Source organism: Geobacillus sp. BK01 (assembly GCF_052220245.1).
In the GTDB taxonomy this organism is placed as follows: domain Bacteria; phylum Bacillota; class Bacilli; order Bacillales; family Anoxybacillaceae; genus Geobacillus.
This window is the reverse complement of record NZ_JBQPTH010000014.1, coordinates 1-56,007: the sequence shown is the minus strand read 5'-3', so window position 1 is coordinate 56,007 and position 56,007 is coordinate 1. Positions and strand designations below refer to the sequence as shown.

The following is a 56,007-nucleotide window of genomic DNA, read 5'->3' as shown; positions in this document are numbered from 1 at the left end:
ATTGCCTTTTCGTTCGGCGCCTTTTTGGAAGGGGCAGCCGGGTTTGGCGCGCCGGTGGCGATTTCAGCGGCGCTTCTCGCCGGATTGGGGTTTAACCCGCTGTACGCCGCGGGCATTTGTTTAATTGCCAACACGGCCCCAGTTGCGTTCGGAGCGGTCGGGATTCCGATCATCTCGATGGAAGGGCCGACCGGTGTGCCGGCGATGGAAATTTCGAAAATGGTCGGGCGGCAGCTGCCGTTTTTATCGGTGTTCATTCCGTTCTACCTTGTGTTGATTATGGCGGGATGGAAAAGGACAATGGAAGTGTTGCCGGCTGTTATTGTCTCTGGCGTTTCGTTTGCGCTGACGCAATACTTGTCGTCGAACTTTTTAGGACCGGAGCTTCCGGACATTTTGTCCTCACTCGTTTCGATCGTCGCGTTGGCTGTCTTTTTGAAATATTGGAAGCCGAAAAGCACGTTCCGTTTTGCGTCGGAGTCGGAAGTGGCGGCCGCTGATCAAGCTGCTCGTGCCACGCATCGTGGCGGGGAAGTGTTCCGCGCTTGGTCGCCGTTTCTTGTGCTGACGGCGTTGATCTCGCTTTGGGGCATCCCGCAAGTGAAAGCGGCGCTCACCGGCCATTATGAAGGGACAAACAGCTTGTTGAAGTTGGTAAATGCCATTGGTGCTCATTTGACATTCGCGCCGCCGGTGCCGGGGCTCAATAACCAAATTTTGAATGCGAGCGGCCAACCGATCGCCGCCGTCTATAAGCTTGAACTGCTTGGTGCGGCTGGGACGGCCATTTTGCTGGCGGCCGTATTGACAAAGTTTATTATCGGCATTTCATGGAAAGAGTGGGGCCGCACATTTGTGGAAACGCTTAACGAGCTGAAATATCCGATTGCGACGATCGCTTCGGTTGTCGGCTTTGCCTACATTGCCAACTCGTCGGGGATGAGCACGACGCTTGGGATGGCGTTGGCGAAAACGGGGGCGTTTTTCCCGTTCTTCTCGCCGTTCTTAGGTTGGCTCGGTGTATTTATCACCGGTTCGGATACGTCGTCGAACTTATTGTTTGGCAACTTGCAAAAAGTGACGGCGACATCGATCGGCATGGATCCGGTGTTGGCGTTGGCGGCCAACTCATCAGGCGGCGTCGTCGGGAAAATGATTTCGCCGCAGTCGATTGCGGTCGCCTGCGCGGCGGTCGGCTTGACCGGCAAGGAATCCGACTTGTTCCGCTTCACGGTGAAACATAGTTTGTTCTTAATCATTTTGATTGGCATTCTCGTTTATTTGCAATCAACGGTATTGTCGTGGATGATTCCATAGCGGCAACGGAGGAGGGGATGAGGCTTGGCTTTGATGGAAACAGGTGCCAAGTCCGCACCTTTTTCCGCTGTCGATGAATGCAAACGATGGGGGAAAGGGTGGGACCATTGATTCCAAACGAGGCGAAAAAACGGTTGATTCAAGTCGTAGGAGCTGAAAACTATGATGACACGAAAGCGGGGCGGCTCGTCTATTCGTACGACGCAACGCCGCAGTTTCAGTCGCTCCCCGATGCGGTCATTGCGCCGCGGAATACGAAAGAGGTCGCGGAAATCGCGAAAATTTGCAACGAGTATCGCATCCCGATCGTGCCGCGCGGGTCAGGAACGAACCTTTGCGCCGGTACGTGTCCGGTTGAAGGTGGAATCGTTCTCCTGTTTAACCATATGAATCGCATTTTGGAAATTGATGAAGAAAACTTAACCGCTACCGTTCAGCCGGGGGTGGTGACGCTTGATTTGGCGAAAGCCGTTGAAGAAAAAGGATTGTTTTATCCGCCGGACCCGGGATCGATGAAAATTTCAACGATTGGCGGCAACATTAGCGAAAACTCAGGCGGCTTGCGCGGCCTGAAATACGGGGTGACACGTGACTATGTGCTCGGGTTGGAAGTCGTCTTGGCGAACGGCGATGTCGTCCGCACCGGCGGCAAGCTGGCAAAGGATGTAGCTGGTTATGATTTAACCCGCCTGTTTGTCGGATCGGAAGGAACGCTTGGCATTGTCACCGAAGCGACGCTCAAGCTCATCCCGATGCCGGAGACAAAGCAAACGATGCTCGCCCTTTATCAAGATTTGGAGGCGGCCGCCCGTTCAGTGTCGAAAATCATCGCCAACAAAATCATTCCGGCGACGCTCGAGTTTTTGGACCAGCCGACATTGGAAGTGGTCGAAGATTTTGCCCGCATCGGCTTGCCGACCAATGTCAAGGCCGTGTTGCTGATTGAGCAGGATGGGCCGAAGGAAGTGGTAGAGCGCGATATGAAAAAGATGGCCGATATTTGCCGGGCCGAGCAGGCGGTGTCCGTTCAACTCGCCGGCTCGGAGGAAGAAGCGGAGGCGCTGCGGACGGCGCGGCGGGCGGCGCTGTCGGCGTTGGCGCGCTTAAAGCCGACGACGATTTTAGAGGACGCAACCGTGCCGCGCTCAGAAATCGCCAAAATGGTCAAAGCGATCAACGAAATTGCCGAGAAGTATCAACTGAAGATCTGTACGTTCGGCCATGCCGGCGATGGCAATTTGCATCCGACCTGTCCGACTGACGCCCGCAACCGTGAAGAAATGGAGCGGGTGGAACGAGCGTTTGAAGAAATTTTCGCCAAGGCGATTGAATTGGGTGGCACGATTACCGGTGAGCATGGTGTCGGGGTGATGAAAGCGCCATATTTGGAATGGAAGCTCGGCCCGGCCGGCATTGCTGCCATGAAAGCAGTCAAGCAGGCGCTCGATCCGAATAATATTATGAATCCGGGCAAAGTGTTCGCCAAAAGCACAAGAAAACGGGTGGTGGTGACACGATGACAACGAAGACAGAACAAGCGCTCATTCAAAAAGCGTTTCAAGAACGGATGGACGAGGATGAACTGTTGAACTGTATGCGCTGTGGATTTTGCCTGCCATCATGCCCGACGTACATCGAATCGGGGCAGCAAGAAGCCCAGTCGCCGCGCGGACGGATTGCCTTAATGAAGGCGGTCGTCGATGGGTTGATTGAGCCGGATGAGGACGTTGAACGGACGCTTAGCCTATGTTTAGGCTGCCGGGCATGCGAGTCGGTCTGTCCGTCCGGGGTCCGCTACGGCCATCTGTTGGAAGAGGCGCGCGACATTATCGCCCAGCATAAAAAAATGCCGCTTCCGGTTCGCCTGATCCGGAAGTTCGTGTTTGCCGGGTTGTTTCCGCATCAAGAGCGGATGCGGAAGGCGACGGCGCTTCTCGGTTGGTATCAGCGTTCCGGGTTGCAGACGCTTGTGCGAAAAACCGGGCTGCTTCGCCTGCTTCCGGCCTCGTTCCGGCAAATGGAGCGCGTGTTGCCGGACGTGCCGACCGCAAAAGAGATGAAAAACCGGCCGCATCGCCTTACCCCGGACGGTGCGGTGAAAAAACGAGTCGCCTTTTTCGCCGGTTGCTTGATGGATACGATGTTTCTGGCAACAAACGATGCGACGCTGCGTCTGCTGCAGCTCGCCGGCTGCGAAGTCATCATTCCGCCGTCCCAAGGGTGCTGCGGAGCGTTGCATGGGCATGGCGGGGAGAAGGAGATGGCGAAAGAGCTGGCAAAGCGAAACATTGCCGCTTTTGAGCAGCTCGACGTCGACTACATTGTGACGAACGCCGGCGGCTGTGGAGCGTTTTTGCTGGAATATGACCATTTGCTAAAGGACGACCCGCAATGGCGCGAACGGGCGGCGGTGTTTACTGCGAAGATCAAAGACATCTCAGAAGTGCTTGTCGAGCTCGGATTTCATCAACTACCGCTTCGTGTGGCGCCGCAAACGGTCACATACCAAGATTCATGCCACTTGCGCAACGTGATGAAAACAGCGACGGCCCCACGCCGTCTGTTGCAGGCAATCGAAGGGGTTGATTTTCGCGAGATGCAAGATGCTGATCGCTGTTGCGGATCGGCCGGCATTTACAACCTTATGGAACCGGAGATGTCAATGCAAATTTTAGACCACAAAATGGACATGGCGAAACAAACGAAAGCGACGACGATCGTGACGGCGAACCCAGGCTGCTTGCTGCAAATGAAGCTCGGCATCGAACGGGAGGGATTGGCGGAAAACGTTCGTGCTGTCCATATTGTGGACTTTCTGCTTGAGGCCGCTGAGGGAGCACAAGCGGAAAAGGAAGGTACACATCTTCGACAAACATCATAACATGAAAAATCCCCGCATCGCCGCGGGGGTTTTTCATTACGAACGGTGGAATGTCTATTCATCTTGTATGGGCGCCCGCCTGTTTTTCATCGATGGCTGGAAGAAATCGGATGGCTATAGCACCGCGCCGAGCCGTTTTGGTATCGCCCGCAACGCTTTTCCGGTGCCGATGGCGACTGCTTCAGCCGGATTGGGCGCGACATGCACCGGCACGTGCAGTTCCGTGCTCAGCCATTGCTCAATGCCATGCAACAAGGCACCTCCCCCGGTGAGTACCACACCGCGGTCAATAATGTCACCGCTCAGTTCGGCTGGACATTCCTCAAGAACAGCGCGAATGGCTTCGGCGATTTGCCAAAGCGACTCTTTGATGGCGGTTTGCACTTCGGCTGGATCCAAGGACACCGCTTTGAGGAAGCCGGTGACAAAATCGCGGCCATGGATCGTTACCGGCTGCTCCACAGCAGTTCCTGGGGCGCTGCCGATTTCGATTTTGACGTGCTCGGCTGTCTGTTCCCCAATTAACATATTGTAGCGCTGGCGGACGTATTGCATAATATCTTCGTCAAGCCGATTGCCGCCGATGCGAAGCGACCGGCAGGCGACGACGCCGCCAAACGAGATGATTGCTGCTTCCGTTTTGCCGGCTCCTAAATGGACGACGACATTCGCGACCGGTTCACCGACCGGCAAATCTGCACCGATAGCGGCCGCGACGGGTTCCTCAATAAAATGAATATGCTTCGCCCCACAATGTTTGGCGATTTCGTAAAAAGAGCGGCGCTCGACGGAGGTGGCGTGGAACGGGACACTCATGATGACGTCTGGCTTTTTGAGAGCGAGGCCGAGCTGTTTGCCCGACTGTTTGAAGACTTGTTGCAACAGCGCCTTGGCACGGTCAAAATCAGCGATGACGCCGTTTTGCAGCGGATACGTCACTTCAACATGGGGTGGAGTTTTGCCAATCATTTCTTTCGCCTTTTGGCCGATTGCCATAAGCTTGTCCGCCTGGCGATTATAGGCGACCGCCGCCGGTTCGTCAAAAAGAAGCCCTTTCGTCTGGCTAAACAGCCTGACATTCATCGTCCCTAAATCGACGCCCAGCTCTGAGGAAGCGAACAACGAAAACACCTGCCTTTGTCAAAAATCGATGAACGGACAACCAATCATCATCTATACCATTCGACAAATATCGTCTATTTATGTCTGTCATGTTAGAAAGCAGGTGATGTAGCGAAAAACATGCTTTATGACATTGTTTCGTAAATTGAAAAACCTTATTGCATCGTTTTTTCATTTTGTGCCGTCCCACGCTAGCTAGAGGCGGCCGTCTTTTTTTACTGAAACCATCGCGTTGAGTGATGATGAACAAGTAATGGAGTCGATTCAAGCGCTCAAACGGCTCGGGTTTCGAATTGCTATTGATGATTTTGGCAGCGGGTATTCTTCGATCGGTTATTTGCGAAAAATTCCGATTGATACGCTAAAAATTGATAAATCGTTGGTTGTGGACATTATGGAAGATGAAAAAACGGCTCTCTTGACAGTAGCGATCATTTATATTGCCCACCATTTAGGGATGCGAACCGTTGCGGAAGGGATTGAAACAAAGGGACATTTCGATTTTTTAGAAAAATACTGTTGCGATCGGGTGCAAGGCTACTTCATCAGCCGGCCGATGCCGTTGGATGAACTTATTTCATTTATCAGGGCGGACGCAAACAGAAATTAGAACAGTGGACGAAAAAATTTTTTTGTTTTCGTGTATAAAAAACGAGAAAGTGGAAATGAATAATAGCGTAACGTTTTCCAAGTATTCCCCCGATCCCCTATGAATATATAATTGGGCTCTCCGGTTTCGGAGGGCCGCTTTTTTTTGCATAACAAAAACTCCCTGCCTATTAAGCGCGCTTCATATGACAGAGAGCTTTTGCGGTGGGACGCTACAGACGCTTGGCCCCGACATATTTTGTTTTCCAATAACTGCTGTTTAAGCTGTCGATTTTGACACCGCGGGAAACGGCATGAATGACTTTATTGTTTCCAATATAGATGGCAACATGGGAGACGCCTTTTGTCCGCTTGGAAGTGTCAAAGAACACTAAATCTCCTGGTTGCAACTTTGACTTATGTACGTATTTCCCTTTTTTGTACATTTCTTTGGAAGAGCGCGGCAGCGTGACACCGACTTTTTGATGGGTGTAGTAAACAAATCCCGAGCAGTCAAATCCTTTTGGCGTTTTGCCACCATACCGATACGGGGTGCCGACCAGTTTTTTTGCCTCAGCGATCAGCCTTGTCTTGTTGGCGGCTGCATCAGAACTGGAAGTGCTTACAAAAAAGGAGGAAAAAAGAACGATGAATGATACGGAAACAAGTGTGAGCCATTTTTTCATTTTCCCGAACCCCCGACAAAATCTTTTTCCATTCGACGTTGTTTGATTACAGTATAACAGAGGAAAATGGTCTTGTTTTTTACAGTTGAATTAAATAATGTTACAGCACAGTTACAAACATAGGACCTAGTCCTAATGGTTTATAACAGTTTGTTGTTATGTTCCTGATGGAATAGCCATTTTTATGGCGGCAGTTATATAGCTTTTCTGCCCCTTTAGTCCTATGATTGGAATGTGGATGTCGGAAGCTGTCGAACGAATAGGAACGGTGGAGGGAAGCGAAGGGAAGGATCCCGACTTTATAATGAAGGAAGAACGTCGAAAAATCTATGACGGTGATGATTTATGTCGAATAAGTTCGAATATCTTGTATACATAGTAGCATTTTTCTTGACAGCCGGTGCCGGTTGTATGTATGCCCATCGGGTGACAAGGCGTTATGGAGCGTTGTCGCCATGGAGGGTGGCGCCGAAGCTGACCGTTGTGTTCACTATATTTTCGCTCTTTCTTTTTGGCGCCGGAATGGTTTATATCGATTACGCAGAGAAGCGCGAGCATGGTGAATACAAAGAAAGTGCCAAGCAAATCGCCGGCATGATCGCCGGCGATTTGGCCGCCATGGGACATGAGTGGCTTGACGAAAACGCGGACCGCCATCCCGCGTATCATACGATACTGACTGCGCTTGAGCGCTGGCAGCATCATGGCCGCATGACCGGTGTATATACGTTAAAAAGGAACGGGAGCGGCGAGCTATATTTTGTTGCCGCTCTAGCGGTCGATTCCCACCGGAACGGCCGCATCGACGGCAAAGCGGAACAACTTGTTCCGCCCGGAACGGTTTACCGCCATACTTCCCCCGAAATGGAGGAGGCTTTTCGCGGCCGATTTGTGATGGAGCGGCCAAGCATGGATGAGCGGGGGGGAAGCATTCGCACTTTTATGCCGATCAGGAAGCTTGACGGGACTATAGATGCAATCGTTGGCGTTGAGTATGATGCGGGGATGTATGAGCAGCGCCTGCAAAAAGAACGGCAAAAGGCAGCTGCAATAATAATGGCACTGTATTTCGTCATTGTCTTCATTTATTTGTTAGTGCTCTATCGACAAATGGAGCGAAACGCGCTTGCCGTCTATAAGAAAGCATTAACGGCGAACGAGGAACGGTTGCGCCGACTGGCGGAAATGACGACGGAAGGAATCGTCGTGTGTGCATCTAAGAAAATTGTCGAAGCAAATGAAGCGGCTTGCCGCCTGCTTGGCTATACGGCAAGTGAACTCGTGCACTTGCCGATCGATGATATAATGGTCGATGGATCGCTGAGACCGGGCCGTTCGGACAGCGGCCCGGAGCGGTTTGAAGTCGAGTTGCGGCGAAAGGATGGGACGGTGTTTCCGGCGGAAATCGTGCAGCGCCGTTACGATTATGAAGGACAAAAAGGAACGGTCATCGCCGTCCGCGACCTGACCGAGCGGAAGCAAAACGAGAGGCGGCTGCAATACATTGCCAGCCATGATGAACTGACTGGTCTCCCGAACAAAGAAGCGATGTATAAGCAGATTGAACAATGTCTCACCGACGCCAAACGGAATGGCCAAGAAGCGGTGGTTATGTTTTTAGAAGTGAGCGGCATTAAGACGATCAACGATTTTTACGGCTATGCCGTTGGAGATAAGGTGTTGCTCCATCTGGCGCGCGTTTGGAGAGAACAGGAAGGGATCGTGGTTGGACGTTGGAGCGGGAACGAATTTATCGCCGTGCTGCCGGACGGCGCACATGAAAAAGCAGAGGAGGCAGCAAAGCGGCTGATTGAGGTCGCGGACGAACCGATTGTCATCAACGGGTTGGAGCTGTATGTGACGGTAAACGTCGGCATCAGCGTCTATCCGAAAGACGGGGAAGACGTGAAAACGTTAATCCGCAAGGCGGACATTGCCCGCTACGAGGCGCGGAACAAGGCGGCGAGCGATTTTCTCTTTTTCACTGAACCGATGGTCGGCCGATTGCATGAAAAGATGGCGATGGAGCGCGATTTGCGGCGCGCGCTTGAAAACGGGGAGTTTGAGCTTTATTACCAACCGCAAATTCAGCTGTATGACCGGAGCATCATCGGCATGGAAGCGCTCATCCGTTGGCGTCACCCGGAAAAAGGGATGGTTCCTCCATCATTGTTTATCCCGGTCGCTGAACAAACGGGGATGATTATTCCGATCAACGAATGGGTGATTCGCACCGCCTGCCGGCAAACGAAACAGTTGCTTGATCAGTTTCCGCATTTGTCCGTCTCGGTCAACTTATCGCCATACGAGTTTGAAAGCCGCCGGTTTGTTGACAAGCTCGCCCGCCTGCTCGCCGACACCGGGCTGCCGCCGCACCATTTAGATCTTGAAATTACGGAACGGATGACGATGGATACGGAGCGTGCGCTCGATATTTTGTCAAAGTTGAAGGCACTCGGTGTGACAATCAGCATGGACGACTTCGGCACCGGCTATAGCTCGCTCAGCTACTTGACCGACTTGCCGATCGACCGGTTGAAAATTGACCGCTCATTTGTCCAGCATATTCAAGGAAAAAAAGATGTCATCTTGCCGTCCATTATTCGTCTCGGGCATAATATAGGTGTCAAAGTGTTGGCCGAAGGGGTCGAAACGGAGACGGAAGCCGCCTATTTGCAAGGAAAACGGTGCGATGAGGCGCAAGGATACTACTTTTCCCCGCCGCTTCCGTATGATGAGTTTGTCCACTTTTTGAAAGAGCAATATACGAGGCGGCAGGCACAGGAGTTGACATGAAATGGACGGATTTTGGCGCATCGCCGAGGAGAAAATCCGCGAAGCAATGAAAAACGGCGAGTTTGACCATTTGCCCGGTTTCGGCAAACCGCTTGAGCTTGAGGACATCTCCCATATCCCGGAAGAGTTGCGGCTCGGGTATTTGCTGCTGAAAAACGCCGGGTATGTGACCGAGGAAACCGAACTGCGCAAAGAGCTGATGACGCTCGAAGATTTGTTGCGCTGTTGTGAGGATGACGAGAAAAAGCAGGAACTTACGAAAAAATGGACGGAAAAACAGCTTCGCTTTGCTGAATTAATGAAAAAGCGCCAACAGACAAACTCGAAGGCGCTGCGCGACTATGGGCGGCGCATTGAGGAAAAATTCCGCTAAACGGTTTCTTCCGATAACAATAAGGGGACTCGGTTTTTTGCGAGCCCCTTATTTTTTATGCAAGGATATTCAAAAAACGGGGAAAATAGGGAAGGAGTCAATGGTTGGAAAGGAGGAGGCGCGAAGAAGAGCAAAAGCAATGATTGGTCCCAGCTGCCTAGCCGTTGATGATCGTGAGCGAAATGAAAAGAAGAGGAGTGAAGATGGTGAAAAAAGTATGGGTTGCCTTTTTTGCCTCACTCGTGCTGGCGATGCCGTCATGGGTGGCTGCCGGTCATCATGAAGCCGTTGATGTTCATTTGCCGATCGGCCATATGTGGAAGCATGACGGGCTGGACGAACAAAAGTGGATGGAGATGGTTCAAACTTATACGCCTGAACAGGCAGATGAATGGAAAAAAGTGCTCGATGAGCGGAAAGCGTTGCGTCAGCAGCTGAACGACGAGAACGTGAAACAGGCCATCAAAGAAAAGTGTAAAAAGATGAAAAAAGAGCGCGAAGCGGCGCTTGACCGGCTCATCGATCAGCTGGCCAATAAAAAAATCACGAAGGAACAGTTTAAACAGGAGTTGAAACAGTTACATAAAAAGAAACGGTGGATGACGAAAGAAGAAAAACAACAGCTTCATCAGCTTCATGAACAAACGAGACAGGCGATGGAGAACAACGATCAGGAGGCGATGAAAAAGCTGCTTCCGCAATGGCTTGAGCATATGAAAAAGAAAAACGAACGATTGTCCCAATGGCTTCAAGAAGTGAAACAAGGGTGATATAATCAAGGAAAAAGCCGTGTCCGATGCACGGCTTCTTTTTTTACCTTTTGGCTGGGAACGCCTTTTGTTTGCCAGCCAAGGCAGGCAGTCGGGCAAGATCGCGCCTGTTTGTGCGCAGAAAACGATTCAGTCTGCCTGATGATGATGGAATGGGAGGGTTGCGCCGTGGGATATCCGGTTATTCTTCATTTGCGCGGCCGCCGCGCGGTCGTCATTGGCGGCGGCCAAGTGGCGGCGCGGAAAGTTTACGGCTTGCTCGAAGCGGAAGCGGACGTTGTGGTGGTCGCCCCGGAGGCGGTGCCGGACATTGAAGCGCTCGCGGCCAAAGGAGAGATCGTTTGGCGTCAGAAGACGTTTGCTGAAGACGACTTGGCAGGAGCGTTTCTTGTCATCGCGGCGACAAACGACCGGAATGTGAACGAAGCGGTGGCGCAGGCAGCGGGATCAGGCCAGCTGTTGAATATCGTCGATGACCCGAAACGGTGCGATTTTCACGTTCCGGCTGTCGTCCGCCGCGGCCCGCTGACGATTGCCGTATCGACCGGAGGGGCGAGCCCGACGGTGGCTCGCCGCATCCGGAGCGAGCTTGAGAAGCAATACGGAGACGAGTATGGGACGTATCTTCAGTTTTTGCAGAAGGCCCGCGATGTCATTTTGCGTGAGGTGGCGGACGATGCCGCACGAAAGCGGTTGTTTCGGGCGCTCGCGGCCGACGAATTCCGGCAAAACGGCCGTTGGGATGAGAAGTTCGCTCACCTGTTGACGAAAGAAAAAGAACGAAACCGGGAAAGAAGGGATGGGAATGATGAGGATTTCGATGTACATTGTTGATGCGTTCACTGACCGGCTGTTTGCCGGCAACCCGGCGGCTGTCTGTCTGCTGCCGCATCCGGCTCGTGATGAGTGGATGCAGCGTGTTGCCGCAGAAATGAATTTGTCCGAGACGGCCTTTGTAGTTTCGCACGAGGGCGGTTACCGCCTGCGCTGGTTCACGCCCAAAGCCGAAGTCGATTTATGCGGGCATGCGACATTGGCGAGCGCCCATGTGCTGTGGGAACGGGGGGAGTGCCGCGCGAATGAAGCGATCGCCTTTTTCACAAACAGCGGGGTGTTGACGGCTGTCAACAACGATGGCTGGATTCGGCTTGATTTTCCGAATGAAGCGCCAATGTTGGACGAGTCGCCCCCTGCTGAGCTCACCGACGCCTTGGCGGTAAAGCCGCTGTTTATCGGGCGAAACCGGTTTGACTATTTAGTGGAAGTTGATTCGGAACGAATCGTGCATGAGCTGCAGCCGGATTTTCACTTGCTTCAACAAGTGGATGCCCGCGGTGTGATCGTAACAAGCCGCTCGATGACGGAAGGAGTGGACTTTGTGTCGCGGGCTTTTTTTCCAGCCATTGGCGTGCCGGAAGACCCGGTCACCGGCTCGGCGCACTGCTGCCTTGGGCCGTATTGGGCGGACCGATTCGGAAAAACGACGCTGGTGGGCCATCAAGTTTCATCCCGCGGCGGTATTGTGCGGGTGACGATGGCGGGGGAGAGGGTGCATCTTGAAGGAAAAGCGGTCACTGTGTTGAAGGGGGAATTGGCCGAAGAAGCGAACGTTTGGCTATAGATGAAGATAGCAACTGCTTGGCCGAGCGGCGATGTTTGCGTGTGTTGGAACAATGGAATTGTGCTCAATAAGAAAATAGGGGGCCAGAATGAAATTCCTCCCCCGTTCAAATCGGTGTCCGACCGGCTAATCATCCCACCGATACGTCCAAAACCGCTCTGTTTTCAGCCAAGCAAGCGCATCGCCGCGCTTGGAGGCCGCCTGCATCAGCCCCTCGGTTTGTGAACGGTGGGCGCGGATGGCGGCCAGCTTCGTCTCGATCACCGGGCTGACATCGCGGATGACGTCTGGTTGGCCAAGATCTTGTTCGCAGTTTTTCGCAAAGGCCACACAATGGACGGTCGGCCGCTCGTTTTTTGGCCGGCGTTTTAGGGCGCGGATGACCGCAGCGCCGCATGCATCATGGTCAGGGTGAACGCTGTAGCCGGGGTAAAACGTAATGACGAGCGACGGGTTCGTTTCCGCCACGATGGCGGCAATCCGGTCAGCAAGCTCGTTTTCATCTTCAAATTCGACCGTTTTATCGCGATATCCAAGCAAGCGCAAATCACGAATGCCGAGAACGCGGCACGCTTCTTCCAGCTCCTGCTTGCGGATGAGCGGAAGCGTTTCACGGTTGGCAAACGGGGGCACGCCCATATTTCGCCCCATTTCGCCAAGCGTCAGGCAGGCGTACGTCACCGGTGTGCCGATTTGCACATGCTGGGCAATGGTGCCCGAAACGCCAAACGCCTCATCATCCGGGTGGGGAAACACAACAAGTACGTGTCGTTCCTTCATCGCAAGCCCCTCCTTATGCGAACGGCGTGTCGCTCAGCTCAAGGGCGACAGCCAGTTTCCCTTCGTAATCGTGTCCGGCCAACAACAACTGCCCTTCGTTCGTCCATTCCCAATGGGTGAGTCCTTCGGCGTACACCCAACCGATTTGAAGCTTCAGCCCGACACGATACGGCCCTGGGCCGGTGATTTTGCCGCGGGTGAAGCGGATGCGGGCGTTGCGGATGTAAGCGCCGGCGGAAAAAAATCGTTCGTTATGATGAGAGGCGTACGCCCCGTTCGTCGTTTCTAAATGGATGTATACGTCGCGATTGGTGAAGCGGTCCAGCGCCTCTTGAACAGCGGCGGCGTCAATCGGCTGCACGCGGGGTCCCTCCTTTAGCTGTTTTCTATATATTGTACATGACCAAGGCATAGGAACGGAAATATTTCGTCTTTCATTGTATAATGAAGACGAACACATCTTGGACTCATCCGCACCTTAGAGGCGTTGAACAACGATTCAGCGAAAGGAAAGGTGAGGAGAAATGGGGTTTCAAGGCAATGGTGTCACGATGCTCAATTTTGACGGCACTCACCGGCCGCAAAAGCGATTGTTCCGTTTTCCGCACGAATGGATCGATATGTCGGATGTGCCGGAGACGAATTTGTATTGCAGCGAGGCAGCTCTTGCGGAAATTGAACGGCGGCTGGGCCGTCGGCGGCTGCGCGGGGCGGTTTTAATCGGGAACGGCAACTTCCATTATGTGAGCTATTTGCTCGTAAAGGAGATGAAAGAGCCGTTTACGCTCGTCTTGTTTGACCACCATACGGATGCCGAAGGAGGGAGCGACCGCCTCATTTCATGCGGCTCGTGGGTGGCTTACGCACTCGGACATCCGCAGCTGCAAAAAGTCGTTATTGTCGGCCCGTCACTTTCTCCAAGTCATCTCCGTTTATCTCCAAAAATTACAGTTCTTCCTTTCGATAATCACGATGAATGGCCGAAGGCGCTTTTGGACGTCATTCCGACCGGAAGCGTCTATATCAGCATTGATAAAGATGCGCTTCGCCGTGAAGACGCTGTGACGAACTGGGACCAAGGGGTGATGCCGCTTTCCCGGCTGCTCGCTTGTTTGCGCCTTCTACTATTCTATAAAAAAGTGCTCGGCGTGGACATATGCGGGGAATATCCGCAGGCCGCTGTCGATGTATTCCATCCATTTTGCCGTGAAGCGCAGCAAAAAAATGAGCGCGCAAATACGGCCATTTTGGAGACGTGTTTTCAATATGCGGCGCCGCATTTGCGGCCGGCTTAAGCAAACGGACGGCTGTCCCGCTTTTTTCCTCGGGTGAAAAGGAGCGGAGGAAGCGCTTGCTGGCAGACGGAAAGCGGCCGTACTGAGAACCCGCTTAGGCTGACTGCTAGTGGCGCGTCGGTCAAACGCCATTTCCGTACATAATGCGGAATTTTGTTTCGTCAGGGCGGACGGGGCGCGGCTCGACGTGCATGCGGGAAACTTTGGCAAACATCGTGCCGGCTTCAATCGTATCCAAAAACAGTTGGAGCGCGCTTTCATGCCCTTGGGCTTCCATTTCCACTGTCCCGTCATCATTGTTTTTCACCCAGCCGGTCAGCTGGCGTTTGAGCGCCTCGTGTTGGACGAAATAGCGAAACCCGACGCCTTGCACGCGCCCTTCGACCATGACATGAACCCGCTTCATCATGATGAAGCCCTCCTTCACTGCGGTCGCTTCGCTTCCATCATACCATGAAAAAAGGAGCTTGTCTGCTCAAGCTCCTTTTTTCGCTGCCGACAGCGACTGCACTTGTTGTTGAATGAGCGTTACAAGCCGCGGATGATACCCTAAATATGAGCATAAATGCCACTGCTGATGGGAAACAGGCAGCGTCCGCAGCTTTCGTTCGACCGTTTTCATTAAGAGGCCGGTAAACAGCAAATACGGGACGACAAACACGTGCCGGTATCCGGATGCGCTCGCCCGTTCGAGCCCTTCGTCAAGCGTCGGGTGGATGGCGGCGAGAAAGCAAACATCCACGTGCGGCGCGTTCGTTTTTTCTTGCAAGCGCCGGGCGATGGCGGCGATGTCGCGCTTCGTATCCGGATCGCTGCTGCCGCGGCCGATCAGAAGGACCATGGATTCGCGATCAAGCGGCGCCGGCTGCTCGCCGATGCGGTCGATGATGATGTCGATCATCGTCTCATGGACGCCAAACGGCGCCCCGCAGACGATCTCCAAAGACGGATGGCGCCGTTTCGCCGCTTCAAGCGCAGCCGGAATGTCGTATTTGGCATGGCCGGCGGATAGAAGCAGCAACGGGATGACAATCACACGAGTAGCCCCTTGGGTGACACAGAGATCAACACCGGTCACAATATCCGGCTCGGTCAGCTCAACGAAGCACAGCTCTTGAATCGGGATGTCGATCGCCGCCTTGCATTGTTCAACGAAGCGGACCGCTTCTTGGTGCGCAGCCGGAACCCGGCTGCCATGGCCGACATACAAAACAGCTTCCATCGCCATTGCCTCACGAGGTGGCGCCGGCGGCTGCCGACGATGACAGCAGCCGCTCAAACCATTGAATGTTGGCGCGCAGCCGGACGACATCCCCGATGATGATCATGCTTGGATTTTCGATATGTTCTTTGGCGGCAACGGCAGCGATTGTCGCCAGCGTGCCGGTGACGGTGCGCTGGCTTGACGTCGTTCCCCATTGAATGACCGCCACCGGCGTGTCCGGAGCTTTGCCGTATTTGATCAGCTGGCCGCAAATGTACGGCAAGTTGTGAACGCCCATGTAAATGGCGATCGTATCAATGCCTTTGGCGAGGCTTTCCCACTTGATGTCTTCGCGGATTCCGTCGCGGCGATGACCCGTGACAAAGGCGACGCTGGAGCTGAACTCGCGATGGGTAACAGGGATGCCGGCATAAGCGGCTGCCGCGATGGCTGACGTGACGCCGGGAACGATCTCAAACTCGATCCCGTGTTGAACAAGCGCCTCTGCCTCTTCACCGCCGCGCCCGAACACAAACGGATCGCCCCCTTTTAAACGGACGACCGTTTTTCCCTTTTTGGCATGCAGAACGAGCGAACGGTTGATCGTTTCTTGCTGCATGACATGATAGCCGGGTAGCTTGCCGCAAAAAATGAGCTCAGCATCCGGCTTAGCATACGCCAACAAGTCTTCATTAATGAGGCGGTCGTACAAAATGACGTCTGCTTGTTGGATGCATTTCAATCCTTTGACGGTAATGAGTTCCGGATCGCCGGGGCCGGCGCCGACCAAATATACTTTCCCCATCGTTGTTTCAGCCCTTTCTTGCATAATCCAGCTTGCTTGCCGGTCACCGTCTTTAGGCGGCTTGAGTGAATGTGGTTGCTTTTATTGTAAACAGCCCGCCTTGGCACGAAAACGACTTTGTAAAATCGTCTCCCCCTCTTTTTTCGAGTGGGAGACACGGCATCGTCAGTTCGTTTCCACCGCTGGGATGAATCCGCGCTCCCGCAAATACGCGAGCACTTGCTCGACACATTCATCAACCGAATAGCGGTGTGTTTCAATGGTCAGCTCCGGGGCTTCCGGCGCTTCATACGGCGAATCGATGCCGGTGAATTCGCGGATTTCTCCGCGTCGCGCCTTCTCATACAGCCCTTTCGGGTCGCGCTTTTCGCACTCCTCGAGCGGGCAGTTGACGTAAATTTCGATAAACTCATTTTCTTCGACCAAGCGGCGGACGAGCGCCCGGTCTTCAGCAAATGGCGAAATAAACGCTGTTAATACGAACTGGCCGCTGTCGACAAACAATTTGGCGACTTCGCCGATGCGGCGAATGTTTTCCGTCCGGTCGGCGGCGGAAAAACCGAGGTCTTTATTGAGCCCGTGGCGGATGTTGTCGCCATCGAGCACGTAATTTTGAATGCCAAGCTCAAACAGCCGTCTGGAGACGGCGTTCGCCACCGTCGATTTGCCGGATCCGGACAGGCCAGTGAACCAAAGGATGGCGCTATGATGACCGTTGCGTTGGCGACGATCTTCTTTTGTCACCGATGTATGATGCCAAACGATATTCGTGCTCATCTCGCTCCTCCTTTAGCGTGTCGACGGGGTGACCGCTTCGCGTTCTTGCAACCCTTTGATCAAGACGGCGGCCACTTCCGGACGGCTGAACGTGCTCGGCGGCACTTGGCCGTTGCGCAACATTTCGCGGACTTTCGTGCCGGAAAGGACAACGTGATATTGAGCGTCGTGCGGGCACGTTTTCGTCGATGCCATGCCTTCGCATTTCGTGCAATAAAAGCTATGTTCGAAAAAGAGCGGTGTAATGCCAAGCTCTTCGGCCGTAAAGTTCGAGAAGATTTTTTGTGCATCATACGTGCCGTAATAGTTGCCGACGCCCGCATGGTCGCGGCCGACGATGAAGTGCGTGCAGCCGAAGTTTTTCCGCACCATGGCATGGAAAATCGCTTCGCGTGGCCCGGCGTAGCGCATCGCGGCCTGGAAGACGCCCAAGAAAACGCGGTCTTTCGGATAATAGTTTTCAAGCAACACTTGATAGCTTTCCATCCGGATGTCGGCCGGAATATCGTCCGCTTTCGTTTCGCCGACGAGCGGGTTTAAAAACAAGCCGTCAACGATTTCAAGCGCGCATTTTTGAATATATTCGTGGGCGCGGTGAACCGGGTTGCGCGTTTGGAAGCCGACGACTGTGTTCCAGCCGAGTTCGGCAAATCGTTTCCGCGTTTCGGCCGGATCGAAATAAAACGGAGCAAACTGGCCTTTGTCGGTCCGTTTGACGAGCGTAACCGCTCCGCCGACGTACACATCCGGTTTTTCAAACAGCTTGCGCACGCCCGGGTGAGCGAGTTCGTCGGTTTTATAGACGAGCTTGGCTTCTTTCGTTTTATCCGGGCGGTAAATATCGGCGATTTCAATAACGCCGTAGACGTCGCCGTCATAAACGAGCTTCGCTTTGTCGCCGGCAGCGAGTTCACCCGCTTTTTCTTCCGTCACCGCCAGCGTAATCGGGATGCTCCAGACGGTGCCGTCAGCGAGGCGCATCGTTTCCACGACCGCGTCGTAATCTGCTTTCGTTAAAAAGCCGGTGAGCGGGCTGTAGGCGCCTGTGCCGATCAGCTCGAGGTCGCTTAGTTCGGCTTTGGAAAGCTCGATCGTTTTCGTTGCTTCATCGATTGGGTAATCCGGATTCCAACGGTTGATCAATGTGCCGCCATGCGGAATGCTTAAGCTCATGTTCATAACCTCCTAGATTAATAGATGTTCATTAAATGCCGCCGCCATGTTCGTGAAGCGAACGCTCTTCTTCGGCGACCGTTTTTTTCAAGCTGATGACGCCAAGCGTCGCCAGGCAGACGCTGAAGATGGCGATCACCGTGTAAACGTCGCTGTCAAGCAACAGCTTCACAAGGCTGTACGAAATGACAAGGGAAAAGATGGGTGAAACAAACCATACTTTTAATAGCTGTGCAACAATCCGCTTTTGCCAAATCGACATCCCGCTTTTCGCTGTTCCGATGCCGATGATCGCTGATGTCGTAATCTGCGTAAGCGGAACAGGCAAACCAAACAGCGACGAAATGATGACGAGCACGGCTCCCGTGCCGGAAATGGCGCTCCCTTCAAACGGGGAGAAGTTCGTGATTTTCTTCCCATTTGTTTCCAAAACACGATGTCCAAGCAAGAGGGCACCGGCGGCGACGAACAAGCCGCCGAAAATAGTTGCCGGCCCGACCGCCATCAGCCCGGCCCCGACAAGCGGCCCGACGGCGTTGGCCACATTGTTCATACCGGCGGAAAACGCCTCGAGAAAGCCGGTGATGACGAGCAAGGCCATGAACGTTTTTTGCCAGCGCCCTTGTTCAAGTTGCGGGTACTTTCGCTTGAGCGCCAAAAACCATTTGCCGACGGCCAGTGTAAACGAAAAGGCGATGATCGGGATCACGACCCATACCGACATGATAAACAGCAGTTTGTGAAAGTACACCGCCTGATAGGCGATGCCGACGCCGACGACGGATCCGACGGTGATCTCGCTCGTCGAGAGCGGAATGCCCATGATGTTCGCCGCAAAGAGTGAAATAGCCGCCGCCGTTAAAATGATGACAACGATTTTGACGGTGAGGATCGAAGACGGAATAATGCCCGACCCGATCGTTTTCACCACTTCTCCGCCGCCGAGGCTGCCGAGGAACACGCCGATGCCGCAAAGAAGGAGGGCCACCGATTTTTTCGGAATGGCGCCTGATCCGTAGGCGACACCCATTGAGGCGGCCGCGCCGCTCGCCCCGATGTTCATGGCGAAGAAAAAAGATACAATAAAGGCAATGGCAAGGAGCATATCATTGTTCTCCCCCTATGTGAGATGGAGCCCGCACTCCGTTTTCCCCTGGCCGGCCCAGCGCCCGGAGCGCAAATCGTTCGGGTCTGATGCCGGCGCCGTGCACGGGGCGCAGCCGATGCTCGGGTAGCCCTGGTCATGGAGCACGTTGTACGGAAGGCCGTGTTTATACACGTAATTCCAAACATCTTTCCACGTCCAATGAATGAGCGGGCACACTTTAATGGAACGGAACTTGTCGTCTTTATTGATGTACTCGACATGACTCCGGGTCGGCGACTGCTCGCGGCGCAAGCCGGAAATCCAAGCGGTGACTCCGGTCAAGACTTCCCGCAGCGGAATGACTTTGCGCAGCTCACAGCATTTGTTCGGATCGCGCTTCCATAATTCGTCGCCAAATTGCGCAGCCTGTTCTTCCAACGTCAAGTGCGGCTTTTTCATCACGATGCGGAGCGACGGGTATTTTTCCTGTACCTTCGCGATCGTGTCGTACGTCTCTTGAAAATGCAGCCCTGTATCCAAAAAGACGATTTCTGCATCCGGCTTGACCTGGGAGATCAAATCAATGAGCACAATCCCTTCAATGCCGAAGCTGCAGGCGTACACAATGTCATCGCCGTATTCACGGTACGCCCAAGCGAGGACAGCCAGCGCCCCTTTTGTGTCATCATCGGACGGAAAAGACGGTTTTTCGGCCGTTTCCCATCGGTCATATGTGAGCATCGTTTCCCCCTCCTTAAAATCAAAGAAAATCAACGTAATTAGTCGGATATTCATCCGGCAGCGAGCAGCGTGGCGACAAAAACGCCCCTTCCATTTCGGAAAGAGCGGAAGAACGGAGACGCCTTATCTTCCAAAATGGATCCCATTTTGCTGGAATTAGCACCTTGCCAAATACGGCAGGTTGCCGGAGTTCATCGGGCCAGTCCCTCCCTCACTCTTGATAAGCGTATGTAATGGTTGTAATTGATTAAAATTTTAGCACAATTGTCGCCAATGTCAATCCTAGTTTTTCGATAGGAATTATTTTTTTATACACTAAGGCGGCTTCGCGGCGCTTCCATCCGGTGACAGAAGGGGGGATTACCGCTTGCGCAGGCTTCCGAGCTCCTCGACAATGGCTTGTATTTCGCTTGGACTGAACGTTTCACGTTTCATGACCATGTCGTAAATGTCTTTCAGTTCGTCATACCACGCCTCGGAAAAATGGGACGGCTTAATCGCATCAATGTTGAGCATTTTTAATTTTTTCTTCAGTTGCTCAACTATATATTCGACGTTTTCCATCGACGGTTTCGACAAGTCCATTGTTTCATTCCTCCCATGGCAAGTTACCATGCATTGTACCATATGAGCCGGGAAAAAGGGAGAGGCAATATGGCCTGCATCAACGATGGATGGTAAAATGTAGATGCATATGCATGCCCCTCCAGAAAGAGGCAGTCAGGGGCTTGGATGAAAAGGGAAAACTAACGATAGGAAAACGGTATAGAAATAGCGAAAGGGGTTGTTGATTGGATGATCAAAGTGTTGTTTGTTTGCCTCGGCAACATTTGCCGTTCGCCGATGGCGGAAGCGGTATTCCGTCATTTGGTGAAAGAACGGGGGCTTGACGGACAGATTGCCGTTGATTCAGCGGGAACGGGCAGCTGGCATGTCGGCGAGCCGCCGCATGAGGGGACAAGGCGGATTTTGAACGAGAACGCCATTGACTATTCCGGTATCCGCGCCCGGCAAGTCGGGCGCCGCGACTTGACAGAATTTGATTACATCATCGCCATGGACGCCGCCAACTTGAGCGATTTGCGCCGGATGGCTGGGCCAAATTCAGCAGCCGTGATCGCCCGGCTGCTCGATTTTGTCCCGGATCGGGAAAAAGATGATGTGCCGGATCCATATTATACCGGGAATTTCGCCGAAGTATATGATCTTGTCCGTTCCGGATGCGAACATTTGCTTGACACGATCGTCCGCAACCATCAGCTGACTCCGAGGGAAAGGACATGATGAAAAAACGGAAAAGGAGGGCGACACGTGTTGGTGGATATGACGTTCATCCGCGAGTTGGCCCGGCGCTTTACGGAGGATGAAGTTCCGCGGCTGTCAGCGGAGTTGGCGTATTACTTTCTGTTGTCGCTGTTTCCGTTTTTGCTGTTTTTAATGACGCTGTTGGCGTATTTGCCGATTCCACATGAAGATGTGCTTGCGCTTGTGCGGCAATATGCGCCGAAGGAGGCGCTTCATCTGATCGAGACAAATGTGCATCACTTAATGGACGAGCAAAATGGGAAACTGTTGTCGTTAAGCATTATCGGTGCCATTTGGTCCGCTTCAAACGGAATGGGCGCCATTATGCGGGCGTTCAACCGCGCTTATGACGTGGAGGAAAACCGGCCGTTTTGGGTGGCGCGCGGACTGTCGATTGTGTTGACGGTCGGGATGATCGCCGTGATTATCGTCGCGCTCGTGCTGCCGGTATTCGGCCGGATGATCGGGCTGTTTTTGTTTTCCACATTAGGGTTATCGGAACACTTTTTAACCGTATGGAATACATTCCGTTGGACGACGAGCTCGCTGCTACTGTTTGCTGTCTTTACTGCCCTTTATTATTTTGCCCCAAACAAGCAGTTGCGCTGTGTCAATGTCGTGCGTGGCGCCCTATTCGCCACCGCCGGCTGGATTGCGACATCGCTGGCATTTGCCTATTATGTCAACCACTTCGCCAATTACACGGCCATGCATGGGAGCCTCGGCGGGATGATCGTGCTGATGATTTGGCTTTATTTGTCCGGCATGGTTCTCGTTTTAGGCGGGGAAATGAACGCCATTTTCGATTGTGGACGTGAAGGAAGAAAGCGGCTTCGTTGATGTGTATAAATGATCCGTAAACCGGATAACGTAACGATGCGGGGGATTTTGATACAGGGGGGATTACGATGGCGAAGCACACGAAAAAAGACGGGGGCACGAAACAAAAAGGGAAAAACAGGCCGAAACATAAAACGAGCGGCAGCGCCAACGGCCAAAACGGCTATCATTAAAAATGGATCCCTAGAGGTCGGTTACCGGCCTTTAGGGATCTTTTTATGTAGCTGTAAATTTTGGTCACAAAGTTGCAAAATTCAGTGGCTATGTAGGTTGGGTATAATAGAAGGGGGATAGGAAGAAAGATCTATTCATCAATTCCAATTAAAAAGAGAAGGTGCGGAAAAGGAGGATGTTTTTCCTAGGAGCCATTTTGACAAGACGAAAAAAAGCAGTGATGTGTTTGCAAAGGATCTAACATCGTTCAAAATTCAAAAAAAATGTGAGGGAGGGGGAAAGAAGATGTTCAGCGGCCGGTTGGGAGGGAGAATGAGCGGCGGCATCTTCTTTTTGTTTGGCATGTTGATCATTGTTTTCTCTTCAGCGGTTGCTCCGATAAACTCCAGTTTCACGGACTCCGATTCGAACACAGGAAACATTATACGTTCCGCCTTGCTCGATATTTCTACGACACCTGCCAGCCCGACAGTGCTTTATAATATCAGTAATTTTCTTCCCGGGGATACAGCTACGCGTTCCATAGAAATTCATAATAGCGGAAATGTGGATCTTACCTATAACATTTCTGTAACGGCAAATCCGGGCAATACGATCCTTTGGACAGATACGGATAAGGGGCTTCAAATTGAAATTAAAGACCAAGATTCCGGGACTGTTCATTACGAGGGGCCGATTAGCATGCTTTCTGTTTCAGATATTTTGCTTGTGGCCGGCCAGTCTCATCATTTGCAGTTCAAATTGGTGTTCCCGGAAGAAGCCGATAACAGCTTTCAAAATCTTCAAGAATCAATGACATTTCGGTTTGACGCGATGCAGTTGCCTGGCGGCGAACGAACGAATAACTAGCGGGTGATGCCCAATGAACAAAAGGCGGGTGGCCCGTTTACTTTTGTTTATGATCACCATATTGTTTTCGTTGTTTCAAACAGCGGAAGCCAAAATGATGGTGACCACCTCTTTAGCCGGCAATGTCATTTCAACTAGCGAACATTTATTCTTTTTCTACAATATAGCAGGTGGAACCGCAAGGCAACCAAGAAATCGCGATGTTCCCATATTGACAGGGTTAAACGCTAGCCTATCAACAGCTGATTTTGGAACGATTAGTATTTCTCTTATAAGTATTTGGGAAATTGATGATGTGATTCGCATTCTAAACAAATCGGCAGTTACGAAATCTCTTTCCCTGTCGGTTGTGAACGGTTCTGCTCCACTCTTGGGCAGTTTGAGAAGTATCATCAGTTTCCCGGACAGAGTAACTTTGGCTCCGTGGGAGACGGTTCAAGTTGATGCGACTATTAGCACCACTATCTTAACAGCACCTGTTGGAGAGTACACTGGCTGGGTTAAGATTACTGATCATGAGACGAATCTTAGTTATGTTATTCCAATCCGCCTGATCGTCAGTTTATAATTTGTGGAATGAAAAATGAGGAAATATCAAAGGGGATGAAACGAGTGGAAGGAAGCTTTGCCCGCGAGCGACCGAAACATAAAGGGGATATGAGGTTCGTAATAAATGTTGTATTCTGGATAGGTTCGACCTTGTTCGGCCTTTTTTTGCTATTGGTATATGGTCCATTTCTGCTCGGCTGGTCAAGTTATCTTGTTTTATCGCCTAGCATGGCCCCTGTCATCGAGCCGGGTTCGATTGTGGTTGTCCGCCCGGCCGGGCAGGTTGCATTGCAACAAAACGATATTGTGGCATACCGAAAAAATAACGCCATCGTACTTCATCGTATCCAACAAGTTCAGGAAGAGAATGGAAAAGTATGGTTTGTATTGAAAGGGGATGCAAATGAATACGCAGATTTTGAAACAGTAACTGAAAAACAGATTATCGGAAAAATGGCGTATTCGATTCCTTATGCAGGGTATGTAGTAAAATATGTGAGTGACAATAAAGTTTTACTTTTAATACTAGTGGTACTCGTCTTTCTGTTGTTTCATACAATGGTCACATCCCGAAGACGACCCCGCCGAACGACCTGTACAACCGAACCGGTCAAAAAGTGACCATTGAAAAAGGGCGCTCTTTCCGGAGCACCCTTTTTCGCAAAGAACAGGCGGTTCGGTAACAGTCTTTTTATTCGACGCTTTCTTCATGATGGTGGTAATACCGCTCGTAAATGTACTCGATCTCGGCGTCAGTCATGTAGGCGAGCTGTTCCCGCGACAACCCCCGCACTTTTTCGATAAACTCGATCATATTTTTCCGTTCTGCTCTGCTCATCATCGCCACTCCTTTTTCTGTTTTAAAACAGTAACTTGTTATCTTGGTTTTATTATATAACAGAAAAAACAAAATGGTCAACGATTTTTTCAAAAAAAACAAAAAAATAAAAAAGCGGTCAAGCCGCTTTTTTTTGTTCCCGCCGCCCGGCAAGGCAGACGGCCGGGATGAGGAGAACGGCGCTGACCGCAAGGAAAAAGGTGTTCGTTGCCGCATCGACGGCGCTTCCGGTAAGGGGCGGGCCCACCATGCTGCCGAGGCTGTACAGCATCCCGCACAACAAGTTGCCGGCCGGGAGGAGCGCTTTCGGCAACAGGTCGGTCATATAGGCAATGCCAAGGGAGAAAAGGGAGCCAGTAAACATGCCGGCAGCGAACAGGCAGGCAGCGAGTCCGACAATGGATGCGCCAACAGTAAGCGCGGTCAAAAAACAGCCGACGCCGACCAACAAGGCACAAGTGATCACGGCCCGCCTCCCGAACCGGTCGCTGAGCGCCCCGAGCGGAAGCTGAAAGGCGATGCCGCCGAATGAGAAAAACGGCAAAATGAAGGCGATTTGTTCCGCACTCATCTGCTTACGCAAGGCGTACAGCGGGAAAACGGAATGAATGGACGCTTCCAAAAAGCCGTAAGCAAGCGGTAGCAAGAGCGCTGGCCATGCATGTTTCCATGCACCGATCCATCGACCGGCAGCTGAGGCGGAGCGTTCGAACGGCTTCGGCTTTTCATTTGACAGCCAAAAGACGGCAACCCATCCGACGAAACTGAGGAGGGCAGCCAAATAAAACGGCAGCGCCTCGTTGATTGAGGCAAGCGAAGCGAGCAGTGGACCGGCTGTAAAACCAAGACCAAATGCAAGGCCATACAGTGACAGCCGCCGTCCGCGCTCGGTCGGCAGCGAAAAGTCCGTAATCCACGTTTGGGTAGCAAAATGAAGCATATGGTCGCCCACCCCGATAAGAAAACGAAGTATAAACCAAAAGGAAAATGAGGGGAAAAGTGGAAAAAGGGCGAGTGAACATATTACAATAAAACCACCAAGGATAATCATAGGTTTGTATCCATATTTCCCTAACGGTTGTTCCAAAAACGGTGAAATGGCAAGCACACCGATATAGAGCGCGGCCGCGTGCGCTCCATTAATGGTCGAAGAGACGCCGCTTTCATCAAGCAACATGGCTAACAACGGAAGCAGCATCCCTTGGGACAAGCCGGAGATGGCCACGACCGCAGTTAAAATGGCGAAACGCATCGTCACATCCTCACTTCTTTAAATTGGCCAGCCTGCGAACAAAAACGGAATCCGGCTTTTCACGGCGGAACGGCCGGCCCGTATTTATCGTACATACAAGCAACGATCAACGCAACGAAAAAATGTTGACGAGAAAGGTGGAAGAAACACAAATGAACAGGTTGTTTGCCTGGATGGCATGGATCGGCGTGCCGGTGTCCGTGATCGGCGGCTTTCTTCACTGGCCGACCGTCTTGATGTTTGGGCTGTACTGTCTGACGATTATTGCGCTCGCCAGCTATATGGGGAGGGCGACGGAAAGCTTGGCGATCGTCGCTGGACCGCGCATCGGCGGGCTGTTAAACGCCACCTTCGGCAATGCGGTCGAGTTGATTATCTCGATTTTTGCCTTGCAAGCCGGACTCGTTGATGTCGTGCTCGCCTCCTTGACCGGCTCGGTGCTGGGGAATTTGCTGTTGGTTGCCGGGTTATCGTTCTTTGTCGGCGGTTTGAAATATAAGCGGCAAGAATTCAATATTTATGACGCCCGCCATAACGCCGGGCTGCTGACGTTTGCCATTTTCGTCGCGTTTGTCATTCCGGAAGTGTTTACAATGCGAATGGGCGGCGGCGAACGGCTCGCGTTAAGTGTCGGCATTTCGATCATTATGATTTTGCTTTACATCGCTGTCGTATTGTCCAACGACGGCGATACGAACTGGTTTGAAGGAGCGACGCTGCTTGCGGCCTATCTCATTATGGGCATTGGTTTTTATTTGCTTTGACTCATTCACCCGGGCGGTTGGCGCCCGGGTTTTTTGACAGAGGTGCGGCGCTGAAACGGAAGAAATTTTCACCGCCGCGGATAAACGGTGCGTTTTGACGAAAAATAACAGTGAATATGAGATAGAAAGGAGCGAATGCGATGAAAAAATGGGCAGTCTCGCTGTTTGTGAGCGCACTGCTTCTGTATGCGGCAGCGTTCCCGGCATTGGCGGCTTCCGGAAAACCGGCCCCCGGCACGGTGATCGATATATCAAAAGAAAATACGTACCCGAACCCGACGCAAGATTTGCCGCATTTAGAGCCGAGCTCGTTTACGAAACAGCTGTTGAAATCAGCGAACGTAAAAATCGAGAATCCAGAATTGATCCATCTCTTTAACGAATCTTCGGCGACGAATACCCCGTGGGCTGTCGGCTACCGGGCGACGATTTATTTAGGTCAATGGCCGCTCAACTACCAGTCACTGGAGACGTCAACAAACTGGGAATACCAAAAGGTTAACACGAACTTTCTCGATAATCGCGGCGGCGATGGCGCGCAAAAACTGTATTACAAACAGGAAATGCAAAAGTATGTCCGCGGCGGCTTGACGGCGAAAGTGCCCAATGAGGATGCTGTGAAGCGCATGATGTTGAACAAAGCGATGGAAAAAACAAACCTGCCGCTCGCTTTCAGCACCGTGGTCGGCCTTGGCACGAAAAAGGATCAGCCGTACAACGTACCGGCGAAAAAAATGGGCTATTTGTATGCGTATGCTCCGGCCGTGAATGAAAAAGGGAAAGTGACATACGGGGAAGTGTATGTCGTCTTGAAAGGAAACAAAAAGAAAATCGTTGTCAAAAACGTCACGACAAGAGGGGTCGGGGCATGGATTCCGGTGCAGGACCGCCTGTATGTATCTTATATTGTCAGCGAGCAGCCAAGATAAAGAAGGTGTCCCGGAGACAATGGGACACCTTCTCTAATGCCTATGTCTTCGCGTCAACTACCCCCACTTCTTCACCTTTCGTCGGTGAAATGGGGGCTCCCCGCTAAATCTGATGAAGCATATTAAAGACCGCACCTTGCTTGAAACGAACCGCTTGATCTACCTTTTTCACCGTGCGACACGCGCCGCCCGTTTTGTAAAATCAACGCTGCGGTAATACGTTTGTTTGACAAGCACATTAGGTCCTAAGCAGCGCGCCGCCGGGCAGTGGCAAAGAAGCTCATTAGCGAGTTTCGAGCGCCGCCATTGGTCATACACATCCGGCAACGAATCGTGAATGATGTTGCCAAGCGGCGGTTCGTCGCCGAAGTCGGTGACGATGACCTCACCGGTAAAAATGTTGACATTGAGCCGCGAACGGCCGTCCGGGTCGTTGCGGACGGTGACGTTTTTGCTTTCATACAGCCGCTTCAATAGACGAAGATCGTCTTCGTTGTCGCTGCACGGGTAAAATGGCAGCGTGCCAAACAACATCCAAACGTTTTCATCGCGAATGTCAAGCAAATGGTGGATCGCTGCGCGCAGCTCATTGAGACTTAGCGTCTCTAAGGCGCCCGCAAAATCGCTTGGGTACATCGGGTGGATTTCATGCCGCCGGCAGCCCATTTCCTCAACGACTTGGCGGTGGATCGTTTCCAAATGGCGGACGGTCCGCTTGTTGAGCATCGTCTCCGCCGACACGATCACCCCTGCCTTAGACAGCGCTTTGGCGTTGTCGAGCATGCGTTGAAAATATTTTTCCCGCTGTGCGCGCGTCGGTTTCCGTTCCATCATAGCAAAGCCGCCGTCGATGAAATCGTCGATCGTCCCCCAGTTATGGGAAATATGAAGTACATCCAAATACGGAATCACCTTTTCGTAGCGGGACAAGTCGAGCGTCAAGTTGGAATTCAACTGCGTCCGCACTCCGCGCTCGTGCGCATAGCGGAGAAGCGGAACGACGTATTGTTCCACGGACGTTAACGACAGCATCGGCTCGCCGCCGGTAATGCTTAATGAGCGCAAATGCGGAATTTCTTCAAGCCGGCGGATGAACAACTCGAGCGGCAGCGTCTCGGGGTCTTTCGCTGTCAATGTGTAGCCGACGGCGCAATGCTCACAGCGCATATTGCAAAGTGTTGTCGTCGTCAACTCGACGTTCGTTAGTTCCAGTTTTCCATACTCCTCTAGATCAACGTACGCTTCCCACGGATCGTACGCCGGCGTAATGGCCGGCATAGCGGATGAACGCATCGCTTTCTCCTCTTTCCATTCAAAGTCCCATCGTCCATTATTAGCCGCCTTGGCGGCGCTTGTCAATCGTTTTGGCTGTTTTGCATCTATCCCATTCGTATGAGCGGAAGAGAACGATCATGAGATGGAAAAGAAAGATTTTTTACACAACAGTGAGAAACGGAGTATAATAGAAAAAGATAAGGACAACTGCCTATGCACGATGAACAGGGGAAGGGGCGTTTACACAAATGGAAAAGTTCCAGCAAAGCATGTACGACTTGATCGTCGAGACGTCGACGAAGCTGCCGAAGGACGTCCGCCGGGCGATCGCTCGGGCAAAAGTGCGCGAAAACGCCGGCACGCGGGCGGCGATGGCGTTGGATACGATCGTTGGCAACATTCAAATGGCGGACGAAAACGTATCGCCGATTTGCCAAGATACGGGTTTGCCGACGTTTAAAATCAAAGTGCCAGTCGGCGTCAACCAAATCGAAATGAAAAAAGCGATCCGGGCCGCCATTGTCGAAGCGACGAAAAACGGCAAACTGCGCCCGAACTCGGTTGATTCGCTCACCGGCAAAAACAGCGGCGATAACTTAGGGGAAGGCGTGCCGGTTATTAAATTTGAACAGTGGGAAAACGATTACATTGACGTCCGTCTCATTTTAAAAGGCGGCGGCTGTGAAAACAAAAACATTCAATACAGCCTGCCGTGTGAACTCGAAGGGCTCGGCCGCGCCGGCCGCGATCTGGACGGCATCCGCAAATGCATTTTGCATGCGGTGTATCAGGCGCAAGGGCAAGGGTGCAGCGCCGGCTTCATCGGCGTCGGCATCGGCGGCGACCGCTCATCCGGCTATGAGCTCGCCAAAGAGCAACTGTTCCGCCCGGTCGATGATGTCAACCCGATTGAAGAGCTGCGCCAGCTTGAAGAATACATTATGGAAAACGCCAACAAGCTCGGCATCGGCACGATGGGCTTCGGCGGCGAATCGACGCTGCTCGGCTGTAAAATCGGGGTCATGCACCGCATTCCGGCGAGCTTCTTCGTCTCCGTCGCCTACAACTGTTGGGCGTTTCGCCGCATGGGCGTGAAAATCGACCCGCAAACCGGCGACATTATCGAATGGCTGTACCAAGACGGCGAAGACGTCGATTTTGCAAAAGAGTTGGAAAAAGCGGAAGCGGCCGCAGCGCTCGAACAAGGCGACACACGCGTCATCGATCTCGTTCCGCCGCTGTCCGAGGAACAAGTGCGAAAGCTCCGCGTCGGCGATGTCGTCCGCATCAGCGGCATGATTTACACTGGCCGCGACGCCATTCATAAATATTTGATGGATCATGACGCCCCGGTCGACTTGAACGGGCAAATCATTTACCATTGCGGCCCGGTCATGCTAAAAGACGAAGACGGCCGCTGGCACGTGAAAGCGGCCGGCCCGACGACAAGCATCCGCGAAGAGCCGTATCAAGGCGACATTATGAAAAAATTCGGCGTCCGCGCTGTTATCGGCAAAGGCGGCATGGGCGCGAAAACGCTGCAAGCGTTAAAAGAACACGGCGGCGTATACTTGAACGCCATCGGCGGCGCGGCCCAATATTACGCGGACTGCATCAAATCGGTCGAAGGCGTCGATCTCATGGAGTTCGGCATCCCCGAAGCGATGTGGCATTTGCGCGTCGAAAACTTCACCGCCGTTGTCACGATGGACTCACATGGCAACAGCTTGCATGAAGATGTGGAAAAATCGTCGTTGGAAAAACTGGCCCAATTCAAAGAGCCGGTGTTCAAATAAAAAGTGAAGAAGCGATTGACAGCATTACTCCCCCAAAAGCGTGTTCCGCATCCGCTTTTGGGGCTTTTTTTGCAAAAAATGGCGCGCGTAAAGTAGCTGAGGGCGAAAACAATAAAAAAGAGGAAAAGACGGCGGCCAAGGAGGAACCAGGCATGAGATGGCTTATTTCTCTCGTTTTGGCGATCGCGCTTTTTCCCGCTTCTGCGTTTGCCATAAGCAATCAAGCGATCCATTGGGGGTTTAAGCGGAGCGAGAACCACGAGCCCCCATCGGCGGGAAAAGAGCTCGATGAACTGCTCGCCAAATATGACGCGTTTTATTTAGGCGATACGAGTGAAAAAACGATTTATTTAACGTTTGACAACGGCTATGAAAATGGCTATACGGCACAAATTTTGGACGTATTGAAAGAAAAGCATGTGCCGGCCGCCTTTTTTGTCACCGGCCATTATTTGCAAACGGCGCCCGATTTAGTCAAACGGATGGCGGCGGAAGGACATATCATCGGCAACCATTCGTGGCATCATCCCGATTTAACAACCGCAAGCGATGAGCGGGTGCGCGAAGAGCTGGAAAAAGTCAAGGAAAAGACGGAAGAGCTGACTGGGCAAAAAGGGATGATGTACCTTCGCCCGCCGCGCGGCATTTTCAGCGAACGGACGTTGGCGCTCGCCCGCGAGCTCGGCTATTACCACGTCTTTTGGTCGCTGGCGTTTGTCGATTGGCAAACCGACCGTCAGCGCGGTTGGCAATATGCCTATGACCAAATTATGAAACAAATTCACCCGGGCGCGATTTTGCTGCTGCACTCCGTGTCCAAAGACAACGCCGAGGCGCTGCCGAAAGTGATCGACGACTTGCGCAAACAAGGGTATACGTTTGCCAGCCTCGATGACCTTATGGCCAAAAAGGCTGGCCTTCATCCGTGGCTGTTTCGCCCGTAAGCCGTTTCGTTTGAAAAACAGCCCGCCCGTGAGCCGTTTGGTTCAGCGGGTGTTTTTCGTTATAATGGGGATACGGACGAAAGAAACAGGTGAATGCGATGTGGACAAAGACAGTGACTGTGCCGGCTCCGTACGATTTCGCCCATGCCCTTGAGCGGCTTTCGCTCGACCCGCTGTTGGCCGTGGATCGGGAGCGGCAGCGCATCACCGTGCCGCTCGCCCTCGACGGCTGTTTCGTGCTCGTAACGGTGGAAGGCGTCGGCACAAAAGATGACCCGAGATTTGTCGTTTCAGCGCCTTTTCCCGAGCGGCAAGGCGAGGTGATGGAGCGGATTTCGCATCTGTTTCAATGGCGGACGCCGCTCAGGCCCATTCACGAGCATTTCCGCCACACCGAGCTGGCGCCGCTCTTTGCGGAATATGAAGGAATGCCGCTTGTGCTCGATTTTGATCTATATTTTTGCCTCATCAAATGCTTTATCCACCAACAGCTTCATTTGAAAGTCGGTTATCGGCTGACGGAGCGGTTTGTGAAAACGTTCGGGACGGAAATGGATGGCGTTTGGTTTTATCCGCGCCCGGAAGAAGTGGCCGCCCGTTCGTACGATGATGTGCGCGCCTTGCAGCTGAGCGGACGGAAAGCGGAATATATCGTCGATGTGTCGCGCCTCATCGCCGAGGGGAAGCTGCGGCTTGATGAACTCGAGCAGATGGAAGACGACGAGGTGATGGAGCGGCTGACCGCCGTGCGCGGCATCGGCCCATGGACGGTGCAAAATTTCCTCCTTTTCGGCCTCGGCCGCCCAAACGTGTTTCCGCCGGCGGATATCGGCTTGCAGCGGGCGGTCGAAAAACAATTCGGGCTCCAAAAGCGGCCGACCGCAAAAGAGCTGGCGGCGCTCGGCGAGCGGTGGAAGCCGTATGCCAGCTATGCGGCGCTTTATTTATGGCGAAGCATTGAATGAGAGGGACCGATATGGCAAAGCAACAAACGAACATCAAAATCAAAAAAGGCGACCAATTTCCCGTGACGATTCAACGGATCGGCATTAACGGCGAAGGGGTCGGCTATTTCCAAAAACAAGTCGTCTTCGTCCCCGGCGCGTTGCCGGGGGAAGAAGTCGTCGTCGAAGCGACGAACATTCACCCAACCTACGCTGAGGCGAAAATCAAACGAATCCGCAAGCGTTCACCCAACCGGGTGGCGCCGCCATGCCCGCTGTATGATCAGTGCGGCGGCTGCCAGCTCCAGCACGTATCGTACGAAGCGCAGCTTGAAGCCAAACGCGACATTGTCATCCAAGCATTGCGCCGTCACGCCCGCCGCCTCGATGTCGACAAGCTTGACATCCGCCCGACGATCGGCATGGACGACCCGTGGCAATACCGAAATAAAAGCCAGTTTCAAGTCGGGATGAAAAAAGGGAAGGTGCTCGCCGGGCTGTACGGCCTTGACTCCCACCGGCTCGTCGACCTATCGGAATGCCGCATCCAGCATCCGCAAACGACGCGTGTCACGAATATCGTGAAGACGATTTTGCAAGACTTGCGCATCCCGATTTACAACGAGCGGACGAGAACGGGCGTCGTGCGGACGATCGTCGTCCGCGTCGGCTTCCATACGGGCGACATTCAGCTTGTGCTGGTGACGGCGACAAAAGACATCCCGCGCAAACAGTTGCTCATTGACGAAATTCGCCGCCGCCTCCCGGAAGTGAAATCGATCGTGCAAAACATCAACGGCGAAAAAACGTCGCTCATTTTCGGCAATGAAACCGAAGTGCTCGCCGGCGACGAATACATTCAAGAAACGCTCGGCGACTTGTCATTTGAACTGTCGGCGCGCGCTTTTTTCCAGCTTAACCCGATCCAAACAGTCAAGCTGTACGACGAAGTGAAAAAAGCGGCCGCCCTCACCGGAACGGAGCGGCTCGTTGACGCCTACTGCGGCGTCGGCACGATCGGGCTGTGGCTCGCCCGCGATGCGAAAGAAGTGCGCGGCATGGACACGATTCCCGAAGCAATTGCAGACGCCAAGAAAAACGCGAACAAACATGGCTTTACGAACACGCACTACGTCGTCGGCAAAGCGGAATACTGGCTGCCAAAATGGGTGAACGAAGGCTGGAGACCGGACGTCATCATCGTCGACCCGCCCCGCGTCGGCTGCGGCCGGGCGCTGCTTGAAACGATCCTCCGCGTCCGCCCGAAAACGGTCGTCTACGTCTCGTGCAACCCATCGAGCCTCGCCCGCGACCTCGACGCCTTGGCGGCACAATACCGCGTCGACTACATCCAGCCGGTTGACATGTTTCCGCATACGGCGCACGTAGAAAGTGTAGCTCGATTAGTATTAAAGTTGTAAACACCAAATAAACTCGTTCTATTGCAAAAATAGCTGTTCATCACGAGAAAGAAAGCTAAGTATTGGAAGATGTTTACTGAAAAAAGAAAACGCCCTCTTCCGTTCCAGCGGATGTTTATGAAGAACAGGAGGTTGGGCAAATTCCGTGGCGTTTGAGATCATGGTCGATTATAATTAAAAGTAATCAGGGACATGGTGTTACCGTATATTGTTTTAGGGGTGGTGATAGCATGTACGATTGGAAGGGGGAAGAAGAAATGGCCATGTTGCAGAAAGAATTGAATCAGAAGAAAAAGAACATCGATACACGTAAAATTCAATCCATTTTAAAACAAGGGATTAAGCGCTATGATAAAGCGCTAGAAAAGTTAGCTAAAAACTGAGATGATAGAAAGACTTTATCCTGAAGAGTTGCGCTACATCCATGATGAGATGTTGCGTCGCTATGGAGGGTTACCTGGGGAAAAAGACCCTGGCATGATTGAATATGTATGTCAAAAGCCATTCACAATTTTGTTCGGAGAAGAACAGTATCCTTCCTTATTTGAAAAGGCTGCTGTTTATATGATAGCTATAGCAACAGGACATTATTTCTCAGATGGTAACAAGCGAACAGCGGTGATGGCTGCATATTCTTTCCTAATGAAGAATGGCTATGAGTTAATTGTTTCGGATGATGAATTATTTGAAATGTGTATCAAAGTTGCCAAAAAGGAAGTATGTCAGAAGGAATTGGCAAGTTGGTTATCAAAGAACTCACGTGTATCGATTGGAGAGGATAATGAAGAGTAGTCGGTTTCCAAAGATGAAATAAGAAACCGGCTGCTCGTTTTTTGATTGAACAAAATCAATAAAGGCGCCATTTCGGCAAAAAGATGGCACAACGTTTTCGTTTAGAGGTGTTATGATGATAACGTGAAAGACTTTGGTTGAAGCGGGACGCTACTTCATTTGACTCACCTTTCGCCCCCCTCCCGAACATACGACAGGTGACACGCAAAAACAAAGATGGAACGACCGTGGCGCATCTCCAGCTTGCTCACGACGAACAGGATCCGAAGGCCAAATAGGCGAAAGCGAAGGTGATGGATTCGTTTGGACGCGAAGACGAGGTGTTCAAAGCCATGGCTGACGGCTCCATTCATGATATTGACCCGGCGCTGTATGATGCCATTCCGGAGGCTGACAATCGCATCAGTGATCCAACAACAAGGGATGATCAACACTTCTAAAGGGATGGGAATTGTTTCTGAAACTGGCAGTCATGTCAACATGGCTGTCAGTTTTAGTTTTTAAGGCCTCGTGAAAGGAAAAATACGCCTCCAGTCGTAGACAAAATATATCTATGGAACATGATGGGAAACGGATTGTCCGCAGTATGATGGAAAACGAAAGGAGGCGAAAGGATGGCAAAAAAGATCGGGCTGTTCGTTGCCGGCGCGGTGGCGTTGCTTGTGCTGCTGTTTCATCTTGGACCGCTTGTCGGGTTGGCAATCACGCTGGCGGTGCTGTACTATGCGTTCAAGAAATGGTTGAAAGCCCCATCGACATTTGGGAAAGTGGTGTGGGCGCTCATTGGCTGTGCGGCGTTGGTGGCCAGCGCCTCGAATGTGCCGGCGCTTATCGCGCTTGTCGCGGCGTATGTGCTGTATGTTGTGTATCAGAAATGGAACGGAGTGAAAGATAAGCGCATCGTTCCAGAAGCAGACGACCCGTTTGTCAACTTCGAAAAACAATGGGCGGAGCTGCAGAAGCATTATTAATAAATGATGAAAAGGGAGCGGATCAACGGTGAGTGTATTCTCTCGCTTGAAAACGATCATTGAAGCCGATCTTCATGAATGGCTTGACGAAAAAGAAAAGAAAAATCCGATTGCGCTTCTCAATCACTATTTGCGCCAATGTGAACAAGAAGTCGAGCGGGTGCGGCAGCTGCTTGAGCGCCAGTATGCGCTGAAAGAGCAATTTGCCCGCGAGCGCCGCGAAGCCGAACAGATGGCGGAAAAACGAAGCAAGCAGGCGGAGGTGGCGGCGCAAGCAGGGGAAGTGGAGCTGGCCGAATTTGCCCGGCGCGAACAAGCGCAATATGCGGAACGGGCGACCCGCCTGAAACAGCTGTCCGAGCAAGCGAGCCGCGAGCTGTTTGAGTTGGAAGCGAAATATGAGGAAATGAAGCATAAGCTAAAAGACATGCAGATGCGGCGCATGGAGCTGATGGGGCGAGAGAATGCGGCGCGGGCGCACTACCGCATCCATCGGGTGGTCAACGGGGACGCCGGCCCGGCGCTGGCGGCGTTCGCCGATGCGGAAGTGTACCTTGACCGCCTTGAGCAGCAAGTTCGTTCCGATTATTACCGGAGCACGATCGACGCGCGCATCGCTCAGCTGGAAAAGCAGTTGCAGGAAGGAAACTAACCGGATATGCTAGAAGGTGTCCCAACAATAACGGGGCACCTTCTTTCATACGTGTGTAGGGGCATGAAATATGTTGTGCCTTGGCGAGAGGAACATGAAAACAATCTTTTCAGACCGCGTTTTTTCATTTTGGACAACAGGTGGGATCCCCGCATGCTCGATCAACGGAAGAAAACAGATTATGTCAGTTGGGTTTTGTTGGTGACCCTGCTCCTTTTTGCGATTGAAATTTCGTTTTTTCACCCGGGCGTGCTGTTTTCGTTGAGTATATCGGTCGGTGTGATTTATGTTGGAAGGAAAAAATGGCATCGGCGGAAAGGAAAATGGTTGTTTTGGCTTGGCTGCCTCATGTTGGCCATTCACGTCTTAACGATGATGACGGCCCGTTTTGTCATAGTTGCGCTGTTGTGTTATGCCATTTGGCAATTGTTCCAGTCAAAGCGCCATCCGACGGTGATCCGTCCGACTATGGCCGAGACCTCGTATGGGGGAGAGGAAATGGTGCGCCGTCAACCGCTGTTTCAAAATGTATGGGTTGGCCGGCAAGTGACCCCAGAACAGGCGTATGAGTGGAATGATGTCAATATTCAAACGGGGATCGGAGATACGGTCATTGATGTCAGCTATACTGTGCTTCCGAAAGGGGAAGCGGTGATCATCGTGCGCGGCTTGATCGGCAACATTCAAGTTCTCGTTCCGTACGAAATCGAAACGAGGCTCGTTCATTCCGCCATTTTCGGCGCCGTCTCGCTGTTTGGCAAGGAACAGGGGAGAATGTTCAATGAAACGCTCATTTATCAAACTTCTTCGTATGATCAAGCGGAACAAAGGCTGAAAATCGTCACTTCGACGATCATTGGCAATGTCGAGGTGAAACGCGTATGAGCCGGCCGATGTTCGCTTCCGTTTTGCTTGCGCTTATGCTTGCGGTGGTGTTGCTCGCTTCCTTTTTCTATTTGCTTCCACCCGGAATGTGGCCGTCTTTGTGGGAGCAAACCGTGATGGGGCTGCCGTTTTTGCTGTTTGTGTTGGCCGTAAGCCTGTGTATGGGGATCGCTGTCGGATTGATGCTTGATTCCTTCTTTCGCAAGCAATGGCAAGCGGTTGTGCAGGCGCTGCGGCACATTGAACAAGGGGAAATGGGGGAGTTGCATCGGGAAGAGCCGCCGCCGGAACTGCAAGCGCTTTGGCGGCAAATCGAGAAGATGCAAACGCAATGGCTCGAGCAAACGAAGCGCGTGCAAAAATTGGCGGCGGAAAAGGCTGAACAGGAAGAACGGCTCGTTGACCGCATTCTTTCGGAAGAACGAACGCGGTTGGCGCGAGAACTGCATGATTCTGTCAGCCAACAATTGTTCGCTGCTTCGATGATGATGTCAGCGGTCATGGAAACGATGCCGCCGGATGATGAACGCTATCGGAAGCAACTGAAGATGGTCGAACAAATGATTCACCAGTCGCAATTGGAAATGCGGGCGCTGCTTCTCCATTTGCGGCCGGTGCAGCTGAAAGGAAAAACGCTCCAGGAAGGGATGAATGAATTGCTTGCTGAACTGGCGGGCAAAGTGCCGCTCGAGATGAAATGGAAAATCGAAGACATTTCGCTGGATAAAGGGGTCGAGGACCATCTGTTCCGCATTTTGCAGGAGTCGCTTTCCAACACGCTGCGCCATGCGAAAGCGAAATCGTTGGAAGTATTGCTCATCGAACGGGACGGGTTTGCCATTTTGCGCGTCACTGACGATGGGGTCGGCTTTGATGTGGAGCGTTCGAAAAGCGGCTCGTACGGGTTGCAGCACATGTATGAACGGGCGGCGGAAATCGGCGCAACGTTAAAAGTGGTCAGCTTAAAAGGCCAAGGGACAAGGCTGGAAGTGAAAGTGCCGCTTCTGTATAGGGGGGATGACGGTGATTACGGTGCTGCTTGTCGATGATCATGAAATGGTGCGGCTTGGTGTATCCGCGTATTTATCCGCCCAACCGGATATGGAGGTGATCGGGGAGGCGGAAGATGGAAAAAAAGGGGTGGAGCTTGCCCTCGAGTTACGGCCGGATGTCATTTTAATGGATCTGGTGATGGAACCGATGGACGGCATCGCGGCGACGCGCGAAATCATCGGCGCGTGGCCGGAGGCGAAAATCATTGTCGTGACGAGTTTTCTCGATGATGAAAACGTGTTTGCCGCGCTCGAAGCAGGGGCGACGAGCTATTTATTGAAAACATCGAAAGCGAGCGAAATTGCCGACGCCATCCGCGCCACGTTCCACGGGCAATCGGTGCTCGAACCGGAAGTGGCCGGAAAAGTGATGCGCCCGCGACGGAGACAAGCCGAGAGTCTGCCGCATGAGCAGCTCACGAGCCGGGAGATGGAAGTGCTTTTGTTGATGGCGCAAGGGAAAACAAACCAAGAAATGGCCGACGAATTGTTCATTTCACTCAAAACGGTGAAAGTGCATGTAAGCAACATTCTGGCCAAACTCGGCGTCCAAGACCGGACGCAAGCGGTTATTTACGCGTTTCGGCATGGATTGGTGAAATGAGGGAGCGTGTGAGTAGGACAAGCGTTATGCATAGAGAGTGTACCATGTCGAACGCGATGCATGTTTTGATCGGGAACAGGTGGCCTGTAAACACCTAAAACCGCTCCATTTCATCAAGACGAATACGGAAGATGGAATGGGAGCGGTATTGGCTTGCGGTGGACAGGGAAATTGCCGACTAAGAGGAGTTATGCTTGTTTAGCCAATTGGCGAAGCTTCCGGTCGTGGTGGAGCACTTTCGTCGTCAACACTTCGACCGAGGTTTGCGTGTCTGTTAATTCTTCTTCAAGGTGGTCGATTCGTTCGTTCAGTTGCTTGTTCATTTCTTGCACTTCTTCGCGAAGAGAGTCGATTTTCGCTTCGAGACGGGTTTCGGCAGTGCGAATTTCTGTCCGAAGCTGCTGCTCCATCTCTTGCATCTCGTTGCGTAGCTGCTGCTCCATTGCTTCGATTTTGCGATTGAGTCGCTGTTCCATTTCCTGCATGTTTGCGCTGATTTTATCGGAATGCTGTTCGAGCGCCTGGAGCAACGCGTGAAGGATCGTTTTCTCTTCCATTTCGTCTCACCTCCTCATGGCCATTATAAGAGAAACAGAACGGGAATGAAAGAGAACATATGGCGGCTTTCGTCGAACATGGACTGCTTAGTTTTGGCTTAGGACCATGTGGTTTTCGTTTATAATGCCGCTTGCTGTGTCGTACAATAAATGCATACAAACAAGAGGCTTGGGTCGCAAAGGAGATGAACATGTTGGACGCAGGATGGAAGTTCGATAACCGTTATGCAAGGCTGCCGGAGCGTTTTTTCAGCAACGTCCTTCCGACGCCGGTGCGCGCGCCGAAGCTCGCGGTGTTGAATCGTTCGCTGGCGGCGGAGCTTGGGCTGAATGAGGAAGCGTTGCGAAGTGAAGATGGGGTGGCTGTGTTCGCTGGAAACCGAGTTCCTGACGGAGCGGAACCGCTAGCGCAGGCGTATGCCGGGCATCAGTTCGGGTATTTTACGATGCTTGGCGACGGGCGGGCGGTGTTGCTTGGCGAGCACATCACGCCAAGCGGCGAGCGGGTGGACATTCAGCTGAAAGGTTCGGGACGGACGCCGTATTCGCGCGGCGGGGACGGACGGGCGGCGCTCGGACCGATGCTGAGGGAGTATATCGTGAGCGAGGCGATGCATGCGCTCGGCATCCCGACAACGCGAAGCCTGGCGGTTGTTACCACCGGGGAGACGATTATGCGTGAAACCGAGCTGCCGGGGGCGGTGTTGACTCGCGTCGCCTCGAGCCATCTGCGCGTCGGGACGTTCCAATACGCGGCGCGGTGGGGAACGGTCGAGGAGCTGCGCGCGTTGGCCGACTATGCGTTATGGCGCCATTTCCCCGGTTTTGAGGCGGCCGAAAATCGGTATTTGTTTTTGCTGAAACAAGTGATGGAACGGCAAGCGGCATTGATCGCGAAATGGCAGCTCGTCGGCTTCGTCCACGGGGTGATGAACACCGACAATATGACGATCAGCGGGGAAACGATCGACTACGGGCCGTGTGCGTTCATGGATACGTATGATTTGGCGACAGTGTTTAGCTCGATTGATACGGAAGGGCGGTATGCATACGGCAACCAGCCGTACATCGGGGGCTGGAACTTGGCGCGGTTTGCGGAAAGCTTGTTGCCGCTGCTGGATGCGGATGAAGATAAAGCGGTCGCGCTCGCCCAAGAGGCGCTTGACGAATATCCGAAGCGGTACCATCGCCATTGGCTTGGCGGGATGCGGGCGAAGCTTGGCCTGGCTGAAGAGCAAGAAGGGGATGAGGCGCTTGTCGCCGATTTATTGCGGCTGATGCAGGCGCACCGCGCTGATTATACGAACACATTCCGGGCGTTGACGTTAGGCGAATATACGGGGATGGCGCTGTTTGACGCCGCTGGGTTCCGCGAATGGCACGAGCGCTGGCAAACAAGGCTCAGCCAAGAATCGGTGTCAAGAGAGGAAGCATATGAACGGATGCGCCGCCATAATCCGGCTGTCATCCCGCGCAACCACCGGGTTGAAGAGGCGTTGGCCGCCGCGGTCAACTGCGGTGACTACAGCGTAATGGAACGGTTTCTGGAAGCGTTGGCCGATCCGTACGCCTATTCGCCGGAGCAAGAGAAATACGCGGAACTGCCGCCGCCGTCTGACCGCCCGTACCGGACGTTTTGCGGGACATGATGATGGCGTTTTCGTTTAGCGGCAGCGGAGAAACGAATTCTTTTTTGCATCGTCTTATTTGGATAGGAGGTGGTGTGAGTGAAGCGAAATGTTTTTCTCGTTGCCGTAGTGGGAATATTGGTTGTGTGTGCCGCCGTTTTTCCTTGGCAACCGGTTGGGATGGACAAAACAAAAGAGCCATCTGCCTCGTTTCGCCAGCGCATCATCATCCGCGATTCGGTTGATCAGCCGCTTTCACCCCATGTGAAACAAGCAGGGGCGATGGAAACAACTAGCGAGCCGCAGCTGTTGCCTAACGTCGATTTAGACCGTCCGATTGTGATCACGAAGATGCCGCATATCGAGAAAACGAAGAAAAATTGAGGAAAGACATCGCTTTCAACCAATAAAACGGCGATGGCTCGGTGAGGGCTCTGGGTGTGAGCCCTTTTTTCTTTTTTCCTCTTTACTTTCACGCTGCGTCAAGGTGTATCGTCATGAATAGGGAGGTGAGGGAAGTGGAGTACACGGTGCATGAGCTGGCGAAACTGGCCGGGGTCACGAGCCGGACGCTTCGATATTATGATGAGATTGGCTTGCTGAAGCCGGCGCGGTTGAGCGAGGCGGGGTATCGGCTGTACGGGCCGCGTGAAGTCGATCGTTTGCAGCAAATTCTCTTTTACCGTGAACTTGGCGTCGATTTGGAAACGATCAAACAGATCGTTTATTCTCCGTCGTTTGATGAACTTGAGGCGCTCAGACAGCACCGGGAACAGCTGTTGGAAAAACGGCGTCATCTTGATGCATTGATTGCGAGCGTCGAAAAAACGATTGCTGCGAAAGAAGGGGGAATCATGATGAGCGACAAGGAGAAATTCGCCGCGTTTAAGGAGCGGCTGATTGAAGAAAATGAACAAAACTATGGGGAGGAAATCCGGCAAAAATATGGAGAGGAACAAGTGAATCGCTCATACGAAACACTGCGGAATATGACGAAGGAACAGTTTGATGAGGCGGAGCGGCTCAGCCAGGATGTGCTTGAGTCCTTGAAAGAAGCGGTGTTGTCCGGCGACCCGGCCGGGGAGGCGGCGCAGCGGGCGGCTGATTTGCATAGGCAGTGGCTTAGTTTCTGGTGGAATCATTATTCCAAAGAGGCGCACGCCGGGCTGGCGCGCATGTATGTTGAGGACGAACGGTTCAAAGCGTACTATGACCGCGTCCACCCGGGAGCAGCGGAATTTTTCAAAGAAGCGATTTTCATTTATACCGGGATGAAAGATCGTTAAGCAGCAGGCGGCTCGCCCTAAGAATAGGCGGGCCGCTGTTTTTGCCGATGATGGATGAAGGAGAGGGATTTGCGGTACAATCAAAATTGGGCATAAAGGTTGCACAAGAGTTGAACATGGCTATGGAAGGGTCACGCAGGATCCATTGGGTATTTTTGAAGCGGGACCTAATTGTGAAAGCCGTCTATGAGTAAGGAAGAAACAAGAGAAAAAGAAAGGGGATGTTTCCAATGGAAACGTTCAGACAACGGCTGCGGTCGATCGACCAAAAAGGCTATAAGGCGTATAAAGCGATTGAAGGTACATATCGGTTTCCGGCGTTTACACTCGCGATCGACCACGTACAAGGCGACCCGTTCGCCGAGCCGTCCAAGGTGCGGGTAATCGTGCCGCGGGCGAAAACAATAGTAGCGCCAGAGTGGACGAATACGAAGCCGCGCCGCATCCGCTGTGAAGATGTATTGGCCCGCCGCGTCCATCATGAATTGCGGCAATGGCCGCTGCGGGCGCGCGGGTCGGGAAAAAGCGGACTCGTTTTGATTGATGCGCCGGGGCAGAAAGTGGTCGAGCGGACGGCGGTGCAAGTGGCGGACGAGACGATTACCGTTTGCTTGTCGGTCGGTTTGCCGGCGAACGGGCGGCGCGTTTTGGCAAAAGAAGCCGAAACCATCTTTTTCGAGCAAATCCCTTCCGTCATCGAACGGGCGGTGTACGGCCTGCGCCAAGAGGACATCGTTCCAGCGGTGGAGCTGGCTGATCAGCAGCACGCCATCCGCCGCTATTTGCACGAACATGGCTTTGTGGCGTTTGTCGCCAATGGCGCGATTTTGCCGCGGGAAAGCGGGGTGAGCGACAAGCCGCTGCGCCGTGGGGCGGTGCCGTTTCAAAGTCCGCCGGCGCTTGAGATCGCGATCCCCGTTCCGCATCGCGCTGAACCGATCAAAGGCATGGGGATCCGTAAAGGGATCACGCTTATTGTCGGCGGCGGCTACCACGGCAAATCGACGCTGCTTCAGGCGCTAGAGCATGGCGTATATGACCATATTGCCGGCGATGGCCGCGAGTTTGTCATCACGGACAGCGGAGCGGTGAAAATTCGCGCCGAAGACGGCCGCAATGTCACGGCGGTCGACATTTCACCGCTTATTGGCACACTGCCGCACGGCAAAGAGACAACACAGTTTTCGACGGAAAACGCGAGCGGCAGCACCTCGCAAGCGGCGAGCATGATCGAAATGGTCGAAGCGGGGGCATCGGCGTTTTTGATCGATGAAGATACGAGCGCGACGAATTTGCTCGTCCGCGATGCGCGCATGCAGGCGCTTGTGGCCAAAGAATCGGAGCCGATCACGCCGTATATTGACAAAGCGCGCCAACTGTTTCACGATTACGGCATTTCGACCGTCCTTGTCGTTGGCGGACTGGGCGATTATTTGGATATCGCCGATTGGGTGATCAAAATGGAAGCATACGTCCCGTTTGACGTGACGGCAGAGGCGAAGCAAATCGCTTTGCAGATGCCGTCGGGACGAAAAACAGAAGGCGGGGAGTCGTTCGGCCGCATTCGCGAGCGCATTCCGCTGCCTAGGAGTTTGAACAGCCAAAAAGGAAAGAAAGCCAAAGCCGCCGCGCGGGGGCGCCACGTCATTCAATACGGGGAAACGGATGTGCTCCTTTATGCGCTCGAACAGCTTGTTGATGACAGCCAAACGCGGGCGATTGCCGCGGCTTTGCTTTACATGGAACGGAACGGATGGCTGGCGAACCAGCAAACGGTGCGCGAACTGCTTGACCGCATGGAAAAACAATGGGATGATCATGGCCTCGGCTCCATCTCATTCCGAAAAGGCCACCCCGGCGAGCTCGCTCGCCCGCGCCGCTTCGAGCTGGCGGCGGCTCTCAACCGGCTGCGGACGCTCCGGTGCAGCCAATAGCGGTAGAATGGGAGAGGAAACTACAAAGAAAAAAGACGATAAGAGGCATGTTTTTCTTCATCGTTCTAGTCCGGTTTGACAAAGCAACAGCAACGTATCGGCATAAGCAAAATATGCAGTCGATGCGAAGAAGATGCTCTTCTTTATCGAATGGAAGGAAAAATAAGCTGTTCTTAACGTCGATGCCGGCGATGCGGCAAACAAAAAATAGCGGACAAAATCGGTTTGAATCCGCTTTCTGGTGGTGTTCCTGTGATTTTGCTCTAGCGCCGCCGGCCGATTACCGTTATAATTATGTCTATCAGTGTAACGCGGCGGAGGGCGGCAAGGAAGCCGCCGGTTGGTTAGAGGGGGATCAGGGCATGAACAAATCTAAAGGCTGGATCGAATCCGAAATCAGCAAAGCCTTAACAAAATGGGAAAAAGATTTTCTCGGCCGCGGTTCGGTGTCCGTCAAAACCGATATTTTGCGTGATATGATTATCGTTTCGCTGCACGGTATTTTAACGCCTGCCGAATACACCCTTTGCGAGTCAAAGGAAGGGATGCTGGGAGTGAAGCGGTCGCGAACGAGTTTGGTCGAATCAGGAGTCGATGACTTGAAAGAGATGATTTTGGAAATTACCGGTGAGCAGGTGAAAAGCTTTCATACTGATTTAAGCACCCGGACAGGCGAGCGAATTATCGTCTTTAAACTGTTCAACGATTTGGAAAAACAGCTGGCCAAGTAAATTTTTTGGATGACAGGTTGACAAAATTGTTGTATAATTAAAACAACTTCTGTATAGTAAGAATAGGATAAACAAAGACGGTATTGTCGGGAGCCCTTCAAAAAACCTACATCTGCTTAGGTTCGTTGAAGGGAAACCGACTGGCGTCTGTTGCACGAGCAATGACGGGAGATCTTCAAACGATTCATTATCGATTGGTTGAAGATAAACCGGCTATGGGCAATCTATAGGCAATGGAACGGCCTTCCTTCGGCCGCCTTGCTTGATTGACATAGCCGGTTTTTTCTTTTGCTCCTGAAAAAGAGTAGGCGGATGAGGGAGGAGATCTTGATGGGGATTGAATGGTTCGTATGGGGCTGGCTGGCTGCAGTGGCGATCGTTTTGGCCAGCGCGATCATATGGCTATTCCCACGCGTACCGGAGCGATATGTGCATATACACGTCTGGCTGTTGCTTCTTCCGGGAGCGGCGGCTGCCGCCGGATGGATCGGCGCCGGCAACGCAGAGGCTGGGCCGTGGCGGTTTGATGCAGTCAGTTGGTTGATGGCCGTCTATGTTTCACTTCTCAGTTGGGCGATTCAACGGTTTGCCGTTCGCTACTTGCATGGCGACCGCGCTTACCGTCGCTATTTTTCCTTGTTGACGTGGACGGTGTCGGCCGCTTCTCTGACATGGGCAAGCGGCGATATGCGCTTCGTTGCCGTCTGCTGGGGGCTTCCATTGGCAGGCCTTGTGACGCTAACGGCATTAAAAAAAGAGTGGAGGCCGGCACGATTTGTCGCCCGGCAGATGGCGGCAGTATTTGGCATCAGTTGGTTTGCTGTCGTCATCGTAGCTGTTTGGCTTGGGTTGGCGACCGGTGAATGGCGGCTTGTTTCTGCGCTGTCGGAGGAGCACCTTGCTCGTCTAGGCGCCTGGGAGAAGGCGGTGATGAATGGGCTGCTTATTTTGGCGGCGATCATTCCGGCCGGGCAATGGCCGTTTCACCGTTGGTTGATGGAATCGGTGGTGACACCGACGCCGGTGTCAGCGGTTATGCATGCCGGGCTTGTCAATGCCGGCGGGCTATTGCTTTGGCGCTTTTCTCCGCTCTTTAGCGGGACGGGGGCGCATGCAGCACTGTTTCTTGTCGCCTTTGTCTCGATTTTGATCGGCACAGGGATCAGCTTGGTGCATGTTGATTATAAACGCCAGCTTGTTGCGTCAACGATGGCGCAAATGGGGGTTATGCTTGTGCAATGCGCCCTTGGCGCCTACGGGGCAGCGGTGGTGCACTTGGTGTTGCACGGATTGTTTAAAGCGACACTTTTTCTGCAGTCCGGTTCCGTCGTCCCGCGAGTCGGCCGGGCAGGATATCGAAAGGCGAGCGGCTCGTGGCGGGGCGGCATGATCGTTGGCTCGCTGCTTGGAGTCTCCTTTTGGTTCGCTGCTCCCGGCGAACCGGCTCGCCTGTTAAGTGCGTTGCTGCTTGGTGCTTCAGCAGCAGTCGCCTGGGGACGGCTTGCCGACTTTCGCGAAGGCCGTTGGCTTGGTTTCACTGCTGTCGCTGTCTTGGCGTTCGGTTCGGAAACGGTGCGCCATCAGTTTATGGCTTTCTTTCATACAGAGGAGACGCTTTCGTTTGCGTCATCTGCTCTGTTTGAATGGATGGCAAGTGTTTTATTTATCGCTGCGGCGCTGGCTGCCGCATGGATTGCGAACCGGCGCACATCAACGCTTGCCGTTCGCCTGTATATGCGGCTCGTTCATCTTGGAGAACCGCGTCCGGCAGCGATGGAGACGCATCCGCGTTATTTGGCATCTTATATGAAGGAGGGAATGGCTCATGAGTAAAAGTGCGACGTCACTTGAGCGGCCGGTTGGAGTATGGCAGCGGGACCATGCACAAGCCCGCCCGCTCGCTGCCATCGTCAAGGAAGCAGCAAAGGTGATCGCCCCGCTTTGGCCGATTTCGGCATTCATCGCCCGCCATCCATGGATGGGACTGGAAGGGGAACCATTTGCCGATGCCGCCGACCGTCTGCAGCAGGCGCATGGAATTGACTTATATCCGCCGATGGCGGTTTTCCATGCGGCGATGGCAAAAGGGGAGATTGATCTTGTGTTCGTTGAACGGCAGCTGCAGCAGTGGCTCGACAAACAGCCGCTTTCGGTGTCGCGCCGCGAAGCGGAGCCGCTTTGCCGCGCCCTCCTTTGGAACGATACGGTGCCGGAAGAAGCGCTCTGTCTTCCGGAGTTGCCTCAGTTGGCGGAGGCGATCCGGCTGCGTCCGGCGGCTGTCCGGCCGATCAGCGCGCGGTTGGGCAATATTGTCGAACGGCTCGATCAACAGATGATCAAGTGGTGCAAACTGTTTTATGATGAAGCCAAGACACCTTGGGCGCTTCCGCATCGAGAGCGCGGCTTTTATCCGGCATGGCGCCGGCTTGTTGCCGCCGACCCGGCGCTTTCGAAAGAGGAACGGAACCGGCTTGCCGATTGGCCGCACGACGGGGAAGAGGCGCTGCGTCAAGCGCTGATGAAGCTTGGCGTGCGGGATGAAGAGGCCGGCGCTTACTTGGAGGCGCATTTGTTGGCGTTGCCCGGCTGGGCTGGTATGGTTGTATGGCGGTCGCGCCAGGTGGGCGACGAGGTGAGAGGATTGATCGACTATTTGGCGGTCCGCCTGTCGCTTGAATGGGCGCTTGTGGCGCCATATTTGCCGTTTGAACGGGGAAACCATACGGACAGCAGTGCTGTTCTTTCACTGTTGGCCGCTTGGCTGCACTGGGGCGGGATGACGCCGGAAGATTGGCAGAGGCTGCCCGAGAAAGAGCAGCGCGCCCGCCTAGCGTTCGTCGACCGGTTTTGGCGAATTGATCGGTGCCATCTTTGGCTTGAAGCATGGGAAAATACGTATGAAGCGAAATTAAAAGAAACGATATCGGCGCATCGGCCGATGGATGAAACGAAGGCGGCGATAGCACAGCTGTTGTTTTGCATTGACGTCCGTTCTGAGCCGTTCCGACGCCACTTAGAAGCAGTCGGGCCGTTTGAGACATATGGATGTGCCGGCTTTTTCGGCTTGCCGATTCAAACGCGCGCCCTTGACAGCGATGACGTTCACCCGTCGTGCCCGGCGATCGTTGCGCCGCAGCATGAGATCAACGAAACCGCCGTTTTGGAAGCGGCGCGTCCGTACCGCCGCCGGCGCGATATGTTCCGCTTTGTCGGTGAGACGTTTAAAAAAGTTAAGCAGCACGTGTTGGCGGGCTTATTGCTTCCGGAAATGAGCGGTCCGTGGCTCGGACTCCATACACTCGCCCGGAGCGCGGCGCCGGCTTGGGCCGGTCGGGTCGTCCGCCAGGCGGAAGCGGCAGCCGAACAAAAGCCGAAGACGGCCCTGTCGCTTCACCGCCATGGAAAGGATGAATCGACTGGACTGCCGGTCGGCTTTACAACGGAAGAACAAGTGCAATACGTGAAGCAGCTGCTCGTCAACATTGGCTTGACGTCTTCGTTCGCCCCGCTTGTTGTCGTCTGCGGCCATGAAAGCGAGACGGCCAACAATCCGTACGCTTCGGCGCTTGACTGTGGGGCGTGCGGCGGTGCGGCCGGAGCGTTTAACGCCCGGGTGTTTGCTGAATTGGCGAATCTGCCTAGCGTACGCGCCGAGCTGGCAAAAGAGGGAATCGTCATTCCAGATGAGACAGTGTTTGTGGCCGCTGAACATATCACGACCGTTGACGAACTGCGCTGGTTAGAGGTGCCGCCGTTATCGGAAGCGGCTGAGGCGGCGTTTCGACAGCTGAAGCCGGCGCTTGGCGAAGCGAGCCGCCGTGCGAACGCTGAGCGGATGGCAAAGCTGCCGCACGTTGGCGGCACACCGCGCGATCCGGTTGCGGAGGCGCAGCGGCGCGCCGTCGATTGGAGTGAAATCCGGCCGGAGTGGGGGTTGGCCGGGAACGCGGCGTTCTTGATCGGCCGCCGCGAGTTGACAAAAGGAACGAATTTAGACGGCCGCGTCTTTTTGCATAGCTATGACTGGCGGGAAGACCCGACCGGCGAAGCGCTCGCCGGCATTATCGCCGGGCCGGCGACCGTCGGGCAGTGGATCAATTTGCAATATTACGCTTCGACAGTCGCGCCGCATTACTACGGGAGCGGTGACAAAACAACCCAGACGGTCACAGGCGGCATCGGTGTCATGCAAGGGAACGGAAGCGACTTGTTAGCCGGCTTGCCATGGCAGTCGGTCGCCGCGTCCGACCGCGAACTGTTCCATGCCCCGCTCCGGTTGCTTGTCATCATTGAAGCGCCGTCCTATTATATCGAGCGATTGCTCGACAGAAATGAAGATTTCCGGCTCAAAGTACAAAACGGCTGGCTCCGTCTCGCTTCGATTGACCCAAACAGCGGGATGTGGGTGAATTGGAAAGCAGGGCACCTTGCCTCTGTGCCGCCGCGTTAGACAAAAATGTTCTGCCTCCTTCCGGTATGATCCGGCAGGAGGTTTTTGTTTTTGAAATTAAAAAACAAAAACGTTTTGCGGCTGTCGCGGGTATATAAGATGAAAACAGCTTTTAGGGAGTGGGAAAATGGAGAAGGAGCTGATCGAACGGGTCCAGCGCGGCGATGAAACGGCGTTCGCCGAGCTATATGCGCTTTACGCTGAATATGCGTTGCGCGTGGCGGCGGCGGTGACTGGAAACACCGCCAATGCGGCAGACGCTGTACAAGAGGCGTTTATTCGCGTTTATGATCATATTGGACGGTTTGATTCGTTCAGACCGTTTCGACCATGGTTTTACCGCATTTTAATCAATGAATGTCGACGAGTGATGAAAAAGCAGCGGACCATGGCCATGATGAGCGAAGACATAGGAAATAGCCGCCGCCTAGCGTACGAAGAGCATTACGCATTTGAGCAGTATGAAGAGCTGTACCGCGCGATTGGACGTCTTAAAGAGGAGCAGCGTATAGCGATTGTGCTGAAATATTTGCAAGGGTTTACCGATGAGGAGATTGCCGACATTCTGGATTTGAATGTGAATACAGTCAAGTCAAGGCTGTTTAAGGCGCGGGGTCAGTTAATGAAATGGATGAAAATGAGAGAGGAGAGAGGTGCGGGAAATGGATGAGCGGAAATGGGACGAAATGATACAAACAGCGCTGCTCTACGGAACGGATGAGGCAGCCGAACAGAAAGAAGATGTATGGGTGCACATTCGCTCTCGTATGGTGAAACAGCGACGGAAACGCCGCCGTACGGGAAAGAGGGGGTGGATGGCGGTTTCAGCGGCGGCAGCGGTCGCGCTGGCGTTTTTGTTCACTGCCCCTGGTCAGGCTGCGATCGATCAAGTTAAGCAATGGTTTGCCCCGAAAAAAGTGATCACAGAGGAAATTGAAGGGCAAAAAGAACAAAAGGAAGTAACGTTGAACGAGGGGAAAGCCGGCTATGTTATTTACGTCGATGAAAGCATGTACCGAATGGAAACAAGAAACGGGCACGATCGCATTGTGCCGCTTCATCAAGGAGGAAGCGACATCCCGCCGGTATATATGGAAATTCGTCAAGTGACGGATCGATCTCCGGAAACGGTTGCCGCTGAGTTGGAACAGGAAGTGAAGGAGAAATACCCGGTCATCATTCAAACTGGGAAGGTGAAAGAGCCGGTGACTGGCTATGTCATTCACGGGGAAGCCGGGTATAAGTGGAATGACGAAGTTGTCAAATATTATGTTGTTCCGAACGGCAAAGGCGGTGCGTTTATTATTGAGCAACGGTATTTTCTTGAAGCAAGCGAAGGGCACGGCGCTCGGTTTGACTATATGGTAAGGCAATTTCACATTGTGGATAAGCAGGAAGCGGAATAAACTTCGTCTTGTGCCGGCCGTCAAAACAAAAGGAAGGGAAAACCGCAGACGACAACGAAATAAAATAATGAACGTCCGGAAATATTCGGTGAAAGAAAAGAGGGAAAGCGGATGAAAACGCAGTTTATCGCCGGCCATGCACGGCTTCCGGCTGGAATGGCGGCCAAAAGCCTTTACGATACGCTAACGATCACGGCAGAGATTGATAAAAAATACGGGGTGATCGTGGAGGCCTCGTGCACGCTCGCCACTGAACACGGGCGTGATTACATCGCCCGGCTGCTGCGCGGCCATTCGCTGCGCGACGGCATTGACGAGCTGTTGGTGGAACTTGACGAAGGGTATTTGGGCAAAGCGCATTCCGCCTTATGCGCGGCGCTGAAAGATTTATACAAACAATATTGCAAAATGGATGAGAAAGACGAATAAGCGGCCGTTCCCCATCAGCGGATGGGGACAGCCGCGTTTTTGCGCGTGACCGCGATGGGGTCTCCGCTATTTCGACAATGGTTTAGTCCTTTTAGTCCTCGTCTGGCCGCCATGCCGGCAATGTTTTGCGCAGCGGTTTGTCTTCACGGTAGCCAAGCACGTATTCCGCCTGCATGATCGTATGGATTTCCCGCGTGCCTTCGTAAATGACCGGCGCTTTCGAGTTGCGCAAATAGCGCTCGACCGGGTATTCATTCGAATAGCCGTAGGCGCCGTGAACTTGGACCGCATCGTCGGCTGCTTTGTTGGCATAGTCGCAGGCGATCCATTTGGCGAGCGATGTTTCTCTCGTGCAGCGGCGGCCTTCGTTTTTTAGAAACCCAACTTTGTACACGAGCAGGCGGCTGATTTGCAGGCCGGCTTCCATGCGGGCGATCATTTGCTGAACGAGCTGATGGCGGCCGATTTCTTTGCCGAACGTTTTTCGCTCATGGCAGTATTTGACGCTAGCTTCCAGGCACGCCATAATAAGGCCGACGGCGCCGGCGGCAACCGTGAAACGGCCGTTGTCAAGCGCGGACATGGCAATTTTGAATCCTTCGCCTTCTTCCCCAAGCAAGTTTTCTTTCGGGACGCGGACGTTGTCGAAAAACAGCTCACCGGTGTTTCCGGAACGAATGCCAAGCTTCCCTTTGATCGGGCGCGATGAAAAACCGGGCATGGTTCGTTCGACGATAAAGGCGGAAATGCCGCGATGTTTTTTCGCTTTGTCCGTATAGGCGAACACGAGGAAATGGTCGGCGATGTCGGCAAGAGAGATCCATGTTTTTTGCCCGTTTAAAATATAGTCGTCCCCGTCGCGGACAGCGGTCGTTTGGATCGAAGCGACGTCCGAGCCGGCGTTTGGTTCAGTGAGGCCAAAGGCGCCGATTTTTTCCCCGCGCGCTTGCGGGACGAGGTATTTTTGTTTTTGTTCCTCAGTCCCCCATTGCAAAAGAGTGAGGCTATTGAGCCCGGTGTGAACCGACACGGCGGTGCGAAACGCCGTATCGCCGCGCTCGAGCTCTTCGCAGACGATGGCGAGCGAGTTGTAGTCCATGCCCATGCCGCCGTACTGCTCCGGAATGCAGACGCCCATTAGATTGAGTTCGGCGAGCCGTTGAAAAATATTGTGGTCAAATTCGCCGCGCTCATCCCATTCTTTCATGTGCGGTATAATTTCTTTGTCAACAAACTTGCGCACCGTTTGCCGCAGCATTTCCTGCTCTGGTGTAAAGTCGAAGTTCATCATCGTTTTCCATCCCCCTATGCATCCATTTGTTATTTAAACATAATTGCATCAACCGTTTCGATATGCCGGCGTTCACGGGTGTTCCGCCGGCCGTTGTAAGAGGTCGTGTCTCCTCCTTGGTCATGGCGACTCGTTACCATTGTTGTCGGCTGCTTGCCCGTTTCGCCACCCGGCTTCGGCTTCGCCGTTATGCTCGCCGGCGAGCGGGGGCGGCAGCCGATAGGAGACCGGTGTCCCAGACAGCTTGAGCGGGCTGGCGACGAGTTTCAGCGGGCCGACGGTTGGGTGGTGCATCGTGACCGTCATCTGGCGCGCGGCGGTTTGCGGATGGCGAAACAGTTCATCCATTGTCTGCACCGGGCCGCACGGAATCCCTTTTTCAGCGAGAAGGCGCTGCCATTCGGCGCGTGTTCGTCGCTTGATCTCTTCATTCAGCCGTCGGTTGAGTTCGTCCCGATGGGCGACGCGGCCGGGGTTGGTCTGAAAGCGCGGATCCGTTCCGATCGAGCGGTCGGACAACAGCGAGCAAAGCGCTTGAAATTGCCGGTCATTGCCGACGGCGATGACGATCGGTCCGTCGCTTGCTTCATACGTCGAGTACGGGACGATGTTCGGATGTTCATTGCCTAGCGGCCGCGGAATGTCACCTGACATTAAGTAGTTCGCCGCGACATTGACAAGCGTACCTACAGCACAATCAAAGAGTGACAAATCAATTTTTTGTCCGCGCCCCGTTTTTTCACGGGCCAAAAGCGCCGCTTCAATGGCGATGGCGGCATACAGCCCGGTGAACACATCCGTGACGGCCACCCCCACTTTGAGCGGGCCGGTGTCCGCGGTGCCGTTGATGCTCATCCAGCCGCTCATCGCTTGAATGATATAGTCGTAGCCGGCAAGCGAGGCGAGCGGGCCGGTTTCCCCGAACCCGGTGATCGAGCAGTAGATGAGGCGCGGGTTGAGGCGGGATAGCGATTCATAGTCGAGTCCCCATTTGTCCATCGTCCCGGTTTTAAAATTGTGGATGACGACATCGGCTGTCTCCGCCAGGCGGCGAACGGTTTCCCGCCCTTGCTCGGTTTTGAAATCGAGGGTTATACTCCGCTTGTTGCGGTTGACCGCCGTGTAGTAGGCGCTCATCCCATTTTGGAACGGCGGCCCCCAAAACCGGGTGTCATCCGACCCGCCCGGCGCTTCGATTTTGATGACATCGGCCCCTAAATCGCCTAATATCATCGTCGCATACGGGCCCGCCAATACGCGCGACAAATCGAGGACACGCACGCCATCAAGTGCTCCCGCCATTCGTTTCCCTCCTTTCCTGACATGCAAAAAGCCGGTTCCTAGGCAAAGTAAAGACAGGAACCGGCTTGAGCGGACTGAGGGAGCATGCCGGCAAGGACATGCCGCCAGACCGCACAGTTCTTTTGAATATTATGGAAGGCAAACATAGCGATGAACGCTGCCGTGACGGGCAGCGAGGTCAACGAACAGTGATGCCGGCCGTCTGATCTGCCGGGCGGTGAAGCGGGCAGGAGACGACTCGATACATTTATTATAGATTATTGTTTGATAATTGTAAATAGTCTAACTGGTATAAAAAACATCGGCCAGCCTTAATCGGCTAGCGGAAGGAAGTAAAGATACGCTTCGCTGTGTTGACGGCGTAGCGGCTGCCGCCGTCGTTTTCCACCCCTTCGATCAACAGGGCAAGCAACAGATCACGGCGGTCGGCCGGGTAGGCAACGAACAAGCCATTTTCCTTTCCTTGTGTTCCTTTTTCCTGCTTCAGCTCGGCAGTTCCGGTTTTGCGGGTAACATGAACAGGAAATATGATCCGACGAAAGGGATGATGGAAAACATTGCTGTTCAAGATTGAAAGGGGGCAACATTTGCCTTTGTTCAGATATAATTGTAAAGAAAGGGGAATCGATGAGATAAGGAAGTGATGGGGTATGTTTCATATTTTAGTGACGACAGACGCCAATTATCTTCCGCCGCTGAAAGTGTTGATGCATTCCTTGTTTTGCCATAATCGCCGTCCGTTCATATTTTATTTGTTATATTCGCGTATTGGTGGAGAGGAGATCAAAGCGCTTGGCGATTTTGTCCGCCGGCAAGGGCATGAGTTCGCGCCGATTTACGTTGACCCGCAGCTGTTTCATGACGCCCCGGTGTTCCGCCATTATACAGCTGAAATGTATTACCGGCTGGCGGCGCATTTGTTTCTTCCGCCCGATGTTGATCGGGTGCTGTACTTGGATCCGGACATCGTTGCCATCAATCCGATCGATGAACTGTATGAGATGGACTTTGAGGGGAACTGGTTTATCGCTGCTGAGCATACGCATTCGACCAAAGTGGCCAACTTGTTCAACAAACTTCGCTTGAAGACGCCGAATGCGAAAGGCTATTTCAACACGGGCGTCATGATGATGAACATCGCGGCGATGCGTGAACACGTCCGGCTTGCTGATATTTACCAGTTTATCCGCGACAATCGGTTTAAGCTTGTCCTTCCTGACCAAGATGTGCTCAACGGACTGTATTGGGACAAAATCAAGCCGGTCGACGGGTACCGCTACAATTATGATGCCCGTTATTACGATTTTTTGCAGCTGTTGCCCAATCCGAAACATAATTTGGCTTGGATCGAAGAAAACACCGTCTTTATTCATTATTGCGGAAAAGAAAAACCGTGGAAAGACAATTACAAAGGAGAGCTCGGCCTGTTTTACAGGCGATACAGCCAAGTGCTCGAACTCGAGGGGGAGGCGACGACATAACGGTGCAGTCTGCGAAGGAAAGAGGTGTCCCAACGAAAGGACACCTCTTTCCGTTACCGTTTGCGTTCTTGCCGGCGGATGCCAGCCGCCGCAGCGCGCGCTTGCGCCTCGAGATCTTCATGGTCGGCAAATTCCGCCGAATACTCGACGTCAATGCCGTCAGATTTCAACTGTTTCGGAACCTGCGGCAAAGTCGCCTTGTTTTTGTCGCGTGCCCGTTGTCCGCGAGATCGGCCCATCGTCCATGCCCCCTATAGAAATGTGTGAATCGTACGATTCATTCATTAGGATGGCATGAATGATACCGGTGTATAAATAGTAATCGTTTCTAATGGCGCGCCTTTTTCGGCGTATAGCCGCCCGCCTGGTCCGCCATTTTAAAATCGCGGGCATAACTCACTTCTTGGGCGCTTGTCAACGTATGTTTCACTTTTTCGCGCTTCCGTTTTTCCGCCATCGCTCGTTCCCTCGCTTTGCATCAATATTTTTTCAGTTCCATTTTGGACGTCATCGGCCATTTTTATGCATAAAAAGAGCATTCCCGTTAGGAGCTTTTCCGGGGACTTGATCAAAAAAAGCCCTCTTGGTATGATGCAGGGGTGCCAAACCATCTACCATCATGCCAAGGAGGACTTCAGATGAATTGTACACAAAATCAGA

The 56,007-nt window shown here is 53.1% G+C and carries 60 protein-coding genes, 1 pseudogene and 1 riboswitch (1 of these 62 only partly in view); of the genes and pseudogenes, 40 read left to right on the top strand and 21 right to left on the bottom strand.

Going from position 1 to position 56,007, the window contains the following annotated elements:
- The 3 genes from ACTVDO_RS13100 to ACTVDO_RS13090 form a co-directional block, all read left to right on the top strand.
- Positions 1-1,317, top strand: partial view of an L-lactate permease gene (locus ACTVDO_RS13100; protein ID WP_020958616.1) — the 3' portion only. It extends 360 nt beyond the left edge of the window; the window shows 1,317 of its 1,677 coding nt (coding positions 361-1,677); its start codon lies beyond the left edge, outside the window; the stop codon is at positions 1,315-1,317.
- 107 nt (positions 1,318-1,424) lie between these two features.
- A complete protein-coding gene (glcD, locus tag ACTVDO_RS13095) occupies positions 1,425-2,837 on the top strand; it encodes a glycolate oxidase subunit GlcD (RefSeq protein WP_020958617.1) in 1,413 nt (470 codons plus the stop codon).
- On the top strand, positions 2,834-4,198 hold the full coding sequence (locus tag ACTVDO_RS13090) for a (Fe-S)-binding protein (RefSeq protein WP_020958618.1): 1,365 nt from the start codon (positions 2,834-2,836) through the stop codon (positions 4,196-4,198). Before glcD ends, ACTVDO_RS13090 begins: the two co-directional genes overlap by 4 nt.
- A gap of 114 nt (positions 4,199-4,312) precedes the next feature.
- On the opposite strand, the gene mreBH is transcribed toward ACTVDO_RS13090, so the two are convergent.
- Positions 4,313-5,320 (bottom strand): rod-share determining protein MreBH, encoded by a 1,008-nt coding sequence (mreBH, locus tag ACTVDO_RS13085; protein ID WP_020958619.1) that lies wholly within the window; start codon positions 5,318-5,320, stop codon positions 4,313-4,315.
- 226 nt (positions 5,321-5,546) lie between these two features.
- On the opposite strand from mreBH, the gene ACTVDO_RS13080 reads away from it, so the two are divergent.
- Entirely contained in the window at positions 5,547-5,930 is a 384-nt protein-coding gene (locus tag ACTVDO_RS13080) for an EAL domain-containing protein (protein WP_256380478.1), read from the top strand.
- A gap of 211 nt (positions 5,931-6,141) precedes the next feature.
- On the opposite strand, the gene ACTVDO_RS13075 is transcribed toward ACTVDO_RS13080, so the two are convergent.
- Positions 6,142-6,594, bottom strand: coding sequence for a C40 family peptidase (locus ACTVDO_RS13075; RefSeq protein WP_020958621.1), 453 nt, complete (start codon positions 6,592-6,594; stop codon positions 6,142-6,144).
- Positions 6,595-6,939: 345 nt separating this feature from the next.
- Here ACTVDO_RS13075 and ACTVDO_RS13070 point away from each other — a divergent pair, with 345 nt between their 5' ends.
- From ACTVDO_RS13070 to ACTVDO_RS13050, 5 genes are all read left to right on the top strand, one after another.
- Positions 6,940-9,390, top strand: coding sequence for a putative bifunctional diguanylate cyclase/phosphodiesterase (locus ACTVDO_RS13070; protein WP_442901686.1), 2,451 nt, complete (start codon positions 6,940-6,942; stop codon positions 9,388-9,390).
- Between the two features lies 1 nt (position 9,391).
- The gene (locus tag ACTVDO_RS13065) at positions 9,392-9,763 is read left to right on the top strand and encodes a DnaJ family domain-containing protein (protein ID WP_020958623.1); all 372 of its coding nucleotides are present in this window, start codon (positions 9,392-9,394) and stop codon (positions 9,761-9,763) included.
- Positions 9,764-9,969: 206 nt separating this feature from the next.
- Complete coding sequence (locus tag ACTVDO_RS13060; protein ID WP_041267831.1) at positions 9,970-10,533, top strand: hypothetical protein; 564 nt, start codon at positions 9,970-9,972, stop codon at positions 10,531-10,533.
- Positions 10,534-10,701: 168 nt separating this feature from the next.
- On the top strand, positions 10,702-11,367 hold the full coding sequence (locus tag ACTVDO_RS13055) for a precorrin-2 dehydrogenase/sirohydrochlorin ferrochelatase family protein (RefSeq protein WP_020958625.1): 666 nt from the start codon (positions 10,702-10,704) through the stop codon (positions 11,365-11,367).
- A complete protein-coding gene (locus ACTVDO_RS13050; protein WP_442901689.1) occupies positions 11,342-12,154 on the top strand; it encodes a PhzF family phenazine biosynthesis protein in 813 nt (270 codons plus the stop codon). Before ACTVDO_RS13055 ends, ACTVDO_RS13050 begins: the two co-directional genes overlap by 26 nt.
- 126 nt (positions 12,155-12,280) lie before the next feature.
- Here the strand turns inward: ACTVDO_RS13050 and bshB2 are convergent, their stop codons facing one another.
- Both bshB2 and ACTVDO_RS13040 read right to left on the bottom strand, forming a co-directional pair.
- Positions 12,281-12,934, bottom strand: coding sequence for a bacillithiol biosynthesis deacetylase BshB2 (gene bshB2 / locus ACTVDO_RS13045; RefSeq protein WP_020958627.1), 654 nt, complete (start codon positions 12,932-12,934; stop codon positions 12,281-12,283).
- Between the two features lie 13 nt (positions 12,935-12,947).
- Entirely contained in the window at positions 12,948-13,295 is a 348-nt protein-coding gene (locus ACTVDO_RS13040; protein WP_442901685.1) for a YojF family protein, read from the bottom strand.
- Positions 13,296-13,458: 163 nt separating this feature from the next.
- Between ACTVDO_RS13040 and ACTVDO_RS13035 the strand changes: the two genes are divergently transcribed.
- A complete protein-coding gene (locus tag ACTVDO_RS13035) occupies positions 13,459-14,229 on the top strand; it encodes an arginase family protein (protein WP_442901684.1) in 771 nt (256 codons plus the stop codon).
- Positions 14,230-14,350: 121 nt separating this feature from the next.
- Here ACTVDO_RS13035 and ACTVDO_RS13030 read toward each other — a convergent pair whose 3' ends face one another.
- From ACTVDO_RS13030 to ACTVDO_RS12995, 8 genes are all read right to left on the bottom strand, one after another.
- Positions 14,351-14,635 carry an acylphosphatase gene (locus ACTVDO_RS13030; RefSeq protein WP_063211836.1) on the bottom strand — a complete coding sequence of 95 codons (285 nt, stop codon included), beginning with the start codon at positions 14,633-14,635 and terminating at the stop codon, positions 14,351-14,353.
- Positions 14,636-14,704: 69 nt separating this feature from the next.
- Positions 14,705-15,451, bottom strand: a complete 747-nt coding sequence (locus tag ACTVDO_RS13025; RefSeq protein WP_020958631.1) for a sirohydrochlorin chelatase — start codon at positions 15,449-15,451, stop codon at positions 14,705-14,707.
- Positions 15,452-15,461: 10 nt separating this feature from the next.
- Positions 15,462-16,238 (bottom strand): uroporphyrinogen-III C-methyltransferase, encoded by a 777-nt coding sequence (gene cobA / locus ACTVDO_RS13020; RefSeq protein WP_041267833.1) that lies wholly within the window; start codon positions 16,236-16,238, stop codon positions 15,462-15,464.
- A gap of 165 nt (positions 16,239-16,403) precedes the next feature.
- Positions 16,404-17,015, bottom strand: coding sequence for an adenylyl-sulfate kinase (gene cysC / locus ACTVDO_RS13015; protein WP_442901683.1), 612 nt, complete (start codon positions 17,013-17,015; stop codon positions 16,404-16,406).
- A gap of 12 nt (positions 17,016-17,027) precedes the next feature.
- Positions 17,028-18,188 carry a sulfate adenylyltransferase gene (gene sat / locus ACTVDO_RS13010; RefSeq protein ID WP_442901682.1) on the bottom strand — a complete coding sequence of 387 codons (1,161 nt, stop codon included), beginning with the start codon at positions 18,186-18,188 and terminating at the stop codon, positions 17,028-17,030.
- Between the two features lie 31 nt (positions 18,189-18,219).
- Positions 18,220-19,293, bottom strand: a complete 1,074-nt coding sequence (locus ACTVDO_RS13005) for an inorganic phosphate transporter (protein WP_442901681.1) — start codon at positions 19,291-19,293, stop codon at positions 18,220-18,222.
- Positions 19,294-19,308: 15 nt separating this feature from the next.
- Positions 19,309-20,016 carry a phosphoadenylyl-sulfate reductase gene (locus tag ACTVDO_RS13000; RefSeq protein WP_023817456.1) on the bottom strand — a complete coding sequence of 236 codons (708 nt, stop codon included), beginning with the start codon at positions 20,014-20,016 and terminating at the stop codon, positions 19,309-19,311.
- 120 nt (positions 20,017-20,136) lie between these two features.
- Positions 20,137-20,243: riboswitch (SAM riboswitch) on the bottom strand.
- Positions 20,244-20,376: 133 nt separating this feature from the next.
- Complete coding sequence (locus ACTVDO_RS12995) at positions 20,377-20,601, bottom strand: DUF1128 domain-containing protein (RefSeq protein ID WP_020958637.1); 225 nt, start codon at positions 20,599-20,601, stop codon at positions 20,377-20,379.
- A gap of 210 nt (positions 20,602-20,811) precedes the next feature.
- Between ACTVDO_RS12995 and ACTVDO_RS12990 the strand changes: the two genes are divergently transcribed.
- The 5 genes from ACTVDO_RS12990 to ACTVDO_RS12970 all read left to right on the top strand — a co-directional run bounded on the left by ACTVDO_RS12990 (position 20,812) and on the right by ACTVDO_RS12970 (position 24,354).
- Entirely contained in the window at positions 20,812-21,300 is a 489-nt protein-coding gene (locus tag ACTVDO_RS12990; RefSeq protein WP_442901680.1) for a low molecular weight protein-tyrosine-phosphatase, read from the top strand.
- 39 nt (positions 21,301-21,339) lie between these two features.
- A complete protein-coding gene (locus ACTVDO_RS12985; RefSeq protein ID WP_420480332.1) occupies positions 21,340-22,161 on the top strand; it encodes a YihY/virulence factor BrkB family protein in 822 nt (273 codons plus the stop codon).
- 459 nt (positions 22,162-22,620) lie between these two features.
- Positions 22,621-23,184 carry a TasA family protein gene (locus ACTVDO_RS12980; protein ID WP_020958641.1) on the top strand — a complete coding sequence of 188 codons (564 nt, stop codon included), beginning with the start codon at positions 22,621-22,623 and terminating at the stop codon, positions 23,182-23,184.
- A gap of 13 nt (positions 23,185-23,197) precedes the next feature.
- Positions 23,198-23,752, top strand: a complete 555-nt coding sequence (locus tag ACTVDO_RS12975) for a hypothetical protein (RefSeq protein WP_020958642.1) — start codon at positions 23,198-23,200, stop codon at positions 23,750-23,752.
- A 44-nt stretch (positions 23,753-23,796) separates the two neighbouring features.
- Entirely contained in the window at positions 23,797-24,354 is a 558-nt protein-coding gene (locus tag ACTVDO_RS12970) for a signal peptidase I (RefSeq protein ID WP_020958643.1), read from the top strand.
- A 70-nt stretch (positions 24,355-24,424) separates the two neighbouring features.
- Here the strand turns inward: ACTVDO_RS12970 and ACTVDO_RS12965 are convergent, their stop codons facing one another.
- Together ACTVDO_RS12965 and ACTVDO_RS12960 are read right to left on the bottom strand one after the other, a co-directional pair.
- Complete coding sequence (locus tag ACTVDO_RS12965; RefSeq protein WP_041267834.1) at positions 24,425-24,571, bottom strand: BH0509 family protein; 147 nt, start codon at positions 24,569-24,571, stop codon at positions 24,425-24,427.
- Between the two features lie 118 nt (positions 24,572-24,689).
- Entirely contained in the window at positions 24,690-25,823 is a 1,134-nt protein-coding gene (locus ACTVDO_RS12960) for an MFS transporter (protein WP_020958645.1), read from the bottom strand.
- A 152-nt stretch (positions 25,824-25,975) separates the two neighbouring features.
- Here ACTVDO_RS12960 and cax point away from each other — a divergent pair.
- Positions 25,976-26,497: pseudogene (gene cax / locus ACTVDO_RS12955) on the top strand (calcium/proton exchanger); the annotation flags it as partial.
- 230 nt (positions 26,498-26,727) lie between these two features.
- Positions 26,728-27,516, top strand: coding sequence for a YfkD family protein (locus ACTVDO_RS12950; protein WP_442901679.1), 789 nt, complete (start codon positions 26,728-26,730; stop codon positions 27,514-27,516).
- Positions 27,517-27,684: 168 nt separating this feature from the next.
- Here the strand turns inward: ACTVDO_RS12950 and yfkAB are convergent, their stop codons facing one another.
- Positions 27,685-28,809: a radical SAM/CxCxxxxC motif protein YfkAB gene (yfkAB, locus tag ACTVDO_RS12945; RefSeq protein WP_442901678.1), complete on the bottom strand. Its 1,125-nt coding sequence runs from the start codon at positions 28,807-28,809 to the stop codon at positions 27,685-27,687.
- A gap of 230 nt (positions 28,810-29,039) precedes the next feature.
- Between yfkAB and ACTVDO_RS12940 the strand changes: the two genes are divergently transcribed.
- The 12 genes from ACTVDO_RS12940 to ACTVDO_RS12885 all read left to right on the top strand — a co-directional run bounded on the left by ACTVDO_RS12940 (position 29,040) and on the right by ACTVDO_RS12885 (position 38,852).
- The gene (locus ACTVDO_RS12940; RefSeq protein WP_442901677.1) at positions 29,040-30,587 is read left to right on the top strand and encodes a fumarate hydratase; all 1,548 of its coding nucleotides are present in this window, start codon (positions 29,040-29,042) and stop codon (positions 30,585-30,587) included.
- A 152-nt stretch (positions 30,588-30,739) separates the two neighbouring features.
- Positions 30,740-31,531 (top strand): delta-lactam-biosynthetic de-N-acetylase, encoded by a 792-nt coding sequence (gene pdaA, locus ACTVDO_RS12935; RefSeq protein ID WP_442901676.1) that lies wholly within the window; start codon positions 30,740-30,742, stop codon positions 31,529-31,531.
- Positions 31,532-31,629: 98 nt separating this feature from the next.
- Positions 31,630-32,496 (top strand): DNA-3-methyladenine glycosylase family protein, encoded by an 867-nt coding sequence (locus ACTVDO_RS12930; protein WP_442901675.1) that lies wholly within the window; start codon positions 31,630-31,632, stop codon positions 32,494-32,496.
- On the top strand, positions 32,493-33,896 hold the full coding sequence (gene rlmD, locus ACTVDO_RS12925; protein WP_442901674.1) for a 23S rRNA (uracil(1939)-C(5))-methyltransferase RlmD: 1,404 nt from the start codon (positions 32,493-32,495) through the stop codon (positions 33,894-33,896). The genes ACTVDO_RS12930 and rlmD overlap by 4 nt, the downstream gene beginning before the upstream one ends.
- 230 nt (positions 33,897-34,126) lie before the next feature.
- Entirely contained in the window at positions 34,127-34,279 is a 153-nt protein-coding gene (locus ACTVDO_RS12920) for a hypothetical protein (protein WP_442901673.1), read from the top strand.
- Position 34,280: 1 nt separating this feature from the next.
- On the top strand, positions 34,281-34,688 hold the full coding sequence (locus tag ACTVDO_RS12915; protein WP_327850843.1) for a type II toxin-antitoxin system death-on-curing family toxin: 408 nt from the start codon (positions 34,281-34,283) through the stop codon (positions 34,686-34,688).
- 290 nt (positions 34,689-34,978) lie between these two features.
- On the top strand, positions 34,979-35,128 hold the full coding sequence (locus ACTVDO_RS12910) for a hypothetical protein (RefSeq protein WP_442901672.1): 150 nt from the start codon (positions 34,979-34,981) through the stop codon (positions 35,126-35,128).
- A 174-nt stretch (positions 35,129-35,302) separates the two neighbouring features.
- On the top strand, positions 35,303-35,659 hold the full coding sequence (locus tag ACTVDO_RS12905; protein WP_020958653.1) for a lmo0954 family membrane protein: 357 nt from the start codon (positions 35,303-35,305) through the stop codon (positions 35,657-35,659).
- Positions 35,660-35,687: 28 nt separating this feature from the next.
- Positions 35,688-36,311 (top strand): PspA/IM30 family protein, encoded by a 624-nt coding sequence (locus ACTVDO_RS12900; protein WP_023817466.1) that lies wholly within the window; start codon positions 35,688-35,690, stop codon positions 36,309-36,311.
- Between the two features lie 153 nt (positions 36,312-36,464).
- Complete coding sequence (gene liaF, locus ACTVDO_RS12895) at positions 36,465-37,196, top strand: cell wall-active antibiotics response protein LiaF (RefSeq protein WP_442901671.1); 732 nt, start codon at positions 36,465-36,467, stop codon at positions 37,194-37,196.
- A complete protein-coding gene (locus ACTVDO_RS12890) occupies positions 37,193-38,245 on the top strand; it encodes a sensor histidine kinase (protein WP_020958656.1) in 1,053 nt (350 codons plus the stop codon). The genes liaF and ACTVDO_RS12890 overlap by 4 nt, the downstream gene beginning before the upstream one ends.
- Complete coding sequence (locus tag ACTVDO_RS12885) at positions 38,220-38,852, top strand: response regulator (protein ID WP_442901688.1); 633 nt, start codon at positions 38,220-38,222, stop codon at positions 38,850-38,852. Before ACTVDO_RS12890 ends, ACTVDO_RS12885 begins: the two co-directional genes overlap by 26 nt.
- Positions 38,853-39,040: 188 nt before the next feature.
- On the opposite strand, the gene ACTVDO_RS12880 is transcribed toward ACTVDO_RS12885, so the two are convergent.
- A complete protein-coding gene (locus ACTVDO_RS12880) occupies positions 39,041-39,409 on the bottom strand; it encodes a DUF1640 domain-containing protein (protein WP_442901670.1) in 369 nt (122 codons plus the stop codon).
- A 191-nt stretch (positions 39,410-39,600) separates the two neighbouring features.
- Between ACTVDO_RS12880 and ACTVDO_RS12875 the strand changes: the two genes are divergently transcribed.
- The 10 genes from ACTVDO_RS12875 (at position 39,601) to ACTVDO_RS12830 (ending at position 51,273) form a co-directional block, all read left to right on the top strand.
- Positions 39,601-41,058, top strand: a complete 1,458-nt coding sequence (locus ACTVDO_RS12875; RefSeq protein ID WP_442901669.1) for a protein adenylyltransferase SelO — start codon at positions 39,601-39,603, stop codon at positions 41,056-41,058.
- Between the two features lie 78 nt (positions 41,059-41,136).
- Positions 41,137-41,421: a hypothetical protein gene (locus ACTVDO_RS12870; RefSeq protein WP_020958660.1), complete on the top strand. Its 285-nt coding sequence runs from the start codon at positions 41,137-41,139 to the stop codon at positions 41,419-41,421.
- A 113-nt stretch (positions 41,422-41,534) separates the two neighbouring features.
- Entirely contained in the window at positions 41,535-42,323 is a 789-nt protein-coding gene (locus ACTVDO_RS12865) for a MerR family transcriptional regulator (protein ID WP_041267727.1), read from the top strand.
- Positions 42,324-42,553: 230 nt separating this feature from the next.
- Entirely contained in the window at positions 42,554-44,257 is a 1,704-nt protein-coding gene (locus ACTVDO_RS12860; RefSeq protein WP_020958663.1) for an ABC-ATPase domain-containing protein, read from the top strand.
- Positions 44,258-44,619: 362 nt separating this feature from the next.
- Complete coding sequence (locus ACTVDO_RS12855) at positions 44,620-44,988, top strand: DUF2294 domain-containing protein (protein WP_023817470.1); 369 nt, start codon at positions 44,620-44,622, stop codon at positions 44,986-44,988.
- A 330-nt stretch (positions 44,989-45,318) separates the two neighbouring features.
- The gene (locus tag ACTVDO_RS12850; protein ID WP_020958665.1) at positions 45,319-46,821 is read left to right on the top strand and encodes an NADH dehydrogenase subunit 5; all 1,503 of its coding nucleotides are present in this window, start codon (positions 45,319-45,321) and stop codon (positions 46,819-46,821) included.
- Positions 46,814-49,438: a DUF2309 domain-containing protein gene (locus tag ACTVDO_RS12845; protein WP_442901668.1), complete on the top strand. Its 2,625-nt coding sequence runs from the start codon at positions 46,814-46,816 to the stop codon at positions 49,436-49,438. Before ACTVDO_RS12850 ends, ACTVDO_RS12845 begins: the two co-directional genes overlap by 8 nt.
- 127 nt (positions 49,439-49,565) lie before the next feature.
- Positions 49,566-50,108, top strand: coding sequence for an RNA polymerase sigma factor (locus ACTVDO_RS12840; protein ID WP_020958667.1), 543 nt, complete (start codon positions 49,566-49,568; stop codon positions 50,106-50,108).
- Entirely contained in the window at positions 50,101-50,844 is a 744-nt protein-coding gene (locus tag ACTVDO_RS12835; RefSeq protein WP_020958668.1) for a hypothetical protein, read from the top strand. The genes ACTVDO_RS12840 and ACTVDO_RS12835 overlap by 8 nt, the downstream gene beginning before the upstream one ends.
- A 111-nt stretch (positions 50,845-50,955) precedes the next feature.
- Positions 50,956-51,273 (top strand): DUF3870 domain-containing protein, encoded by a 318-nt coding sequence (locus ACTVDO_RS12830; protein WP_020958669.1) that lies wholly within the window; start codon positions 50,956-50,958, stop codon positions 51,271-51,273.
- Between the two features lie 91 nt (positions 51,274-51,364).
- Here ACTVDO_RS12830 and ACTVDO_RS12825 read toward each other — a convergent pair whose 3' ends face one another.
- From ACTVDO_RS12825 to ACTVDO_RS12815, 3 genes are all read right to left on the bottom strand, one after another.
- Positions 51,365-52,564 (bottom strand): acyl-CoA dehydrogenase family protein, encoded by a 1,200-nt coding sequence (locus tag ACTVDO_RS12825; protein ID WP_020958670.1) that lies wholly within the window; start codon positions 52,562-52,564, stop codon positions 51,365-51,367.
- 120 nt (positions 52,565-52,684) lie between these two features.
- Positions 52,685-53,866: a CaiB/BaiF CoA transferase family protein gene (locus tag ACTVDO_RS12820; RefSeq protein ID WP_442901667.1), complete on the bottom strand. Its 1,182-nt coding sequence runs from the start codon at positions 53,864-53,866 to the stop codon at positions 52,685-52,687.
- A gap of 319 nt (positions 53,867-54,185) precedes the next feature.
- Positions 54,186-54,434: a penicillin-binding transpeptidase domain-containing protein gene (locus ACTVDO_RS12815; RefSeq protein ID WP_442901666.1), complete on the bottom strand. Its 249-nt coding sequence runs from the start codon at positions 54,432-54,434 to the stop codon at positions 54,186-54,188.
- A gap of 82 nt (positions 54,435-54,516) precedes the next feature.
- Between ACTVDO_RS12815 and ACTVDO_RS12810 the strand changes: the two genes are divergently transcribed.
- Positions 54,517-55,347 carry a glycosyltransferase family 8 protein gene (locus ACTVDO_RS12810; RefSeq protein WP_442901665.1) on the top strand — a complete coding sequence of 277 codons (831 nt, stop codon included), beginning with the start codon at positions 54,517-54,519 and terminating at the stop codon, positions 55,345-55,347.
- Positions 55,348-55,400: 53 nt separating this feature from the next.
- On the opposite strand, the gene ACTVDO_RS12805 is transcribed toward ACTVDO_RS12810, so the two are convergent.
- Both ACTVDO_RS12805 and ACTVDO_RS12800 read right to left on the bottom strand, forming a co-directional pair.
- Entirely contained in the window at positions 55,401-55,586 is a 186-nt protein-coding gene (locus ACTVDO_RS12805) for a YfhD family protein (protein ID WP_020958674.1), read from the bottom strand.
- An 89-nt stretch (positions 55,587-55,675) separates the two neighbouring features.
- Positions 55,676-55,804, bottom strand: a complete 129-nt coding sequence (locus ACTVDO_RS12800; RefSeq protein ID WP_020958675.1) for a YfhE family protein — start codon at positions 55,802-55,804, stop codon at positions 55,676-55,678.
- Positions 55,805-56,007: the final 203 nt, after the last annotated feature.

Bases quoted from the DNA above. Each gene is read 5' to 3' on its own strand.
- ACTVDO_RS13090 (WP_020958618.1), top strand. From the start codon at position 2,834: ATGACAACGAAGACAGAACAAGCGCTCATTCAAAAAGCGTTTCAAGAA.
- ACTVDO_RS13075 (WP_020958621.1), bottom strand. From the start codon at position 6,594: ATGAAAAAATGGCTCACACTTGTTTCCGTATCATTCATCGTTCTTTTT.
- ACTVDO_RS13070 (WP_442901686.1), top strand. From the start codon at position 6,940: ATGTCGAATAAGTTCGAATATCTTGTATACATAGTAGCATTTTTCTTG.
- ACTVDO_RS13065 (WP_020958623.1), top strand. From the start codon at position 9,392: ATGGACGGATTTTGGCGCATCGCCGAGGAGAAAATCCGCGAAGCAATG.
- ACTVDO_RS13050 (WP_442901689.1), top strand. From the start codon at position 11,342: ATGAGGATTTCGATGTACATTGTTGATGCGTTCACTGACCGGCTGTTT.
- bshB2 (WP_020958627.1), bottom strand. From the start codon at position 12,934: ATGAAGGAACGACACGTACTTGTTGTGTTTCCCCACCCGGATGATGAG.
- ACTVDO_RS13035 (WP_442901684.1), top strand. From the start codon at position 13,459: ATGGGGTTTCAAGGCAATGGTGTCACGATGCTCAATTTTGACGGCACT.
- ACTVDO_RS13030 (WP_063211836.1), bottom strand. From the start codon at position 14,635: ATGAAGCGGGTTCATGTCATGGTCGAAGGGCGCGTGCAAGGCGTCGGG.
- ACTVDO_RS13025 (WP_020958631.1), bottom strand. From the start codon at position 15,451: ATGGAAGCTGTTTTGTATGTCGGCCATGGCAGCCGGGTTCCGGCTGCG.
- cobA (WP_041267833.1), bottom strand. From the start codon at position 16,238: ATGGGGAAAGTATATTTGGTCGGCGCCGGCCCCGGCGATCCGGAACTC.
- cysC (WP_442901683.1), bottom strand. From the start codon at position 17,015: ATGAGCACGAATATCGTTTGGCATCATACATCGGTGACAAAAGAAGAT.
- sat (WP_442901682.1), bottom strand. From the start codon at position 18,188: ATGAGCTTAAGCATTCCGCATGGCGGCACATTGATCAACCGTTGGAAT.
- ACTVDO_RS13005 (WP_442901681.1), bottom strand. From the start codon at position 19,293: ATGCTCCTTGCCATTGCCTTTATTGTATCTTTTTTCTTCGCCATGAAC.
- ACTVDO_RS13000 (WP_023817456.1), bottom strand. From the start codon at position 20,016: ATGCTCACATATGACCGATGGGAAACGGCCGAAAAACCGTCTTTTCCG.
- ACTVDO_RS12995 (WP_020958637.1), bottom strand. From the start codon at position 20,601: ATGGACTTGTCGAAACCGTCGATGGAAAACGTCGAATATATAGTTGAG.
- ACTVDO_RS12990 (WP_442901680.1), top strand. From the start codon at position 20,812: ATGATCAAAGTGTTGTTTGTTTGCCTCGGCAACATTTGCCGTTCGCCG.
- ACTVDO_RS12985 (WP_420480332.1), top strand. From the start codon at position 21,340: ATGACGTTCATCCGCGAGTTGGCCCGGCGCTTTACGGAGGATGAAGTT.
- ACTVDO_RS12980 (WP_020958641.1), top strand. From the start codon at position 22,621: ATGTTCAGCGGCCGGTTGGGAGGGAGAATGAGCGGCGGCATCTTCTTT.
- ACTVDO_RS12975 (WP_020958642.1), top strand. From the start codon at position 23,198: ATGAACAAAAGGCGGGTGGCCCGTTTACTTTTGTTTATGATCACCATA.
- ACTVDO_RS12965 (WP_041267834.1), bottom strand. From the start codon at position 24,571: ATGAGCAGAGCAGAACGGAAAAATATGATCGAGTTTATCGAAAAAGTG.
- ACTVDO_RS12960 (WP_020958645.1), bottom strand. From the start codon at position 25,823: ATGCGTTTCGCCATTTTAACTGCGGTCGTGGCCATCTCCGGCTTGTCC.
- ACTVDO_RS12950 (WP_442901679.1), top strand. From the start codon at position 26,728: ATGAAAAAATGGGCAGTCTCGCTGTTTGTGAGCGCACTGCTTCTGTAT.
- yfkAB (WP_442901678.1), bottom strand. From the start codon at position 28,809: ATGCGTTCATCCGCTATGCCGGCCATTACGCCGGCGTACGATCCGTGG.
- ACTVDO_RS12940 (WP_442901677.1), top strand. From the start codon at position 29,040: ATGGAAAAGTTCCAGCAAAGCATGTACGACTTGATCGTCGAGACGTCG.
- pdaA (WP_442901676.1), top strand. From the start codon at position 30,740: ATGAGATGGCTTATTTCTCTCGTTTTGGCGATCGCGCTTTTTCCCGCT.
- ACTVDO_RS12930 (WP_442901675.1), top strand. From the start codon at position 31,630: ATGTGGACAAAGACAGTGACTGTGCCGGCTCCGTACGATTTCGCCCAT.
- rlmD (WP_442901674.1), top strand. From the start codon at position 32,493: ATGAGAGGGACCGATATGGCAAAGCAACAAACGAACATCAAAATCAAA.
- ACTVDO_RS12920 (WP_442901673.1), top strand. From the start codon at position 34,127: ATGTACGATTGGAAGGGGGAAGAAGAAATGGCCATGTTGCAGAAAGAA.
- ACTVDO_RS12915 (WP_327850843.1), top strand. From the start codon at position 34,281: ATGATAGAAAGACTTTATCCTGAAGAGTTGCGCTACATCCATGATGAG.
- ACTVDO_RS12905 (WP_020958653.1), top strand. From the start codon at position 35,303: ATGGCAAAAAAGATCGGGCTGTTCGTTGCCGGCGCGGTGGCGTTGCTT.
- liaF (WP_442901671.1), top strand. From the start codon at position 36,465: ATGCTCGATCAACGGAAGAAAACAGATTATGTCAGTTGGGTTTTGTTG.
- ACTVDO_RS12890 (WP_020958656.1), top strand. From the start codon at position 37,193: ATGAGCCGGCCGATGTTCGCTTCCGTTTTGCTTGCGCTTATGCTTGCG.
- ACTVDO_RS12880 (WP_442901670.1), bottom strand. From the start codon at position 39,409: ATGGAAGAGAAAACGATCCTTCACGCGTTGCTCCAGGCGCTCGAACAG.
- ACTVDO_RS12875 (WP_442901669.1), top strand. From the start codon at position 39,601: ATGTTGGACGCAGGATGGAAGTTCGATAACCGTTATGCAAGGCTGCCG.
- ACTVDO_RS12865 (WP_041267727.1), top strand. From the start codon at position 41,535: ATGAATAGGGAGGTGAGGGAAGTGGAGTACACGGTGCATGAGCTGGCG.
- ACTVDO_RS12860 (WP_020958663.1), top strand. From the start codon at position 42,554: ATGGAAACGTTCAGACAACGGCTGCGGTCGATCGACCAAAAAGGCTAT.
- ACTVDO_RS12855 (WP_023817470.1), top strand. From the start codon at position 44,620: ATGAACAAATCTAAAGGCTGGATCGAATCCGAAATCAGCAAAGCCTTA.
- ACTVDO_RS12850 (WP_020958665.1), top strand. From the start codon at position 45,319: ATGGGGATTGAATGGTTCGTATGGGGCTGGCTGGCTGCAGTGGCGATC.
- ACTVDO_RS12845 (WP_442901668.1), top strand. From the start codon at position 46,814: ATGAGTAAAAGTGCGACGTCACTTGAGCGGCCGGTTGGAGTATGGCAG.
- ACTVDO_RS12840 (WP_020958667.1), top strand. From the start codon at position 49,566: ATGGAGAAGGAGCTGATCGAACGGGTCCAGCGCGGCGATGAAACGGCG.
- ACTVDO_RS12835 (WP_020958668.1), top strand. From the start codon at position 50,101: ATGGATGAGCGGAAATGGGACGAAATGATACAAACAGCGCTGCTCTAC.
- ACTVDO_RS12830 (WP_020958669.1), top strand. From the start codon at position 50,956: ATGAAAACGCAGTTTATCGCCGGCCATGCACGGCTTCCGGCTGGAATG.
- ACTVDO_RS12825 (WP_020958670.1), bottom strand. From the start codon at position 52,564: ATGATGAACTTCGACTTTACACCAGAGCAGGAAATGCTGCGGCAAACG.
- ACTVDO_RS12820 (WP_442901667.1), bottom strand. From the start codon at position 53,866: ATGGCGGGAGCACTTGATGGCGTGCGTGTCCTCGATTTGTCGCGCGTA.
- ACTVDO_RS12810 (WP_442901665.1), top strand. From the start codon at position 54,517: ATGTTTCATATTTTAGTGACGACAGACGCCAATTATCTTCCGCCGCTG.
- ACTVDO_RS12805 (WP_020958674.1), bottom strand. From the start codon at position 55,586: ATGGGCCGATCTCGCGGACAACGGGCACGCGACAAAAACAAGGCGACT.
- ACTVDO_RS12800 (WP_020958675.1), bottom strand. From the start codon at position 55,804: ATGGCGGAAAAACGGAAGCGCGAAAAAGTGAAACATACGTTGACAAGC.